Source organism: Brevibacterium sp. 50QC2O2, from assembly GCF_024580675.1.
Classification (GTDB): Bacteria; Actinomycetota; Actinomycetes; order Actinomycetales; family Brevibacteriaceae; genus Brevibacterium; species Brevibacterium moorei.
On record NZ_JANIJZ010000012.1, the window covers coordinates 1 to 57,671 of the forward strand.

General features: G+C 67.3%; 54 protein-coding genes and 3 tRNA genes (1 of these 57 running past the window's edge). 53 read left to right on the forward strand and 4 right to left on the reverse strand.

Annotation, left to right across the window (positions count from 1 at the left end; all coding sequences use genetic code 11):
- Window positions 1–3 precede the first annotated feature (3 nt).
- The 8 genes from NQ038_RS10510 (at window position 4) to NQ038_RS10545 (ending at window position 6,935) form a co-directional block, all read left to right on the forward strand.
- A tRNA-Gly gene (locus NQ038_RS10510) sits at window positions 4–76 on the forward strand.
- Window positions 77–124: 48 nt separating this feature from the next.
- Window positions 125–195: transfer RNA gene (locus NQ038_RS10515), tRNA-Cys, on the forward strand.
- 26 nt (window positions 196–221) lie between these two features.
- Window positions 222–293: transfer RNA gene (locus NQ038_RS10520), tRNA-Val, on the forward strand.
- A 172-nt stretch (window positions 294–465) separates the two neighbouring features.
- A complete protein-coding gene (locus tag NQ038_RS10525; RefSeq protein WP_257062542.1) occupies window positions 466–1,530 on the forward strand; it encodes a DUF4190 domain-containing protein in 1,065 nt (354 codons plus the stop codon).
- 34 nt (window positions 1,531–1,564) lie between these two features.
- Entirely contained in the window at window positions 1,565–2,329 is a 765-nt protein-coding gene (locus tag NQ038_RS10530) for a hypothetical protein (protein ID WP_257062543.1), read from the forward strand.
- 61 nt (window positions 2,330–2,390) lie between these two features.
- Window positions 2,391–4,382 (forward strand): threonine--tRNA ligase, encoded by a 1,992-nt coding sequence (thrS, locus tag NQ038_RS10535; RefSeq protein WP_257062579.1) that lies wholly within the window; start codon window positions 2,391–2,393, stop codon window positions 4,380–4,382.
- Window positions 4,379–4,957, forward strand: coding sequence for an HIT domain-containing protein (locus tag NQ038_RS10540; protein ID WP_257046472.1), 579 nt, complete (start codon window positions 4,379–4,381; stop codon window positions 4,955–4,957). The genes thrS and NQ038_RS10540 overlap by 4 nt, the downstream gene beginning before the upstream one ends.
- A 1-nt stretch (window position 4,958) precedes the next feature.
- A complete protein-coding gene (locus tag NQ038_RS10545; protein ID WP_257062545.1) occupies window positions 4,959–6,935 on the forward strand; it encodes a S9 family peptidase in 1,977 nt (658 codons plus the stop codon).
- A gap of 79 nt (window positions 6,936–7,014) precedes the next feature.
- Here the strand turns inward: NQ038_RS10545 and lgt are convergent, their stop codons facing one another.
- Window positions 7,015–7,911, reverse strand: a complete 897-nt coding sequence (gene lgt, locus NQ038_RS10550; RefSeq protein WP_257062547.1) for a prolipoprotein diacylglyceryl transferase — start codon at window positions 7,909–7,911, stop codon at window positions 7,015–7,017.
- 125 nt (window positions 7,912–8,036) lie between these two features.
- Between lgt and NQ038_RS10555 the strand changes: the two genes are divergently transcribed.
- The 9 genes from NQ038_RS10555 (at window position 8,037) to NQ038_RS10595 (ending at window position 17,603) form a co-directional block, all read left to right on the forward strand.
- Window positions 8,037–8,555, forward strand: a complete 519-nt coding sequence (locus NQ038_RS10555; RefSeq protein WP_257046469.1) for an NUDIX hydrolase — start codon at window positions 8,037–8,039, stop codon at window positions 8,553–8,555.
- Between the two features lie 68 nt (window positions 8,556–8,623).
- Entirely contained in the window at window positions 8,624–9,382 is a 759-nt protein-coding gene (locus NQ038_RS10560; protein WP_257046468.1) for a YebC/PmpR family DNA-binding transcriptional regulator, read from the forward strand.
- 9 nt (window positions 9,383–9,391) lie between these two features.
- Entirely contained in the window at window positions 9,392–9,988 is a 597-nt protein-coding gene (gene ruvC / locus NQ038_RS10565) for a crossover junction endodeoxyribonuclease RuvC (protein ID WP_257046467.1), read from the forward strand.
- Between the two features lie 80 nt (window positions 9,989–10,068).
- A complete protein-coding gene (gene ruvA, locus NQ038_RS10570; protein ID WP_257046466.1) occupies window positions 10,069–10,662 on the forward strand; it encodes a Holliday junction branch migration protein RuvA in 594 nt (197 codons plus the stop codon).
- Between the two features lie 62 nt (window positions 10,663–10,724).
- A complete protein-coding gene (gene ruvB, locus NQ038_RS10575) occupies window positions 10,725–11,720 on the forward strand; it encodes a Holliday junction branch migration DNA helicase RuvB (RefSeq protein ID WP_257046646.1) in 996 nt (331 codons plus the stop codon).
- A gap of 98 nt (window positions 11,721–11,818) precedes the next feature.
- Window positions 11,819–12,265 carry a preprotein translocase subunit YajC gene (gene yajC / locus NQ038_RS10580; RefSeq protein ID WP_257062548.1) on the forward strand — a complete coding sequence of 149 codons (447 nt, stop codon included), beginning with the start codon at window positions 11,819–11,821 and terminating at the stop codon, window positions 12,263–12,265.
- Between the two features lie 73 nt (window positions 12,266–12,338).
- Window positions 12,339–14,219 carry a protein translocase subunit SecD gene (gene secD, locus NQ038_RS10585; protein WP_257062550.1) on the forward strand — a complete coding sequence of 627 codons (1,881 nt, stop codon included), beginning with the start codon at window positions 12,339–12,341 and terminating at the stop codon, window positions 14,217–14,219.
- Window positions 14,220–15,197, forward strand: a complete 978-nt coding sequence (secF, locus tag NQ038_RS10590; protein WP_257046463.1) for a protein translocase subunit SecF — start codon at window positions 14,220–14,222, stop codon at window positions 15,195–15,197.
- Window positions 15,198–15,299: 102 nt separating this feature from the next.
- Window positions 15,300–17,603: a bifunctional (p)ppGpp synthetase/guanosine-3',5'-bis(diphosphate) 3'-pyrophosphohydrolase gene (locus NQ038_RS10595; RefSeq protein WP_257062552.1), complete on the forward strand. Its 2,304-nt coding sequence runs from the start codon at window positions 15,300–15,302 to the stop codon at window positions 17,601–17,603.
- Window positions 17,604–17,613: 10 nt separating this feature from the next.
- On the opposite strand, the gene NQ038_RS10600 is transcribed toward NQ038_RS10595, so the two are convergent.
- Both NQ038_RS10600 and NQ038_RS10605 read right to left on the reverse strand, forming a co-directional pair.
- Window positions 17,614–18,183 (reverse strand): hypothetical protein, encoded by a 570-nt coding sequence (locus NQ038_RS10600; RefSeq protein ID WP_257062553.1) that lies wholly within the window; start codon window positions 18,181–18,183, stop codon window positions 17,614–17,616.
- A gap of 111 nt (window positions 18,184–18,294) precedes the next feature.
- On the reverse strand, window positions 18,295–19,656 hold the full coding sequence (locus NQ038_RS10605; protein WP_257062555.1) for a DUF349 domain-containing protein: 1,362 nt from the start codon (window positions 19,654–19,656) through the stop codon (window positions 18,295–18,297).
- 138 nt (window positions 19,657–19,794) lie between these two features.
- Between NQ038_RS10605 and NQ038_RS10610 the strand changes: the two genes are divergently transcribed.
- The 32 genes from NQ038_RS10610 (at window position 19,795) to rpe (ending at window position 54,513) form a co-directional block, all read left to right on the forward strand.
- On the forward strand, window positions 19,795–20,442 hold the full coding sequence (locus NQ038_RS10610; protein ID WP_257062557.1) for an MBL fold metallo-hydrolase: 648 nt from the start codon (window positions 19,795–19,797) through the stop codon (window positions 20,440–20,442).
- Between the two features lie 61 nt (window positions 20,443–20,503).
- Entirely contained in the window at window positions 20,504–21,850 is a 1,347-nt protein-coding gene (hisS, locus tag NQ038_RS10615) for a histidine--tRNA ligase (RefSeq protein WP_257046458.1), read from the forward strand.
- A gap of 88 nt (window positions 21,851–21,938) precedes the next feature.
- Complete coding sequence (gene aspS / locus NQ038_RS10620; RefSeq protein ID WP_257062558.1) at window positions 21,939–23,714, forward strand: aspartate--tRNA ligase; 1,776 nt, start codon at window positions 21,939–21,941, stop codon at window positions 23,712–23,714.
- Window positions 23,715–23,722: 8 nt separating this feature from the next.
- Window positions 23,723–25,105 carry a replication-associated recombination protein A gene (locus NQ038_RS10625; RefSeq protein WP_257046456.1) on the forward strand — a complete coding sequence of 461 codons (1,383 nt, stop codon included), beginning with the start codon at window positions 23,723–23,725 and terminating at the stop codon, window positions 25,103–25,105.
- Between the two features lie 206 nt (window positions 25,106–25,311).
- Entirely contained in the window at window positions 25,312–25,938 is a 627-nt protein-coding gene (gene rpsD, locus NQ038_RS10630; protein ID WP_257046455.1) for a 30S ribosomal protein S4, read from the forward strand.
- Between the two features lie 159 nt (window positions 25,939–26,097).
- Window positions 26,098–28,755, forward strand: coding sequence for an alanine--tRNA ligase (gene alaS, locus NQ038_RS10635; RefSeq protein WP_257046454.1), 2,658 nt, complete (start codon window positions 26,098–26,100; stop codon window positions 28,753–28,755).
- Window positions 28,752–29,246 (forward strand): Holliday junction resolvase RuvX, encoded by a 495-nt coding sequence (gene ruvX / locus NQ038_RS10640; protein ID WP_257046453.1) that lies wholly within the window; start codon window positions 28,752–28,754, stop codon window positions 29,244–29,246. The genes alaS and ruvX overlap by 4 nt, the downstream gene beginning before the upstream one ends.
- On the forward strand, window positions 29,243–30,409 hold the full coding sequence (mltG, locus tag NQ038_RS10645) for an endolytic transglycosylase MltG (RefSeq protein WP_257046452.1): 1,167 nt from the start codon (window positions 29,243–29,245) through the stop codon (window positions 30,407–30,409). Before ruvX ends, mltG begins: the two co-directional genes overlap by 4 nt.
- A complete protein-coding gene (locus tag NQ038_RS10650) occupies window positions 30,402–31,259 on the forward strand; it encodes a shikimate dehydrogenase (protein ID WP_257046451.1) in 858 nt (285 codons plus the stop codon). The genes mltG and NQ038_RS10650 overlap by 8 nt, the downstream gene beginning before the upstream one ends.
- Window position 31,260: 1 nt before the next feature.
- The gene (locus NQ038_RS10655; protein WP_257046450.1) at window positions 31,261–31,965 is read left to right on the forward strand and encodes an A24 family peptidase; all 705 of its coding nucleotides are present in this window, start codon (window positions 31,261–31,263) and stop codon (window positions 31,963–31,965) included.
- A 10-nt stretch (window positions 31,966–31,975) separates the two neighbouring features.
- Window positions 31,976–33,166 (forward strand): chorismate synthase, encoded by a 1,191-nt coding sequence (gene aroC, locus NQ038_RS10660; RefSeq protein ID WP_257046449.1) that lies wholly within the window; start codon window positions 31,976–31,978, stop codon window positions 33,164–33,166.
- The gene (locus NQ038_RS10665) at window positions 33,166–33,843 is read left to right on the forward strand and encodes a shikimate kinase (RefSeq protein WP_257046645.1); all 678 of its coding nucleotides are present in this window, start codon (window positions 33,166–33,168) and stop codon (window positions 33,841–33,843) included. The genes aroC and NQ038_RS10665 overlap by 1 nt, the downstream gene beginning before the upstream one ends.
- Before the next feature lie 4 nt (window positions 33,844–33,847).
- Window positions 33,848–34,951, forward strand: coding sequence for a 3-dehydroquinate synthase (aroB, locus tag NQ038_RS10670; RefSeq protein WP_257046448.1), 1,104 nt, complete (start codon window positions 33,848–33,850; stop codon window positions 34,949–34,951).
- Window positions 34,952–35,015: 64 nt separating this feature from the next.
- A complete protein-coding gene (gene efp, locus NQ038_RS10675; protein WP_257046447.1) occupies window positions 35,016–35,579 on the forward strand; it encodes an elongation factor P in 564 nt (187 codons plus the stop codon).
- Window positions 35,576–35,974, forward strand: a complete 399-nt coding sequence (nusB, locus tag NQ038_RS10680) for a transcription antitermination factor NusB (protein WP_257046446.1) — start codon at window positions 35,576–35,578, stop codon at window positions 35,972–35,974. The genes efp and nusB overlap by 4 nt, the downstream gene beginning before the upstream one ends.
- A gap of 6 nt (window positions 35,975–35,980) precedes the next feature.
- On the forward strand, window positions 35,981–36,658 hold the full coding sequence (locus tag NQ038_RS10685) for an HAD family phosphatase (protein ID WP_257046445.1): 678 nt from the start codon (window positions 35,981–35,983) through the stop codon (window positions 36,656–36,658).
- Window positions 36,659–36,796: 138 nt separating this feature from the next.
- Entirely contained in the window at window positions 36,797–37,342 is a 546-nt protein-coding gene (gene pyrR, locus NQ038_RS10690) for a bifunctional pyr operon transcriptional regulator/uracil phosphoribosyltransferase PyrR (protein ID WP_257046444.1), read from the forward strand.
- Entirely contained in the window at window positions 37,342–38,361 is a 1,020-nt protein-coding gene (locus tag NQ038_RS10695) for an aspartate carbamoyltransferase catalytic subunit (protein WP_257046443.1), read from the forward strand. The genes pyrR and NQ038_RS10695 overlap by 1 nt, the downstream gene beginning before the upstream one ends.
- Window positions 38,358–39,677: a dihydroorotase gene (locus NQ038_RS10700; protein WP_257046442.1), complete on the forward strand. Its 1,320-nt coding sequence runs from the start codon at window positions 38,358–38,360 to the stop codon at window positions 39,675–39,677. Before NQ038_RS10695 ends, NQ038_RS10700 begins: the two co-directional genes overlap by 4 nt.
- Window positions 39,665–40,159 carry an ABC transporter permease gene (locus tag NQ038_RS10705; protein ID WP_257046441.1) on the forward strand — a complete coding sequence of 165 codons (495 nt, stop codon included), beginning with the start codon at window positions 39,665–39,667 and terminating at the stop codon, window positions 40,157–40,159. The genes NQ038_RS10700 and NQ038_RS10705 overlap by 13 nt, the downstream gene beginning before the upstream one ends.
- Window positions 40,156–41,313: a glutamine-hydrolyzing carbamoyl-phosphate synthase small subunit gene (carA, locus tag NQ038_RS10710; RefSeq protein WP_257046440.1), complete on the forward strand. Its 1,158-nt coding sequence runs from the start codon at window positions 40,156–40,158 to the stop codon at window positions 41,311–41,313. Before NQ038_RS10705 ends, carA begins: the two co-directional genes overlap by 4 nt.
- 11 nt (window positions 41,314–41,324) lie before the next feature.
- Entirely contained in the window at window positions 41,325–44,603 is a 3,279-nt protein-coding gene (gene carB / locus NQ038_RS10715) for a carbamoyl-phosphate synthase large subunit (protein WP_257046439.1), read from the forward strand.
- Between the two features lies 1 nt (window position 44,604).
- Window positions 44,605–45,441, forward strand: coding sequence for an orotidine-5'-phosphate decarboxylase (gene pyrF, locus NQ038_RS10720; RefSeq protein ID WP_257046438.1), 837 nt, complete (start codon window positions 44,605–44,607; stop codon window positions 45,439–45,441).
- Between the two features lie 44 nt (window positions 45,442–45,485).
- Window positions 45,486–45,800: an integration host factor, actinobacterial type gene (gene mihF, locus NQ038_RS10725; protein WP_257046437.1), complete on the forward strand. Its 315-nt coding sequence runs from the start codon at window positions 45,486–45,488 to the stop codon at window positions 45,798–45,800.
- The gene (gmk, locus tag NQ038_RS10730) at window positions 45,800–46,393 is read left to right on the forward strand and encodes a guanylate kinase (protein ID WP_257046436.1); all 594 of its coding nucleotides are present in this window, start codon (window positions 45,800–45,802) and stop codon (window positions 46,391–46,393) included. Before mihF ends, gmk begins: the two co-directional genes overlap by 1 nt.
- Complete coding sequence (gene rpoZ, locus NQ038_RS10735; RefSeq protein ID WP_257046435.1) at window positions 46,394–46,723, forward strand: DNA-directed RNA polymerase subunit omega; 330 nt, start codon at window positions 46,394–46,396, stop codon at window positions 46,721–46,723.
- A gap of 16 nt (window positions 46,724–46,739) precedes the next feature.
- The gene (gene coaBC / locus NQ038_RS10740; RefSeq protein WP_257046434.1) at window positions 46,740–47,975 is read left to right on the forward strand and encodes a bifunctional phosphopantothenoylcysteine decarboxylase/phosphopantothenate--cysteine ligase CoaBC; all 1,236 of its coding nucleotides are present in this window, start codon (window positions 46,740–46,742) and stop codon (window positions 47,973–47,975) included.
- Between the two features lie 11 nt (window positions 47,976–47,986).
- On the forward strand, window positions 47,987–49,201 hold the full coding sequence (gene metK / locus NQ038_RS10745; RefSeq protein WP_257046433.1) for a methionine adenosyltransferase: 1,215 nt from the start codon (window positions 47,987–47,989) through the stop codon (window positions 49,199–49,201).
- A gap of 53 nt (window positions 49,202–49,254) precedes the next feature.
- Window positions 49,255–51,384 carry a primosomal protein N' gene (locus tag NQ038_RS10750; RefSeq protein WP_257046432.1) on the forward strand — a complete coding sequence of 710 codons (2,130 nt, stop codon included), beginning with the start codon at window positions 49,255–49,257 and terminating at the stop codon, window positions 51,382–51,384.
- Window positions 51,385–51,433: 49 nt separating this feature from the next.
- Window positions 51,434–52,378 (forward strand): methionyl-tRNA formyltransferase, encoded by a 945-nt coding sequence (locus NQ038_RS10755; protein ID WP_257046431.1) that lies wholly within the window; start codon window positions 51,434–51,436, stop codon window positions 52,376–52,378.
- On the forward strand, window positions 52,375–53,817 hold the full coding sequence (locus tag NQ038_RS10760; protein WP_257046430.1) for an RsmB/NOP family class I SAM-dependent RNA methyltransferase: 1,443 nt from the start codon (window positions 52,375–52,377) through the stop codon (window positions 53,815–53,817). The genes NQ038_RS10755 and NQ038_RS10760 overlap by 4 nt, the downstream gene beginning before the upstream one ends.
- A gap of 30 nt (window positions 53,818–53,847) precedes the next feature.
- Window positions 53,848–54,513 (forward strand): ribulose-phosphate 3-epimerase, encoded by a 666-nt coding sequence (rpe, locus tag NQ038_RS10765; RefSeq protein WP_257046429.1) that lies wholly within the window; start codon window positions 53,848–53,850, stop codon window positions 54,511–54,513.
- A gap of 10 nt (window positions 54,514–54,523) precedes the next feature.
- Here the strand turns inward: rpe and NQ038_RS10770 are convergent, their stop codons facing one another.
- A complete protein-coding gene (locus NQ038_RS10770) occupies window positions 54,524–55,348 on the reverse strand; it encodes a hypothetical protein (protein WP_257062559.1) in 825 nt (274 codons plus the stop codon).
- Between the two features lie 131 nt (window positions 55,349–55,479).
- Between NQ038_RS10770 and NQ038_RS10775 the strand changes: the two genes are divergently transcribed.
- The 4 genes from NQ038_RS10775 to NQ038_RS15665 all read left to right on the forward strand — a co-directional run.
- Entirely contained in the window at window positions 55,480–56,136 is a 657-nt protein-coding gene (locus NQ038_RS10775; protein WP_257062560.1) for a nicotinamide mononucleotide transporter family protein, read from the forward strand.
- Between the two features lie 31 nt (window positions 56,137–56,167).
- Window positions 56,168–56,431: a phosphoribosyl-ATP diphosphatase gene (locus NQ038_RS10780; protein WP_257046426.1), complete on the forward strand. Its 264-nt coding sequence runs from the start codon at window positions 56,168–56,170 to the stop codon at window positions 56,429–56,431.
- A gap of 71 nt (window positions 56,432–56,502) precedes the next feature.
- Window positions 56,503–57,342 carry an ATP phosphoribosyltransferase gene (gene hisG / locus NQ038_RS10785; RefSeq protein WP_257046425.1) on the forward strand — a complete coding sequence of 280 codons (840 nt, stop codon included), beginning with the start codon at window positions 56,503–56,505 and terminating at the stop codon, window positions 57,340–57,342.
- On the forward strand, window positions 57,326–57,671 hold the 5' portion of the coding sequence (locus NQ038_RS15665) for a PH domain-containing protein (RefSeq protein ID WP_257046424.1). 107 nt of this gene lie beyond the right edge of the window; the window shows 346 of its 453 coding nt (coding positions 1–346); its start codon is at window positions 57,326–57,328; its stop codon lies beyond the right edge, outside the window. The genes hisG and NQ038_RS15665 overlap by 17 nt, the downstream gene beginning before the upstream one ends.

The following is a 57,671-nucleotide window of genomic DNA, read 5'->3' on the forward strand; positions in this document are numbered from 1 at the left end:
CATGCGGATGTGGCTCAGTTGGTAGAGCATCACCTTGCCAAGGTGAGGGTCGCGGGTTCGAGTCCCGTCATCCGCTCGCGTGCCGGAGTTTCAGACTCTTGGTAGTGGGTTCGCAACCCAACCTGGTGGCGTGGCCGAGAGGCGAGGCAGCGGCCTGCAAAGCCGTATACACGGGTTCGAATCCCGTCGCCACCTCGTAACAACTGAATAGCTCGTCATGAGCGCGATTGGCGCAGCGGTAGCGCGCTTCCCTGACACGGAAGAGGTCACTGGTTCGATCCCAGTATCGCGCACACACAGTGTGCTCAGTCAAGCGGTCCTACGGGGCCGCTTTTTTGTATATTCGCCCGGCTCGTGGGCCCCCGAACGCAGTCGGGTAGGGTAGTGGTGCATCGTCCGCGATCCCGGTGGCCCCTTGATCGGCGCGGCATCCCTACCAGGTTCTTGTAGACGAGGAAGTATTCGATGAGTCAGCCTTACGATCCCAACCAGCCCAACCCGTATGGGGTGCCGCAGGGCAGCGGTCCGACGGATCCGTACGCGGGACAGAGCAGCCCGTATGGGCAACCGCAGGCGGACTACGGAACTCAGGCGTATGGCACCACCGGCGATTATCAGGGCGGTAATTACGGGGGAGGGGACTATCCGCCGTATGGTCCGACCGGTTACCCCGGAGGTCCGCAGGGCCCGCAGGCGGGTTCGGAGAAGAACGGCGTCGGCCTCTGGGCGATGATCCTGGGCCTCGTCGGCATCCTCATCTGGTTGGCCGGCGTGGTCGGTCTGATCCTGGGCTGCATCGGCCTGAAGAATGTCAAGAACGGTACGGCGAACAACCGGGGACAGGCGCTGACGGGTGTTATCGCGGGCGCCATCACCACGGTGCTGGGCCTACTGGGCACCATTGTGCTGATCGTGGGCGTGGTCGTGGGACTCGGCGCTGCGAGCAAGGCCGAGGAGTGCCGCAGTGAACCCGGCCACTACTGGTCGAGCTCGGAGAACACCTGCAAGGAGTCCACCGCCGACGGTTACGGTCAGCCGACACAGGCCCCGACCGCTGCCCCCGGTGGGGAGGACGATCAGGCAACGGCGCCCGCTGCGCAGCCGGCCCCCGGCGACGACGCGGTGGAAGCCGAAAACGGCACCGCCGAATTGGCCAAGGGCGTCAGCATGTCGGTCAAACTGTCCTCCTTCACCGCAAGCCAGTCGGCGCAACCGCAGGACATTGCGGGCAAGCAGGTGACCCTGGCGACGGTGACGCTCAAGAACACCACCAGCAGCACGTACAAGCCCTCCTTCCCGATCGCGAAGTGCAGTTATAGCGGTAAGGAGTGCAAGGCTGTCACCGACTTCAAGGACGGTGAACTGATCAGCCAGCTGAGCTTCACCAAGGAGGTCGCGGCCGGCCAATCCCGTACTTTCGAGGTTGCCTATACGATTCCGGCCGATCAGCAGAAGGACGTAGCGCTGGAGTATCGGTTCGTCGGCGGTGCCGATGGCAGCAAAACCCTGAAGTTCACCTTCGCCGGCTGAGATGACCGGCAGGGGTGAGACTCCGGTGGCCGGAGTGATTCGTGGGCTGCTCGGGCTGGCGGGCCTGGCAACGGCCCTGGCCGCGGGCTGGGGTATTGCGACGAGTCGGTTCGATGCCCTGGTCATCGGCCTGGGGGCCGCAGCCGTGGTGCTGGGGACACTGGCCGGGGTCGGCCGGGGCCGGCGTACCGCGTGGGTGGCTGGGCTGACGGCCCTGTCGGTGGGGCTGGGCTGCCTGACCATGGTCGGCCAGGTGGGGTTGTCCATGGCGGGGATGTTCGGTCATGAGGTCCCCGGGTACCATTTCAACGCCGCTCATAAACGGCTGGGTACCGATGAGGCCGACGAGCCACGGGCGGAACCCTCGCCCACTGCACAGGGGACTCGTCCGCAGACGGGGATCGACTTCCCGCAGGACGCACATCGGGCACACCTGAACTCGGGTGTGACCTTGCGCACGGCGGTCCGTGCGGAGTCCGCTCCGGACGACGCCCAGCCTGGGAAATATGCGGGTAAGACCGTCGCGATGGTCTACGTGCGCATCGTCAACGACTCGAAGCGCTCCTATTCCCCCGGCTATCCTGCAATGTACTGCCGTGCCGCAGGGGAACACTGCTATGACGTGTACTCGGAAGCCATGGCGCTCTCCGGCGTCGAACCCTTCAACGAATCGATCGCCCCTGGCAAGTCGAAGACCTTCCGAATGGCCTACGCGGTGCCCAAAAAAGCGATCGGTTCCCTGGACCTGCGGCTGACCTTCGACGGTGCCCGCGACAATCCCTACCGCGTGCGCGGATAGAATCGACGTATCCATTAGAGTCCGACTCTCATCACCTAGGAGTACATCCGTGTCAGAAGTCATGTACCTTGACGACAATCCCATTCCGTTCGTAGAGGGAATGACGGGCACAACGGTGTTCGAGGATCGTCGGGACGTTGTGGCGATCATGCTCAACGGGGCGCCGGCCGATCTGAACAGGGAACTGTCCGTCGGCGATCATATCGCCCCCATCACCCTGGCCGACCAGGCCGGACTCGACATCCTGCGCCACTCCACCGGACACGCGGTGGCCCAGGCCGTGCAGGAACTGTTCCCGGGCACCAAACTGGGAATCGGGCCCTACATCACCGACGGCTTCTACTTCGACTTCCAGGTGGAGAACCCCTTCACCCCCGAAGACCTCAAGAAGATCGAGAAGCGGGTGGCGCGGATCGTCAAGGAGGGCCAGACCTTCAACCGCGTCGTGGTCGATGAAGCGGAGGCCCGTCGCAGGATGGCCGATGAGCCGTTCAAACTGGAACTCATCACCGACAAGGGCCATGGGGACGATGAGTCCTCGGTGGAGGTCGGCGGTGCCGAGCTGACCGTCTACGAGAACCGCAACCGCAAGGGCGAAGTCGTCTGGCAGGATCTGTGCCGTGGCCCGCACCTGCCCTCGACGAAGTACATCGGCAACGGCTTCGCCGTCACCAAGTCCTCGGCCGCCTACTGGCGCGGTGACCAGGACAATGCGAGCCTCCAGCGGATCTACGGTACGGCCTGGGCGACCAAGGACGAACTCAAGGCCTACCAGGACCGGATCAAGGAGGCCGAGCGCCGCGACCACCGTAAGTTGGGCGCTGAACTCGACCTGTTCTCCTTCCCGGAGGAACTGGGATCGGGGCTGCCCGTCTTCCACCCCAAGGGCGGGGTGATCAAACGTGAGATGGAGGACTACGTCCGCCGCAGGCACATCGAAGAGGGCTTCGAATACGTCGGCACCCCGCACATCTCGAAGGAGACTCTGTTCTACACCTCGGGGCATCTGCCCTACTACGGTGAGGACATGTTCCCAGCCCTGCCGGTCGACGAAGTGCTCGGTGAGAACGGCGAGGTCCTCAAGAAGGGCACACCGTACCGGCTCAAGGCGATGAACTGCCCGATGCACAACCTCATCTACCGGTCGCGTGGGCGCTCGTATCGGGAACTGCCGCTGCGCCTGTTCGAATTCGGCACTGTCTATCGCAATGAGGCCTCGGGGGTGGTGCACGGACTGACCCGCGTCCGGGCGCTGACCCAGGACGACTCACACTCCTACGTCACCCAGGAGGGCGCGGCCGATGAGATCCGTCATCTGCTGAACTTCGTGTTCAGCCTGTTGCGCGACTTCGGCCTCGACGACTTCTACCTCGAGCTGTCCACCCGCGATGAGGACGGGAAGAAGAAGGACAAGTTCATCGGTTCGGACGAGCAGTGGCGTGAGGCCACCGAGACCCTGGAGAAGGTGGCGCGCGAATCCGGCCTCGAACTGGTCCCGGATCCAGGCGGCGCGGCTTTCTACGGTCCGAAGATCTCCGTCCAGGCCCGAGACGCGATCGGCCGCACCTGGCAGATGTCCACCGTCCAGCTGGACTTCAACCAGCCCGAGCGCTTCGGCCTGGAATATCAGGCGGCCGACGGCACCCGCAAACAGCCGGTGATGATCCACTCCGCGAAGTTCGGCTCGATCGAACGGTTCCTCGGGGTGCTGACCGAGCACTATGCCGGGGCCTTCCCCGTCTGGCTCTCGCCGGTACAGGCGACCCTGGTGCCGGTGGCAGAGGAATTCCTGGACTACGCACAGGAGATCGCCGCCCGCCTGCGCGATGCAGGGGTGCGCGTCGAGGTCGACGATTCCGACGACCGCTTCCCCAAGAAGATCCGCAACGCCAGCAAGTCGAAGGTGCCCTACACGCTGATCGTCGGCGGCGAGGACCGTGACGCAGGAGCCGTTTCGTTCCGGCTCCGCGATGGCAGCCAGGACAACGGGGTGCCAGTGGACGCGGCAGTGGCCCGAATCCGCGAGGCCATCGAGACCAAGGCCCAGGTATGACGGTCCGCGATGGGGCCGGCAACGTAATGCCCGAACCCGAGGCGGCTGCCGGGTTCCCCGGGGAGCCGGACGGCCTGCAACGCCTCTGGACCCCGCATCGGATGGTCTACATCGGCGGGCAGGACAAGCCGAAGGATGCAACCGAACATCAATGCCCGTTCTGTGCGGGACCGGCCCACAGTGACGAGGAGTCGCTCATCGTGGCACGTGGTGAGACGGTTTTCGCGATCCTCAACCTGTATCCGTACAACCCGGGTCATCTCCTCATCTGTCCGTATCGCCACGTTGCCGATTACCCGGATCTGACGGAGGCCGAAACCCTCGAGCTGGCGCATTTCACGCAGCACGCGATGCGGATGATCAGGCACGTGTCCGGGCCCGACGGTTTCAACATCGGGATCAACCAGGGTGAGGCCGGCGGAGCCGGAATCGCCGCCCATCTGCACCAGCACCTGGTGCCACGCTGGAGCGGGGACGCCAATTTCCTGCCCATTGTCGCCCACACCAAGGCTCTGCCGCAGGTCCACGGGCAGGTGCGGGAACTCTATTCGAGCGCATGGAAGGAAGTCGCCTGAGATGACACCAGAGGACATCGACGCGGTCCACCAACTGGCCGACCCGGTGGCGTGGGGGCAGCGTGTGCTGTTCACCCTGCGCCGGCCCCAGACGGCCCAGGACGCCTATACCGGCCAGGTCTTCGCCACCGATGGAGCGGTCACCCGGCGCATCAGCCACGGGTTCAACGATTCGCACCTGCGTTCGTGTGCCGGTGGCTTCGCCCTCCTGCGCGCAGCCCGCGGTGGCGTGGCCCAGCTGCACATCGGCGAACACCCTGGTGCCACCAGGGTGCTGACGAACGTGGATCTGGGCGTGGACGATTTCGCGGTGTCCCCGAACGGTGACTCCGCCCTGGTCCTGGCCCGGATCCCGGAGGAGGGCCGCTACGGCACCGATCCTGAGGTTTCGGCCGATGCCGAGGCGCCGCGCCGGATCACCCACCCGCAGTACCTGCACAATGGGCTGGGGTACTTCCGCGACAGGGGCACCGTGGTATTCGAAATCGCGATCCCCGAGGCCGGCGTCGAACCCGTCGGGGTGGACGGCATCGACTCCTACCCGGTGCCCGAGGTCCTGCCGGAACTGCCGGGGGACACCTCGGATCCGCAGTACTCCCCATCGGGTCTGATCCGTTCGGCGGTGGCCGGCCGGCACGATGACATCGATGAGGTCGATCTGCGCGACACCGTGTGGGTGTACACGGCAGAGGGTCCCAGGGCCCTTGAGATTCCCAAGTCCCTGGCGGTGCACAGCCACCGTTGGATCGACGACACGCGTTGTGTGCTCGTCGCCCAGGACTTCACGGATGGACCGACCGATTTCATCGCCCAGCTCTCCGGGGTCTACGTCCACGACACCGCCACGGGCGCCACCGAGCGCTTGACCGATGCCGCGAGCGTCGACGCCGCTGGTGGCCTGCTGCAGCTCGTCGATGGGAGAGTGTACTTCGGGGTCGTCACCGACGGCGCGATCCGACTGACGGCACTCGAACTGGACGCAGTAGGGCCCGCGACCCTGCGCGATCTGCACTTCCTGACCCCGGCGGACGCGGTGGTCTCCGGGTTCGCCTTCGCCGCCGACGGATCGCTGGTGTTCACGGCGGCTGTCCCGGACTCCTTCGGCGAACTCTTCCGAGTGCCCGCAGCCGCCCTCGACGCCGAGTCCGCCACAGGTGCCGGCATCGCCCCTGAGGCTCTGACGGACTTCGGCGGCGTGCCCGATGCGGTGGTGCCCGAGGCGATCAAGGCGGACGGAAGTGGCGGGGAGGTGCACGGCTGGGTAGCAGTGCCCCGGGGTCCTGGTCCGCACCCGGTGATCCTGAACATCCACGGTGGTCCCTTCTCCCAGTACACCCATGCGCTGTTCGACGAGACCCAGGTACTGGTGGCGGCGGGTTACGCCGTCGTGTACTCCAACCCACGCGGGTCCAATGGCAGGGGCCGGGACTGGGGGCTGGCGGTCAAGGGCGATATGGCAGAGCCCGCCGCCGCCGATGTGCTGGCAGTGCTCGACACCGCGCTGGCGGCACATCCGGAGCTCGACGGGACCCGGATCGGTGTGCAGGGCGGTTCATACGGCGGCTACCTGACCGCGATGCTCATCGGCTCGCAGGAGGGCACGAGGTTCTCGGCGGCGATCGTCGAACGCGGCTACCTCGTGCCGGGTTCGTTCTACGGAACCAGCGACATCGGCCGCTACTTCACGGATGAGTACACGGGCCCGGCGGCCGAGGACATCGCGCGCCAGTCGCCGATCGAGCGGGCGGCCCTGGTCCGGATACCCACCCTGGTGATGCACTCGGAGCGGGACCTGCGGTGCCCGCTGGAACAGGGCCAGCAGTACTATGCGGCACTGCGCCGGGCCGGTGTTCCGGCCGAGCTCCTGATCTTCCCGGGCGAGAACCACGAATTGTCCAGGGCGGGCCGGCCCAGGCACCGTGCGCAGCGCTTCGAGGCGGTCCTGGAGTGGTGGTCGAAGCACCTGCCGGTGGCCTGAGGCGGTTTTCCGGTAACAAGGGGCGGGCCCGTGGAGATGATCTCCACGGGCCCGCCCCTTGTGCTGCGAGCGTTCCGGTTCAGTCCTGCCCGGCCGCCGGAGCGCGCCCGGGCAGATAGGGCGAGGGCTCGGGCCCGTTGTGTCGGCGGGCTTGCACGGCCAGGATGATCAGGCCCAGGGCGATCGCACCCAGTGCCGCCCACACGTTCGTGCGAATGCCCAGGTAGAACTGACTGGGATCGATCCGGATGTTCTCCCAGACCGTGCGCCCGGCGCCATACCAGATGAGGTAGACGGCGAACAGCCGGCCCCACTGGAAGTAGATCCTGCGGCCCAACCACAACAGCACCACGACGCCGAGGGCGTTCCACAGCACCTCGTAGAGGAACGTGGGATGGAACAGGGTCCCCGCGGGGGTGCCCGCCGGAATGGCGGGATTGCCCGCCGCGATTTCGAGTCCCCAGGGCACGGTGGTGGGGCGCCCGAACAGCTCCTGATTGAACCAGTTGCCGAAGCGTCCGCAGGCCTGCGCGAGGATCAACCCCGGAGCCAGGGCGTCGGCCACGGCGGTGAATCGCAGGCCGGTCTGGCGGCAGCCGATGAACACGCCCAGGGCCCCGCCCAGGAGAGCACCGAAAATCGCGATGCCGCCCTCCCAGATCGCCCACACCGAGCCGTACTCGGTGATGTTCCAGGGGTTGCGCCCCGGTCCGAAGTAGTCGCCGAAATGGCTGAGCACGTGGTAAACGCGGGCGCACACGATGGCCAGGGGGATCGCCCATACCGCGACGTCGACGATCTGCCAGTCCTGGGTCCCACGGGCCCGCAGCCGTCGGTCGGTCAACCACAGCGCCACGATGATGCCCACGAGGATGCACAGCGCGTAGAAGTGGATGGTCAGCGGTCCCAGCTGGAAGGAGGATACACTCGGCGATGGGATTGACGCCAGGAGCTGGATATCGGTGGTCGATGGCATGGTGACCAGTCTATGACCGGCGTCGATGGGATGCCGCATTCACGCTCGGCACGCCGAGCGGGTATGCTCGATCGGGTCACCCTTGATAGGAATCCGGGGAGATCGGGACGAGACGAAGGCAGGAAATGAGCGAACTCACCGTCCGCCAGGCGGCGCGCGTCATCGTGGTCAACCCTGCTGCGCAGGTCTTCATGATCCACGTGCGCGACATCTACGACCCCACCCGGACGTGGTGGGAGACCCCGGGCGGGGGCGCCGAACTGGGGGAGGACCCCCGGCGGACAGCGGTACGCGAACTGGCCGAGGAGACCGGCATCGAGTGCGAGCCGATGGAATTGACCGGCCCGCTGGCCAGCCACCGGGCCAGCATCACGCTCTCCGACGGCGTCCACATTCAGGATGAGGTGTTCTACGGACTCCTCTGCAGTGACGATGAGGACCTCGACAACGCACTGCGCACAGACCTGGAGAAGAAGGCGATCCTGGAGACCGCCTGGCTCGACCTGGACGCCGTGGTCGTCGGACCCGAGGGGACCTCGGCGGTCGGGGTGATGCGGCCTGTGGCCGTTGGCGAACTGGCACGGTTGGTAGTGGCGGGCCTCGTCCCGGACATGCCGCTGCGGCTGCGCAACGGGCGCCTGTAATATAAATCGTTGGAAGAGGTCGACGCCGCCTAGCGGCGTCGCATTATCGGTGAAGAGGAGCAAATCCCGTGTCAGGTCACTCCAAGTGGGCCACCACCAAGCACAAGAAAGCGGCCATCGATGCCAAGCGCGGCAAGCTGTTCGCCAAGCTGATCAAGAACATCGAGGTCGCGGCCAGGAATGGCGGACCGGACCCCGCTGGCAACCCGACTCTCTTCGACGCCGTGCAGAAGGCCAAGAAGAACTCGGTTCCCGCCGATAACATCGATCGCGCGGTCAAGCGCGGCGGTGGCCTCGACGGCTCGGGCGTCGACTACGAGACGATCATGTACGAGGGCTATGCCCAGGGCGGTGTGGCCCTGCTGATCGAATGTCTGACCGATAACCGCAACCGTGCCGCAGCCGAGGTGCGCGTGGCCGTGACCCGCAACGGCGGGAACATGGCCGACCCCGGTTCGGTCGCCTACAACTTCGCACGCAAGGGCGTCGTCGTGGTCTCGCAGGACAACGCCGACGAGGACGCGATCCTCGAGGCGACCCTGGACGCGGGAGCCGAAGAGGTCAAGGACAACGGCGATACCTTCGAGGTGATCTCCGAGGCCACCGATCTGGTCGCAGTGCGCTCTGCCCTGCAGGACGCCGGGATCGACTACGAGAGTGCCGACGCCGCCTTCGTGCCCAACCTCGAGGTCCCGTTGGACGCGGAGACCGCGGCCAAGGTGTTCAAGCTCATCGATGCGCTCGAGGACAGCGACGATGTGCAGAACGTCTACACCAACGCCGATGTCTCCGATGAGGTCATGGCGCAGTTGGAAGAATCCGACTAGGCCGCCGTCGTGCGCATCCTCGGTGTCGACCCCGGGCTCACCCGCTGTGGGCTCGGGGTCGTCGAGTCCAGTCGGGCGCACCAGCCACGGATGGTGGCGGTGGGTGTGGCCAGGACCCCTGCCTCGGACGCGGTGGACGTCCGCCTGGGCCGCATCGCCGAGGTGTTCGACACCTGGCTCGACGACTACCGTCCCGATGTCGTCAGCATCGAGCGGGTGTTCGCCCGCAACGACGTGTCGACCATCATGGGCACGGCACAGGCCTCCGGCCTGACCATGGGACTGGCCGCCCGCCGCGGCATCCCCGTGGCCATGCACACACCCTCCGAGGTCAAGGCCGCGATCACCGGCAACGGCAGGGCCGATAAGCGGCAGATGACCACCATGGTCACGAAGATCCTCCGGCTCGACGCCCCACCGAAGCCCGCGGACGCCGCGGACGCCCTGGCCATCGCCATCTGCCACCTGTGGCGCGGGGCGACCGCGGCCACCTCGACCCCGGGCCCCACCAAGGACCTACTGGCCCGCCAGGCGGCCGGCAGGCAGGGCTCGGGCCTGACCCGGGCACAGGAACAGTGGGCGGCGGCGATCCGGAGGAATCGCTGAGCCGGACCCGCGGTGCGTGCGCTAGGCTAGGGAGAAATCCTACATCTGTTCCCACATAAGCCCTTCCACGGAGAAGCACTGTGCTCACCTATCTTGCAGGGACCGTCCACGCGGTCACGACCGACACACTGACGCTCGTGACCTACGGCGTCGGTCGTGAAGTTCACATCACCCCAGCCTTTGCACTGCAGACCAGACCGGGAATGGAGCTGGCGCTGCACACGATCCTGGTGGTGCGCGAGGACTCCCTGACGCTGTTCGGCTTCCCCACGCCCGACGAGAAATCGGTTTTCGAAGTCCTCACCGGCATCTCGGGGGTGGGCCCCAAACTGGCGCTGGCGGTGCTCGGCGTGCTGGGGCCGGCCGAACTGAGCACCGCGGTCTCCGCCGGCGACGAGGCCGCTCTGACCCGGGTGCCGGGTATCGGCAAGAAGGTCGCGGCCCGGATGATGCTGGAGCTGGGCAACCGGCTCGACCGATTGCCGGCGGCCGCTGCTGCGGGGGCCCCCGTGCACACCGCCGCGGACGACGAGGTCGTGCTGGCCCTGACCGGGCTCGGCTGGAAGGAAGCGGAAGCGCTCGACGTCGTCTCCGCGGTGCGCGCAGATCTGCCCGAGGCCTCCGTACCGGTTCTGCTCAAGGCCAGTCTGCGGGTTCTGGGGGGCCGCCAGTGACCGACGGCTACGAAATCGACTTCGGTTCGGACGACCCTACCGGCGCGGAACTCGAGCGCCTGATGGGCACCGGTGCCGGAGCCCAGGAACGGGCTCAGGAAGCTGCTCTGCGGCCGAAGGGGCTCGCGGAATTCGTCGGGCAGCCACTGGTGCGCGAACAGCTCTCCCTCGTCCTCGATGCAGCCAGGGCCAGGGGCAGGACGCCGGACCATGTGTTGCTCTCGGGGCCGCCTGGACTGGGCAAGACCACACTGGCGATGATCATCGCTGCCGAAATGGGCGCGCAGATCCGGATCACCTCGGGCCCGGCGATCCAGCATGCCGGCGATCTTGCGGCGATCCTGTCCTCGCTGGAGGAGGGCGAGGTCCTGTTCATCGACGAGATCCACAGGATGTCGCGTTCGGCCGAGGAGATGCTCTACGTCGCGATGGAGGACTTCCGCGTCGACGTCATCGTCGGCAAGGGCCCCGGCGCCACCGCGATCCCGCTCGAACTTCCGCCGTTCACGCTGGTCGGCGCGACCACCAGGTCGGGGCTGCTGCCGGCGCCGCTGCGTGACCGCTTCGGGTTCACCGGGCACCTGGACTTCTACTCCGATGAGGATCTCGAAAGGGTCCTCGTCCGCTCGGCGCAGATGATCGGCATCGAGGCCAGGCCGGCCGGCCTGGTCGAGATCGCGATGCGCTCCCGCGGTACCCCGCGCATCGCCAACAGGCTGCTGCGGCGGGTGCGCGACTGGGCGCAGGTGCGCGGCAGTGGAGTCGTGGACAAACACGCGGCGCAGGAGGCGCTGAAGGTATATGAGGTCGACGAACGGGGACTCGACCGGCTCGACCGCTCCGTTCTGCGGGTCCTGTGCCGCCGATTCAACGGCGGTCCGGTGGGACTGTCCACCCTCGCCGTATCGGTGGGGGAGGAGGCCGAGACCGTCGAAGAGGTCGCCGAGCCCTTCCTTGTTCGCGAAGGGCTGATATCGCGGACGCCACGCGGCCGGATCGCCACCCGCGAGGCCTGGGCGCACTTGGGCCTGACTCCGCCAGAGGAGCGGGTGGACTGATTCCGGGTCCGCGGGATTGGTCATCCTTAGGTGGTCCCAACTAGACTAGCGACCGATCTGCCCATTCTCTGAAAGGTCGTACCTCCGTGGATCCCAGCATGATTCTGATCGTCGTCGTCGCGGCGATGCTCATCTTCTTCATGTTCAGCAACAAGAAGAAACAGAAGGCCCGCGCCGAACAGATGAAGAACGATCTGGTCCCCGGCGCCTCGGTGATGACCAGTTCCGGTATCTACGGCACGGTCGTGTCCGTCGACGAAGCCGATAACAAGGTCACCATCGAATCGGGGCCCGGCACCATCCTGGTCTTCCACAAGCAGGCCATCGGCCAGGTGCAGGCCGCTCAGGCCGACCCGGCGCCGGCAGAGCCCGCGTCCGACGAACCGGCAGTGGACGAAGAACCGGCAGAGTCCGCAGCGGACTCCGAGTCCCCGCGTATCACCGACGCCGAACTCGACGCGATGAACGCGGCCAAGCGCGAATCGCCCGAACAGGACTCCGACTCCCAGCAGGGGAAGGACTCCGCCGACAAGGACAAGGACTGAATCAGGTCCTCCCACCCACACCGCGTCGGGCTCCTGGTCTGAAAGCGCGGTGCTCCCAATCGAAAGAACTTCCGTGTCATCTTCAGAGAACAAGCCCCGGCCCGGGCTGCGTTTTACGTGGCTGATCGTCATCACGGCGATCGTGGCCGCGATTATCGCCGCCGGGTCCATCTGGGGCAAGGCGAGTTGGACTCCCAACCTCGCACTCGACCTCGAGGGCGGAACCTCGATCATCCTCGAACCACAGCTGGACGAAGGCGCCAAGATCTCCAAGGAGCAGCTGCAGCAGGCTGTGGCGATCATCCGGCAGCGTGTCGACTCGACGGGTGTATCGGAGGCCGAGATCAGCACGCAGGGCGATCAGAACATCGTCGTCAACCTGCCCGGCAACCCCGATAAGCAGACCCGCGATCTGGTCCGGTCCTCGGCTCAGCTGGCCTTCCGCCGCGTCGCGGCCGTCGGCGCCCCGCAACCCGCAGGGCAGGAGTCGGCGAGTCCGAGCGAGTCGAAATCGCCGGAGATGACCGATGAACAGAAGAAGAAGCTCGAGGATCTGCTGGGCAAGCAGTCGGAGACCGGCAAGGCCGGCGGTACGGTGTCCAAACAGGCCGCCTCCGCGGCTCCGGCCGGCGGGCCGAGCGCCTCGCCCACGGCCAAACAGCAGGACTCCACCGAGGCACAGAAGATTCCGCGCTTCGATCCGGCAGCCGATCAGTCCTGGGCCAGCGAGAAAATCCAGAAGCAATTCGCCGAACTGGACTGCACGAATCCGGAGAACCGGACCGGTGGCAAGCGCTTGAACCCCGATCAGCCGGTCGTGGCGTGTTCCAAGGACGGACAGGAGAAGTACGTCTTGGGCCCGGTCGAGCTCGACGGCTCGCATGTCAAGGACGCCAGTTTCGGTTACGAGACTTCCTCCTCGGGCCAGCAGACGAACAATCTGGCCGTGTCCATGGAGTTCGACGGAACCGGCCGTGACGTCTTCGGCAAGGTGACCAGTGCCATCACCGGTCAGCAGCAGCCCTACAACCAGTTCGCCATCACCCTCGACGGGCTGGTGCTCACGGCACCCGTCTCACAGTCGGCCGTGACCGATGGGCGGGCGCAGATCACCGGCAGCTTCACGCAGGAGGAGGCCGAGACCCTGGCCAACCAGCTGAAGAACGGTGCCCTGCCGATCAGCTTCCAGGTCCAGTCCGAGGAGCAGATCTCCCCGACCCTGGGTTCGGAATACCTCACGAAGGGCTTGCTCGCCGGCGGTATCGGCCTGTTGTTGGTCATCGTGTACTCGCTGTTCCAGTACCGCGCCCTGGCCTCGGTGACGGTCAGTTCCCTGGTCGTCGCTGGAATCCTGACCTATCTGCTCCTGCTGTTCGTATCGTGGCGGTACGGTTATCGGCTGTCCTTGGCCGGCGTCGCCGGCATCATCGTGGGTATCGGCATGACCGCCGACTCGTTCATCGTCTACTTCGAACGTGTCCGAGATGAATTGCGCGACGGCAGACCTCTGAAATCCGCGGTGGAGGTCGGCTGGTCGCGTGCGGGCCGGACGATCTACGCGTCCAAGGCGGTCAACATGCTCGCAGCCGTCATTCTTTACATCCTGGCAGTCGGCTCGGTGCGTGGCTTCGCCTTCACCCTGGGTCTGACAGTCATCGTCGACGTGCTCGTCGTCGTCCTGTTCACCCATCCGATGCTGCAGGCCCTGGCGCGCACGGAGTTCTTCGGCAACGGCCACCCCATGTCCGGGATGGATCCGCGGTTGCTCGGGGTCAAGCCCGCTGCCTACCGCGGTGCCCTCGGCCTGGATTTGGAACGTGCGAAGGAGAAGTCGAAGAAGGGCAAGTCCTTCAAGGAGGCGAAGAGGCGGCAGGCCCGGACCGACCGTAAGGCCGAGGACGGGATGTCGATCGCCGAACGCAAGGCCGCTTTGAAGTCGGGAGAGGACGAGTAAGTGAAACGCTTCTTCGAATGGGGCAACAGGCTCCACACCGGTGAATCGTCCATCCCGTTCGTCGGGAAGTCCAAACTGTGGTTGACGATCGCGGCCGTGCTGACCGTCCTGTCGATCCTGGTCCCCGTCTTCGGCGGGTTCAACCTGGGCATCGACTTCCGCGGCGGATCCCAGTTCCAGGTCGACCACGTGGCCACCGACAAGGTCGACGCGGCCTCACAGGCGGTGACCGATGCGGTGGGCGCTGCGAACCCCTCCGTGGTCCCGACGACCAATGACACCCTCAAGATCGAGACCGACCAGCTCAGCGATGAGCAGATGCAGCAGGTCAGGGACTCGCTCGTGAGCCATCTGCAGGTCGACAACTCCGATGTCACATCGAACTTCATCGGCCCGCAGTGGGGCGCGGACGTCACCCAGAAGATGGCGCGTGCGCTCATCATCTTCGTGGCCCTGGCGATGGTGTTCATGGCGATCTACTTCCGCACCTGGAAGATGTCATTGGCGGCGATCCTGGGCCTGGTGTTCGTCATGGTCCTGACCATGGGGATCTACTCGGCCACCGGCTTCGAGGTCACCCCGGAGGCGGTGATCGGCTTCCTCACGGTCTTGAGCTTCTCGCTGTACGACACGGTGGTGGTCTTCGACAAGATCAGGGAGACGACCCAGGACTTCGGGAGTGCAAAGGACAGGACATTCTCCGAACTGGTGAACCTGGGCATCAACCAGACCACTGTGCGCTCGATCAACACCACGATCATCGCGGCCCTGCCGATCGGCGCGATCCTGTTCATCGGCGTGTTCCTGCTCGGCGCGGGCACGCTGACGGATATTTCGCTGTCACTGTTCGTGGGCACCGTGGTCGCTGCGGCCTCGACACTGTTCGTCGCCTCTCCGCTGTACGCGGTACTGCGTTCCACGGAGAAGAAGGTCAAGGAGCAGGAGGCCAGAGTGCTCGAGGCCCGCCCTGCGGCTTGAGCACGAAGTTCCTTGTAGTATTGAACCACCGGTGAGTCCGCTCACCGGTGGTTCTTTTATTCGCGTGGAACCCGCAGGTGTTCCCAGGGAGGGTGACGGGTCATGAGCGATCAGGCGAAGAGCACCAACAAGCGCCAGCGGGGCCTGTCCCGATTGGCGTTCTGGACGGCGCGCAGCCAGAATTCGCCGCAGTTCCCCCCGGCCCTGGGGCCCCTGCTGCAGGCGCTGGAGAAGAACCACCCGAAGGCCGATCCGGACATCGTCCTGCGGGCCTATCGGGTGGCGGAGAAATGGCATCGCGGCCAGACCCGCAAGAGCGGTGATCCCTACATCACGCATCCGGTTGCGGTTGCGACCATCCTGGCCGAAATCGGCATGACCCCGGTGACCCTGGCCGCAGCACTGCTGCACGATACGGTCGAGGACACCGGGTACAGCCTGGAGGACCTGCGCACTGACTTCGGCGATGAGATAGCGCTGATGGTCGACGGGGTCACGAAGCTGGACAAGATCCAATACGGGGCTGCGGCCCAGTCCGAGACCGTGCGGAAGATGATCGTGGCGATGAGCCAGGACATCAGGGTGCTGGTCATCAAGCTGGCCGACCGGCTCCACAATGCACGCACATGGAAGTACGTACCGGCTTCCTCAAGTGAGCGCAAGGCCAGGGAGACCCTGGAGATCTTCGCCCCGCTGGCGCACCGCCTGGGGATGAACACGATCAAATGGGAACTCGAGGACCTGTCGTTCCAAGTGCTCTATCCCAAGGTCTACGACGAGATCGTCAGACTGGTCGCCGAGCGGACCCCGGAACGCGAGAAGTACCTGGGCATCGTGTCCAAGGACCTGGGCGATGTGCTTCACGGAGCGCAGATCGATGCGACCATCACCGGCCGGCCGAAGCACTACTATTCCATCTACCAGAAGATGGTGGTGCGCGGGCACGAGTTCGGCGACATCTACGACCTTGTCGGTGTGCGCGTGCTGGTCTCGACGGTCAACGAGTGCTACGGGGTGCTCGGGCTGGTCCACGCCAAGTGGACGCCGGTGCCGGGGCGGTTCAAGGACTATATCGCGGTCCCGAAGTTCAACATGTACCAGAGCCTGCACACGACCGTGATCGGCCCGTACGGCAAGCCGGTGGAGATCCAGATCAGAACCTATGAAATGGACACCAGGGCGGAATACGGGGTGGCCGCGCACTGGCGCTACAAGGACCGGGCAAAGGCGACGGCCGCGGGATCCGGCACCGGCAGGCGGACCGTCAAGGTGGCGGACTCCGGAGAACTCGACCAGGTCAACTGGCTGCGCCAGATCATGGACTGGCAGAAGGAGACCGAGGACCCCGACGAGTTCCTGGACAACCTGCGTTACCAGGTGCGCAGCCAGGAGGTCTACGCCTTCACCCCGCAGGGCGACATCATCACGCTGCCACAGCATTCGACGCCGGTCGACTTCGCCTATTCCGTACACACGGAGGTCGGGCACAAGACGATGGGCGCCAGGGTCAACGGCCGGCTGGTGCCGCTGGATACAGAGCTGAACAACGGTGACGTCGTCGAGGTCTTCACCTCGAAGGACGAACACGCCGGTCCCAGCCGTGACTGGTTGACCTTCGTCGCCAGTCCCAGGGCACGCAACAAGATCCGACAGTGGTTCTCCAAGGAGCGCAGGGAGGAGGCCATCGACAACGGGCGCGACCAGCTGGCCCGGGCGATGCGCCGTCACCATATCAGTGCCGAGAAGCTGATGAAGAACGAGACCCTGGAGCTCGTCGCCGCAGAACAGCACCTGCCGGACGTCGATTCGCTCTACGCCTCGATCGGCAATGGGAACGTCTCGGCTGCGCACATCGTCGATCTACTGGCCAAACACGTCCAGGGCGAACAGGTCGAACCGGAGCCCGCCCCGGTGATCGCACAGAACAAGACGGGCAGGTCCTCCGGGCACCACTCCTCGACCGAGGGTGTGCGCGTCAAGGGGATGGACGACATCCTGGTGAAGTTGGCGCGCTGCTGCACCCCGGTGCCCGGCGATGACGTCATCGGCTTCGTCACCCGCGGCAGTGGAGTATCGGTTCATCGCAAGGACTGTAAGAACATGGCCTCACTCGAACGCCAGCCCGAGCGGTTGGTGGAGGTTGAATGGACGGGGCAGTCGCACGGACTCTACCTCGTGCAGATACAAGTCGAGGCGCTCGATCGTGCCGGTCTGCTCTCCGACATCACGAAGGCGCTCAGTGACTACCATGTCAACATCCTTTCGGCCTCCGTGGCGACCAGCCGCGCCAGGGTTGCACAGTCTCGTTTCGTCTTCGAGATAGGGGACTCCACCCACCTGGGCAGCGTGCTCTCGGCGGTACGGCAGGTGGACGGCGTGTTCGACGTCTACCGGATCACCGGCTGAGTCGGCGGGGTCACAGCTCGACGAGTTCCAGCGCCCGGCGCAGCACGGTGATCCCGGAGCGGCGGTAGAGCCCGTCGACGTATTCGCCGAAGGCCAGTCGGTCGGCGCGGCCCACATCGACGAGCAATGTGGTGATGGCCGCAGCCAGCCGCGTGGGGTCCTGCGTCTCGATCGCCATGGCCTCGTCGAACAGGGTACGGGCTCCAGTCGTCACCGGCACCGCTGCGGGGCGGGAGACGTCGAAGGGGCCCAAGGTGCGTTCGAAGGTGTGAGCGGCATAGTTCCCGCGCAGTCTGCGGCGTTTGAGGGTCGTCAGGTGCACGGTGACCGGGCTGCGCCCGGAGCCCCACCAGACCCAGTGCGCGGTGGCGTGGGAATAGGCGGTGTCGGCCAGTTGGGGCGGGCCGAGCGCGGCTGCCCGCAGCCGCGGCCCGGCGGGGGCGTCGGCGGCGACCCAGCAGTCCTCGGTCAGCTGGACGAGCAGTCCGTCGAGGGCCAGTGAGCGCAGGGTATCGCGGTCGACGTCGGCAGTGGGCCGCAACAGCCCGTCGACGGGGGCTGATTCTTCGCAGGTGGACATGAGGAAAGCCTGGCAGCTCATTGGCCGCCAGGCCAGACCCCCGGGGGAATCTGTGGATAACCGGCCCGGAGCCCACCGCTGCGGGCCGGTTATCCACAGATGTCTGATGCCTTAGTCGGAGAACTCCTCGGCGGTGCGGGCCAACTGCTCATACCATTTACGCTTCGTCTCGAGCTCCTCGCCGGCCTTGGCGATGCGCTTCTGATCGCCTGCGGCCTCGGCGGCGTCGAGCTTGGCCTGCAACTCGTCGAGCTGATCGGTCAGCTGGGAGAGCACTCCGCTGGTCCGTGCCCGGGTCTCCGGGTTGGTCTTGCGCCAGCGCTCGTCCTCTGCTGCGGACAGTGCCGACTCGACCTCGCGCAGACCGTTCTCCATCCGGCTGATATCGGCGCGCGGGACCCGGCCCGCGTCCTCCCACTCGTCCTGGATCTTCCGCAGTGCTTGCTTGGTGGAATCGATGTCGGTGATCGGCAGGAGGGCCCTGGCGCGTTCGAGCAGAGCCTCCTTGACCACCAGGTTGTCCGCATAGCCGGCGTCGATCGCATCGTTCTCGGCCTTGCGCGCGGCGAAGAAGACATCCTGTGCGGCCCTGAAGCGGGCCCACAGGGCGTCGTCGTCCTTGCGGCCCGCCCGCGGGGTGGCCTTCCACTTGTCCATCAGGTCGCGGAACCGCCCTGCGGTCTCGCGCCAATCGGTGGAACCGGAGAGCTCCTCGGCCTGAGCGACCAGCTTCTCCTTCAGCCGCTTGCCCTCGGCATTGTGGGCGTCCAGCTCGGCGAAGAACTCCTTGCGGCGCCGGTCGAACCCGTTGCGGGCCTTCGCGAAGCGTCCCCACAGTTCCTGATCCTCCGACCGCGGCAGGCGCGGGCTGGCGGCCTGCACCTCCTTCCAGCGCGCGAACAGTTCCCGCATCCGGGCGCCGGACTGCTTCCACTGGACCCTGGCGGAATCCTGGGCGGCGATCCGCTCCGCCTCGTCCACGATCTCCCGGCGGCGCAGACGGCCCTCCTCGCGCCTTGCCTCGGTCTCCTGCTGGGCCGCGGCGGCAGCGGTGTCGGCACGTGCGGCGAGCTGTTGGAGGCGCTCGTCGAGTCCGGCCAGGTCCCCGACCACGTCCGCGCCGGCTAAGGCCTCGCGCTGGGCGGCGGCGGAACGCCGGATCGCATCGGCGGGCGCACCGGCGTCCAGGCGCTGGCCCAGCAGCTCCGCCGCGTCGACCAGGTCGAGGTACTTGTTGGCGAAGTACTCCAGGGCGCCTGCGGCATCGGCGTCGGGGTACTGTCCCACAGGGCGTTCGCCCTCGGCCGTCCGGACGAAAACCGTCTGCGCTTCATCGACCCGGCCGAAGGCGGTGGCGGCGGCCAGCTCTGCGCTGCGGTCGCGGTGCTCGGTCGCCGGCACCGGCGCCAGCGCCGAGGGCTTCGGGCCCGGGCGGGGGCCTGGTTTCGGAACGGGATGGTTCGAATCAGTCATGGAGATTCCCTGTCTGTCGTCGGTCGAATCACACGGATCACTCGACTATGCGGTTGAAGTACCCCCACAGCTTAGCCGTTGTGGTCCGGGGCAGGGCCAATCCGTCCACTGCGCCCGCCTCGTGGATAGAATCGGGCTATGCGCGTTTTGACCACTGTCGCCCCGTTTCTGGGCGTCAACTGCTATGTCGTCTCCGCCGCAGAATCGCAGGAGTGCGTGTTGATCGACGCGGGCCTCGGCGGCGCGGAAGGGGTACGCGCCCAGGTTGAGACCGCGGGCCTGCACCCGGTGGCGGTATTGCTGACCCATGGACATCCCGACCATGTGCTGGGGCTGCCCGCATACCTTGAGTCCTGGGACGTACCGGTCTACCTGGCCGCCGCGGACCACTACCGGCTGGCCGATCCCGCGGCCACGATGACCGGTGACTTCGCCGCGGTGGTGGCACGCGCCGTGCCCGATTGGCCGGCGCCGGTGGCGCGGGCACTGCCGGAGCGGCTCAGCCTGGCGGGGCTCGACTTCGACTTCACGGTGTTGCCCGGGCACACGGAGGGTTCCACACTGATCGCCGCGGGCCTGCCGGACACGGGGGAGAAGGTGTACTTCTCCGGCGATATCCTGTTCGCCGGTTCGGTGGGACGCACCGACCTGCCGGGCGGCAGTGCGCGTGCCATGGTCGACAGCCTTGCGGTACTGCGCGGTCTGCCCGACGGTGCCGTCCATCCCGGCCACGGGCCGGCCATGACGATGGCCCGCGAACAGGCCGGCAATCCCTTCCTGAAATGATAGAGATCCATTAACCACCCCAACCCGCCCCGGCGGGCATCACACTAGGAGTGAAGCACTCATGGCACAGGCGGCCAAACTCTCCGGCTTTCCAGAATGGCTTCCAGCCGATCAGATCGTCCAGGAACGGCTGCTCGATCATCTGCGCCATGTCTTCGAGCTCAACGGCTACGCCGGGATCCAGACCCGCGCGGTCGAACCGCTGACGGCACTGGCCAAGGACGGGGAGATCGACAAGGAGATCTTCGCGGTGCGCCGGCTGCACGCCGAGGGCGAGGAGAAGAACCCCCTGGGCCTGCACTTCGACCTGACGGTGCCGCTGTCGCGCTATGTGGTGGAGAACGCGGGACATCTGGACTTCCCGTTCAAGCGCTATCAGATTCAACCCGTCTGGCGCGGCGAGCGTCCCCAGGAGGGCCGCTACCGGGAATTCATTCAGGCCGATATCGACGTCATCGGCGATGGGACCCTGCCGGACCACTACGAGGTCGAGGTCCCGCTGGTGATGCTGCAGGCCTTCGAGGCGCTAGGGGAACTGGGTATCCCGCCGGTGCGGATCCTGGCGAACAACCGCAAGCTGTTGGAGGGGTTCGCCCGTGGGATCGGGCTGAGCGACATCACCGCAGTGCTGCGCTGCATCGACAAGTACGACAAGATCGGCCCGGCCGCGGTGGGTGAACTCCTGGCCGCAGAGGCCGGGGCGAGCCCCGCCCAGCAGCGGGCGTGCCTGGCCCTGGCCGAGATCGAGGCGACGGACGCCGGATTCGCCGACCGCGTCACCGCGCTGGGGGTTCACGACGACCTGCTCGACCAGGGACTCGAAGCCCTGGTCAAACTGCTCGATGCGGCCAATGAGCTGGCCCCGGGCAAGGTCGTCGCCCAGCTGAAGATCGCCCGCGGTCTGGATTACTACACCGGCACCGTCTACGAGACCCAGCTGATCGGACACGAGGGCCTGGGCTCCGTGGCCTCCGGTGGACGCTATGACGCCCTGGCCAAAACGGACAAGAAGGTCTATCCGGGCGTGGGCATGTCCCTGGGCGTCTCCCGCCTGCTCTCGCGCTTCATCGGCCGCAACCAGGCGCTGCGGGCCACCCGGTCCGTGCCGACCGCCGTGCTGGTGGCCGTCACCGCAGAATCCCACCGGGCCGATGCGAACCGGGTCGCCGCCGTGCTGCGCTCCCGCGGGATCGCCACCGACGTGGCGCCGAGTGCCGCGAAGTTCGGCAAACAGATCAAGTTCGCCGATAAGCGCGGTATCCCGTTCGTCTGGTTCCTCGACGGAGAGACCGGGAACGAGGTCAAGGACATCCGCACCGGCGTGCAGGCGCCGGCCGATCCGGAGATCTGGGCGCCGGGCGCAGACGACCTGTGGCCCCGAGTCGTCAATCCAGCGGCCGGAGCCTGAGGTCCGGGCCGTCGGGGACCTGCGACTAGACTTAGTCGCTGTATCGCGAACTCTTGTGCAAGAGTCGAACTACCAAGGAGACTGATCAGTGCTACGCACGCATGAGGCAGGCAGCCTGCGGCTGTCGGATGCCGGAACCACCATCACCCTGGCCGGCTGGGTGGACCGCCGCCGCGACCACGGTGGGGTCGCCTTCATCGACTTGCGCGACGCCTCCGGCATCGTCCAGGTCGTCGTGCGCGAGGACGTCGCGGACAAGCTGCGCAATGAGACCGTCGTGCAGGTCACCGGAACCGTGGCCCAGCGGCCCGAGGGCAACGCCAACCCGGACCTGGCCACCGGCGATGTGGAGATCGTCGACACCGAGGTCAAAGTCCTGGCCGAGGCCGCGCCCCTGCCCTTCCAGGTCTCCGAACATGCCGAGGACGCCGGCCAGGTCGGCGAGGAGACGCGGCTGAAGTACCGTTACCTGGATCTGCGTCGGAAGGGCCAGGCCGCGAACCTGCGCCTGCGCTCCGAGGCGAACCGGGCGGCCAGGACGGTCCTCGAGGCCCACCGCTTCACGGAGATCGAGACCCCGACGCTGACCCGCTCCACCCCCGAGGGCGCCCGCGACTTCCTGGTTCCGGCGCGTCTGCGCCCCGGCAACTGGTATGCGCTGCCGCAGTCCCCGCAGCTGTTCAAGCAGCTGCTCCAGGTGGCCGGGATGGAACGCTACTACCAGATCGCCCGCTGCTACCGCGATGAGGACTTCCGAGCGGATCGCCAGCCGGAATTCACCCAGCTCGACATCGAGGCCTCGTTCGTCGATCAGGACGACATCATCGCCCTGGCCGAAGACGTCCTCAAGGCCGTGTGGAAGCTCATCGGCTACGACATCACGACGCCGATCGCCCGGATGACGTACAAGGACGCAATGGAGAAGTACGGTTCGGACAAGCCGGACCTGCGCTTCGGCCTGGAGCTGACCGATCTGACCGAATACTTCAAGGACACGCCGTTCCGCGTGTTCCAGGCGCCCTATGTGGGCGCGGTCGTCTACCCGGGTGGGGCCGCGCTGCCGCGTCGGCAGTTCGATGCCTGGCAGGACTGGGCCAAGCAGCGCGGAGCCAAGGGCCTGGCCTATGTACAGGTCCAGGCCGATGGCACGCTGGGCGGACCGGTGGCCAAGAACATCTCGGAGGACGAGAAGGCCGGACTGGCCGCAGCGGTGGGCGCCGTCCCCGGCGATGCGATCTTCTTCGCAGCGGACAAGCCCAAGGCCGCCCGCGCCCTGCTGGGTGCGGCCCGCAATGAGATCGCCGCGCGCTCCGGCCTGATCGATGAGAACGCCTGGGCCTTCGTCTGGGTCGTCGACGCTCCGCTGTTCGAACCCGCAGAAGAGGCGGTGGCAGCGGGCGATGTGGCCGTGGGCGCCGGCAAATGGACCGCGGTGCACCACGCCTTCACCTCGCCCAAGCCGGAATTCCTCGACACCTTCGACACGGATCCGGGTTCCGCGCTGGCCTACGCCTACGACATCGTGTGCAACGGCAATGAGATCGGTGGCGGTTCCATCCGTATTCACCGCCCGGACATCCAGGAGCGCGTGTTCAAGGTGATGGGCATCTCCGAGGCCGAGGCGCGTGAGAAGTTCGGCTTCCTGCTCGACGCCTTTGCCTTCGGCGCCCCGCCGCACGGCGGCATCGCCTTCGGGTGGGACCGCATCGTCTCGCTGCTGACCCACTCCGATTCGATTCGCGACGTCATCGCCTTCCCGAAGTCCGGTGGCGGCTACGACCCGCTGACCGATGCACCCGGTGCGATCACCGAGCACCAGCGCAAGGAAGCCGGCGTGGACTACGTCGCAGAAGAAGAGGACTGACACCCATCGTGGCGGACCTGTTCAACCAGGAGGCCGGGGACGACGAATCGCCGTCCCCGGCCTTCGCCGGCTCCGGATCCGCACTGGACCCGCTGGCGGTGCGGATGCGCCCGCGGACCATGGACGAGGTGGTCGGCCAGGAACACCTGACGTTCCCCGGTTCACCACTGCAGCAGTTGGCCGGCGCACAGGCCGGTTCGAAGGCGGGCGCGTCCTCCGTGATCCTGTGGGGTCCGCCGGGCGTGGGCAAGACCACCCTGGCGCACGTCATCTCCCATGCCGGGGACCGGCGCTTCGTGGAGCTCTCCGCGATCACAGCCGGGGTCAAGGACGTGCGCCGCGTGGTGGAGAACGCGCGCAACGAACGGGACCTGCACGGGCGCACCACTGTGCTGTTCCTCGATGAGATCCACCGGTTCTCCAAGGCGCAACAGGATGCCCTGCTGCCGGCCGTGGAGAACCGTCTGGTGGTGTTGGTGGCGGCGACCACCGAGAATCCGTCCTTCTCCGTGATCGCACCCCTGGTCTCCCGCTCGCTGGTGCTCACACTCAAACCCCTGACGCCCGAGGACATCTCCCACCTGCTCGAGCACGCGGTGTCAAGCGACCGGGGACTGGCCGGCGGTTTCGTCCTCGAGGACGAGGCCAGGGAGCACATCGTGGCGATCGCCGGGGGAGACGCGCGCCGGTCCCTGACCGTGCTCGAGGCCGCTGCGGCGATCGCCCAGGCGCGGACCAAGGGGGAGGGGACCCCCGTCATCACGGCGGCCTTCACCGCCGAGGCGGCGGACCAGGCGATGGTCCGCTACGACCGGGCAGGGGATCAGCACTACGACGTGATCAGTGCCTTCATCAAGTCGATTCGCGGCTCGGATCCGGATGCCGCGTTGCACTATCTGGCCAGGATGATCGTCGCCGGTGAGGACCCGCGCTTCATCGCCAGACGGATCGTGATCTCGGCGGCCGAGGACATCGGCATGGCGGATCCGCAGGCGCTGACCCTGGCCGTTGCCGCGCAGACCGCCGTGGAGCGCATCGGCATGCCCGAGGGCAGGATCCCCCTGGCCGAGGCCGTGGTCTACCTGGCGGCCGCACCGAAATCCAATGCCTCGTACACCGGTATCAACGAGGCCATCGCCGATGTCAAAGCGGGCAAGGCGGGGGAGGTCCCAGCTCATCTGCGCGATGCGCACTATCCGGGGGCTGCGGCCCTGGGACACGGGGACGGATACAAATACTCCCACGACTACCCCTTCTCGATCTCACCGCAGGACTATCTGCCGGAGTCCCTGGAAGCCGCTCGCTACTATCGGCCGACGGGCAACGGGGCGGAGAGGAACATGGCCGAGCGCCTGCGCCATATCGAGGCGAGACGCAAACCACAGGGGTGAGGCGGCTTGCACGGGTCCGGGTGCGGTAGAGTTGTCTACTGCTGTGCCTGCACCTTAAAGGCGGCCTTGCCCGGTTGACTCGAGCCGGACCATTGCCTTCCCACCCTGGGAAACAGCCGCTTGGACGCCGGCCGAGCCCAGTACTCGCGGATTCCCGTGGAGCACAGGCGTCGAAGCTCAATGCACATACGAAAGGTAGACATCACATGTCTCATGCAACGCGTTCGCGCCGTCAGGTCCGCCTGTCGCGCGCCCTCGGCATTGCCCTGACCCCGAAGGCCGAAAAGTACTTCGAGCGTCGTCCGTACCCGCCCGGCGAGCACGGCCGTGCCCGTCGTCGCAACGACTCGGACTACTCGATCCGCCTGAAGGAGAAGCAGCGTCTGCGCGCCCAGTACGGCATCCGCGAGGCCCAGCTGCTCAAGGTCTACAAGGAAGCCCACCGCCAGCCGGGCATGACCGGTGAAAACCTGGTCGAGCTGCTCGAAATGCGTCTGGACGCCCTGGTCCTGCGTGCCGGCTTCGCCCGCACCATCGCCCAGGCCCGCCAGTTCGTCGTGCACCGTCACATCTGCGTCGACGGCCAGCGCGTGGACCGCCCCTCCTTCCGCGTGAAGGAAGGCCAGACCATCTCCGTGCACACCCGCTCGGCCGATATGGATCCGTTCCAGGTCGCCGCCGCCGGTGCGCACCGCGATGTGCTGCCCGCGGTCCCCGGTTACCTGAACGTGAACCTCGAAGCCCTGCAGGCCACGCTGCTGCGTCGGCCCAAGCGTGAAGAGGTCCCCGTGACCTGCGACGTCCAGCTGGTCGTCGAGCACTACTCGCGCTGATCGCCGCGCACAGGTAGCGTCACCCCGCCCCGGCACCCACTGTGGTGTCGGGGCGGTCGTGTCATCCCGTAGAATCGATCGGGTGTTGACACAGTGTCCGCGCAGCCGGTCCCACGGCGCTCGGGCGCACCCCCTGCTAAGAAAACCGGAAGGTTGGGAATGAAGACCGCTGAAATCAAGCGTCGTTGGCTGAAATTCTTCGAATCCAAGGGACACACCGTCGTGCCCAGTGCGTCGGTCATCAGCCCGGAGCCCTCGGTCCTGTTCACCATCGCCGGTATGGTCCCCTTCATCCCCTACCTGTCCGGCCGCGAACCCGCGCCCTATCCGCGTGCGACGAGCGTGCAGAAGTGCGTGCGCACCGGCGATATCGAAGAGGTGGGTAAGACAACCCGGCACGGCACGTTCTTCCAGATGAACGGCAACTTCAGCTTCGGCGACTACTTCAAGCGCGAGGCGATCCAGTACGCCTGGGAGCTGTTGTCGACTCCCGAGGCCGATGGCGGCCTGGGCTTCGATCCCGAACGGCTGTGGGTCACCGTCCACCACGAGGACGAAGAGTCCATCGGGATCTGGCTCGAGGAGTCGGAGATCCCGATCGAGCGGATCCAGAAGCGCGGAAACGCCGACAACTTCTGGCACACGGGCCAGCCCGGTCCCGGTGGGTACTGCTCGGAGATCTACTTCGACCGCGGGCCCGCCTATGGAGCCGAGGGCGGCCCGGAGGCCGATGAGGACCGCTACATCGAGATCTGGAACCTCGTGTTCACGGAGTTCGAGCTCTCGGCCGTGCGGACCAAGGTCGACTTCGACATCGCGGGGGAACTGCCCGCGAAGAACATCGACACCGGCATGGGGCTGGAGCGCGTCGCCTTCCTCAAACAGGGCGTGGAGAACATGTACGAGATCGACGAGGTCTATCCCGTGCTCGCGGCGGCCTGCGAACTGGCCGGCAAGACCTACGGCGCCGATCACGACGACGATGTGCGCATGCGCGTGGTCGCCGACCACATCCGTTCCTCTCTCATCATCATCGGCGACGGGGTCCGCCCCTCGAACGAGGGTCGCGGTTACATTCTGCGCCGCCTGCTGCGCCGGGCGGTGCGCGCGATGCGCCTGCTGGGTGTGAGCGAACCCGTCCTGCCCGTGCTGCTGCCCGTTTCACGCGATGCCATGGCCGAGTCCTATCCGGAACTGGCGACCGACTTCGAGCGGATCTCGCGGGTCGCCTATGCTGAGGAGAAGGCCTTCCGGCGCACGCTGGAATCGGGCACCGAGCTGTTGAATAAGTCGGTGGCACACCTACACGGCGGACACGAGCTCTCCGGCGAGGTGGCCTTCGCCCTGCACGATACCCACGGGTTCCCGATCGACCTGACCCTGGAGATGGCCCACGAACAGGGCGTCGAGGTCGACGAGGCGGGCTTCCGGACCCTGATGGAGCAGCAGCGACAGCGTGCCAAGGCCGATGCCAAATCGAAGAAGGGCGGCCACGCCGACGTCACGGCATTCAGCGAACTGCTCGACGGCGGGGCGACGGAGTTCGTCGGCTACGACACCCTGGAATCGGGCGCCACGGTGCGTGGCCTGGTCTCCGCTGGGCAGTTCGTCGACGTCGCCCGGCCCGGGGACACCGTGGACCTGGTGCTCGACACCACCCCGTTCTACGCCGAGGCCGGCGGCCAGCGCGCGGACGTCGGGTTGATCTCCGGTGATGGCTTCACCGCCCGTGTGACCGATGTGCAGAGCCCCGTCAAGGGCCTGCGCGCCCACAAGGTCGAGGTGCTCGAGGGCGAGCTGCGCGCCGGCGGCGACGTCTTGGCCGCGGTGGATCCGGCCCATCGCTTCGCCTCCGCGCAGGCGCATTCGGCGACCCACCTGGTCCATGCGGCACTCAGGGAGATCCTGGGGCCCAATGCCGTCCAGGCGGGCTCGCTGAACCAGCCCGGTTATATGCGCTTCGACTTCTCCTTCCCCGATGCGCTTTCGGCGGCTGCCAGGGCCGAGATCGAGGACGCGGCCAATGTCGCCGTCCGCGACAATCTGGAAGTCGACTACCAGTACATGCCCTTCGAGGAGGCCAAGAAGTCCGGTGCGATGGCGCTGTTCGGTGAGCGCTACCCGGAAATCGTGCGCGTGGTGAACATCGGCGGGCCGTTCTCGCGTGAGCTGTGCGCCGGCACCCATGTGGGCCTGACCAGTGAGATCGGGCCGATCTCCGTGATCGCCGAATCCTCCGTGGGATCGGGTACCAGGCGAATCGAGGCGAGCGTCGGTCTGCAGGCCTTCCGCGATCTGGCCAAGGAACGCACGATTCTGTCCTCGGTCTCGGAGATGCTGCGCGTGCCGGGCGCGGACGTCCCCGCCAGGGTCGCGGGACTCCTGGAGCGGATCAAGGAGACCGAACGCGAACTGGCGAAGCTCAACTCCGAACGGGTCCTGGGCCAGGCGGCCTCCGCCGTCGCCTCCATCCGCGAGGTGGCCGGCATCCGGTTCTCCGGTACGGATCTGGGGGCCGTGTCCAATGCAGGTGACGTACGCGCCTTCGTCCTCGATGTGCGCGGACGCCTGGGCGCCGAACCAGCGGTGATCGCCGGGATCGGCGATGCCGCTGGCAAGCCCGCGGTCGTCGTCGCGGTCAACGATGCGGCGCAGGCGCTGGGTCTGCGGGCCGGCGAGTTGGTGCGGGCCGCCTCTGCGGTCCTCGGCGGAGGCGGTGGCGGCAAGCCCGATATCGCCCAGGGCGGCGGCAGCGACTACGGCCGCGCCGCTGCGGCTCTGGAGGAGATCGCCCGCCTGGCCGGATCTCATTCGTGAGTTTCCGCAGGGGCAGACGTCTGGGCATCGACGTCGGCAGCGTACGCGTCGGGGTCGCCTACTGCGACCCCGACGGGATTCTCGCCACCCCGCTGGCGACGGTCTACCGGCGCGATGGGGACGAACGCGCGCTGCGGGAGATCCGCGATCTCATTAACGAAGTCGAACCTATCGAAATCGTCTGTGGTAAGCCGAAGACCCTGCGCGGGCAGGAGGGCAAGTCGGCGGCGACGGCCCTTGAATTCACCCGACTGATAGCGGAAACCTCGGGTGTTCCGATCCGCCTGTTCGACGAGCGCTTCACCACTACGGAGGCCCACCGCATGCTACAGTCGGCGGGCAGGAATTCCCGGCAGCGGCGCGAGCGCGTCGACGCTGTGGCCGCCGTCGTCATCCTGCAATCGGCACTCGAGGCCGAGAAGACCACGGGATCGCCCGCAGGCGATCCGCTGCCGCACGAAAGCCAGCCACCTGGGGGAGACCACTTGTGACACTGCACGAAGAGTTCGCCCAGTTCGGTGAGGAGACCCGGACTTCCCGCAGGGCCAGAGAGCGCCGCAGGAAGTTCCGACGTCGCCGGATGGTCGCGATCATCGTCGTCGCGGCGGTCCTGCTGCTCGGCGGCGGGGTGTTCGCTGTCTTCACCGCCAAGGGCGCCTTCGGCGAGGTATTCGGTTCGAACGCAGACTACGAGGGCAGTGGAACCGGTGAAGTCGTCGTGACGATCGAACAGGGGACCTCTGCCCGGGCCGTGGCCAATCAGCTCGTCGACCAGGAGGTCATTCAGGCCGCCCGACCGTTCCTCAAACTGGTCGAGGAACGCGACTTCACGATCCAGGCGGGCACCTTCCGGATGCACAAGCAGATGAGTTCGGCCGCAGCGCTGGACCTGCTGCAGAAGGGGCAGGCCGCCAATCGGGTGACCGTGGCCGAGGGGCAGACGATCAAGCAGATCAAGCCGAAGATGGTCGCGGCCGGGCTGGACGCCGACGACGTCGACGCCGCCATCGACGACAAATCGCCGAGGGACTACGGACTCGAGATCAAGGCCCCCAGCTTGGAGGGATACCTGTTCCCTGCGACATATGACGTGCAGAAGGACAGCTCGGCCACTGCGATGGTCCAGGATATGGTCGATCGCACGAAGGGCGAGTTCAATGAACTGGCGATCAACAACGATGACGCCAATCGTCTGTTGACCCTGGGCAGCCTGGTCCAGGTCGAATCGAATGAGGATCCGGCGACCCAGGCCAAGGTGGCGCGCGTCTTCCTCAACCGGATGGGCAAGGCCAGTGAGACCCGCGGTCTCTTGCAGTCCGATGCGACGGTCGCCTACATCTTCGGCGCCAGGGGCGATCTGACGACCACCTCCAAGGAGCGCGCGAGCAAGAACCCGTACAACACCTATGTGCACAAGGGACTGCCGCCGGGTCCGATCGGCAGTCCCGGCCGCTCGGCGCTGCTGGCGGCCAAGCGGCCGGCCACCGGTGACTGGCAGTACTTCGTGGCGACCGATCCGGATGCCGGCGAGGTCAAGTTCGCCAAGACCTACAAAGAGCACCAGGCGAACGTCAAGGAGTACCAGGCCTGGCTGCGCGAACACAACAGTCAGTCTCCCGGCGCGGGGTCCGGAGCGGACGGCTCGGATGGCTGAGGCCCGGCATCGCGCCGCTGTGCTCGGCTCGCCGATCGCCCATTCCCTGTCCCCGCTGCTGCACACCGCGGCATATGCCGCGCTGGGAATGGACGACTGGTCCTACGACCGCAGGGAGACCACTGCGGACGAACTCGAGGGCGTGCTGCTGGGGGCCGATTCGCACATCGCGGGCTACTCGGCGACCATGCCGTTGAAGGAGGAACTCGTCAGGCTCGCCGCCGTCCACGGCTGGGACGTAGACGAGACCGCAGCCCTGACCGGGGTCGCGAACACCTGGGTCGGCGGCAGTCGTCCGCGCATTCTCAACACCGATGTGCAGGGGATCGTCGGTGCCCTGGCCGAGGCCGGAATCCAGCCGGGCCGTGTCGCCATCGTGGGCACCGGGGCAACGGCCCGTTCGGCTGCCCTGGCGGCGCGCCTGGCCGGCGGGCGGGATTTCGCAGTCTACGGGCGCAACCCCCGCAGGACTTCTGCGCTGGCGGACTTCCTGCACAGCCTGGGCGCAGCCGAGGTCACCACGGAGCCGATCGCGCAGCTGCAGCCGGGTGCCGCCGACCTGGTGATCTCCACTCTGCCCGCAGGGGTGCTGACGGCCGACACCTGGCATTGGCCGGCCCGGCTGCCGGAATCCACCGCGGTGCTCGACGTGGCCTATGCCGTGGGCTCGCTCGATCTCACGGGGATGTTCACCGAGCGCGGGGCCCGTGGCCTGGCGGGCACCCGGATGCTCGTCCACCAGGCAGTCGCCCAGTTCCAGGCCTTTCGCGAGGCCGCGGGCCTGCCGGCCGGGGACGCCACTGCGATTCGGACGGCGATGGACGCCGCCGGCGCCCGGCGCACGGTCTGAGATGACGACCCTGCCGGGGTCGGCCGGCGCCGTGTCGGTGTGCGTTTCGCTCATCGTGGCCCTGGCGATCGGGTGGCGCCTGCCCCGGCTGCTGGCCGACCCCGCGCACACCCTGCGGGTGCGCACCGCGGGACGGACGTATCTGCTCGGCGCCGTCGCCCTGGGACCGCTGCTGTCCCTGCTCGTGACGTGGGCCCTGTCCACCGGTATGGAATCCACCACTGCCACTCGCACCTGCCTCGTGTTGATCCTGGGGGTGCTGGCCGGCGCCACCGGGTGGCTCTTCCTGATCGACGCGCGGGTCCACCGCCTGCCCAATCGGATCGTCGGACCTCTGGCGATCCTGGTCCTGGTCACAGCGGTAGCGGCCTGGCAGGCCGCCCCCGGCCTGAGCCTGCGGATGCTGGCTGGGGCGGTGGGGCTGGGCCTGTTCTTCGCGTTCATCGCCGTCCTGGGCCGGTTGCTGGCCGGTGAGTCGATGGGCCTCGGCGACGTCAAACTCGCCGTGCCGCTGGGCGCGCTGGCCGCGGGGGTCGAGCCGTGGGCACCCCTGACCGCGCTGGTCGTGATGAATGTCTCCGCCCTCGTCTTCCTGCTCTACCGCTGGGTGCGCACCCGCACCCGCCCCGGCGGAAGCCTGGCGTACGGCCCCCATATGCTGATCGGCACGTGGACGGCGGTCCTGGCCGGTGCCCCGCTTTTGTAGACTCATAAGCATGTTGAGATGGCTGAGTGCAGGAGAGTCCCACGGTGAGGCTCTGATCGGAATCATCGAGGGGCTGCCGGCGCACGTGCCCGTGACCACCGAGGACATCCAGACGGCTTTGGCCCGTCGCCGGCTGGGCTACGGACGCGGAGCGCGGATGAAGTTCGAGGCCGACGCGGTGCGGATGCTCGGCGGGGTGCGCCACGGTGAGACCCTCGGTTCGCCGATCGCCATCGAGGTCGGCAACACCGAGTGGCCCAAATGGCAGGAGGTGATGAGCGCCGATCCGGTACCCGCCGAGGTGCTGGCCGAGCAGGCGCGCAATGCGCCGCTGACCCGGCCGCGGCCCGGTCATGCCGACTTGGTCGGGATGCTCAAGTACGGCTGGGACGAAGCCCGCCCGATTCTGGAACGCGCCTCGGCCAGGGAAACCGCGATGCGGGTGGCGCTGGCCGCTGTGGCGCAGCGGTTCTTGGCCGAGCTGGGCATCACGGTGCTCTCGCACACCGTGGCCATCGGCCCCGTTGACGGAGGACGGGACCTGCCGCGGCCGAGGATCGCCGACGTCCCGGCGCTCGATGCGGATCCCGTGCGCTGCTTCGACTCCGAACTCTCCGCACGGATGATCGAGGAAATCGACGCAACGAAGAAGGCGGGGGACACCGTCGGCGGGGTCGTCGAGGTCATCGCAGACGGCCTGCCGATCGGCCTGGGTTCGCATATCCAATGGGACCGCAGGCTCGACTCCCGCCTGGCCGGAGCCCTGATGGGCATCCAGGCGATCAAGGGCGTGGAGATCGGCGACGGCTTCGACACGACGCGCCGACGCGGTTCCGCCGCCCACGACGAAATCCTGGTCGACGGCGGTGGCCTGGCCCGTTCGAGCAACCGTGCCGGTGGCACCGAGGGCGGGATGTCGACCGGCGAGCGACTCATCGTGCGAGCCGGAATGAAGCCCATCGCCACCGTCCCCCGCGCCCTGCGCACGGTCGATGTGAGCACGGGGGAGGCCGCGAAGGCGAATCACCAGCGCTCCGATGTGTGTGCGGTCCCGGCCGCCGGCGTCGTGGCCGAGGCGATGGTCGCCCTGGTCCTCGCCGAAGCCGTGATGGAGAAGTTCGGCGGCGACTCGGTGGCCGAGGTCTCCCGGAACCTCGACTCCTACCGCGCTTCCCTCGACCCCAGGCTGCTGGGTTCGTGATGGTACCACCGGAGGAGGGGCCCCTGCCGCGCCCGGCCGCACCGGTGGACCCGCTGCCGGCCGCCGGGGCCAGACTGGCGCTGATCGGTCCGCCGACCGCGGGGAAGTCGACGATCGGCCGGCTGTTGGCCGATCGGCTCGACATCCCGTTGATCGACACGGATCAGCGGATCGTCGACCGCTATGGCCCGATCCAGGAGATCTTCACCGAGCGCGGCGAGGCCCGGTTCCGGGAGATCGAACGCGAGGTGGTCCGCCGGGCCCTGCGCGGCCTGCTCGACGGACCCGGGGTCGTTTCCCTGGGCGGCGGGGCCATTCTGAACCCGGGCACTCGCGCACAGCTGAAGCACCCGGCGATCAAGGTCGTCAACATCGTCATCGATGCACAGACCGCCCTGGAACGGCTGGGCGGTTCGCGCCGGCCACTGCTCGACGACGCCGCGGACAGGCTGCAGGCCTTCGAACGGCTGCAGGCCGAGCGTGCGCCCCTGTACCGCTCGGTCGCGACGCTGAGCGTTTCGGCCACGAACGATCCGCCCTCGACGATCGTCAACCGAATCGTCGACATCGTCGCCGGGATGCAACGGGCCGAGGATCTCAAACGCTACGGGGACCTCGGCGCTGCCGCCGGGGTGCCATTGGAAGGGTCGGCCGAGCCGACCGGGGAAGAGGACTGAACTCATGAGCGAAACCATCCAGATCGACGTGCATGCCGAGCGGGACTATCCCGTGCGGATCGGCCACGGATTGCTCGGGCAGCTGCCCGAGCTCCTGGGCGCCCGGGTCAAGAAGGTGCTCGTCATCCACCCGCGCGCCCTGCGGACCACCGGTGAGGTCGTGCGCGATGACCTCGAGGCGGCGGGATTCGAGGCACTGGCCGCCGAGATCCCCGATGCCGAGGAGGCCAAGCACGTCCAGGTGGCCGCGTTCTGCTGGCAGATCCTGGGGCAGTCGGACTTCACCCGCTCGGACGCGATCGTCGCCGTCGGCGGAGGAGCCGTGACCGATCTGGGCGGGTTCGTCGCGGCCAGCTGGCTGCGCGGCATCCGCTATGTCAACATCCCGACCACGGTGCTGGGCATGCTGGACGCGGCGGTCGGAGGCAAGACCGCGATCAACACCGCCGAGGGCAAGAACCTGGTGGGCTTCTTCCATTCGCCCGCGGGCGTTCTGGCCGATCTGGACACCCTGGCCACCCTGCCGGATCACGAACTGTTCACCGGGCTGGCCGAAGCCGTCAAGTGCGGCTTCATCGCCGACCCCGTCATCCTTGATCTGCTCGAAGGGCACAGTCTCGAGCAGATCAAGGATCCGCACGGGCCCGTGCTGGCAGAAGTGGTGCGCCGTGCGATTGCGGTCAAGGCCGCCATCGTCGGGGAGGACTTCAAAGAATCCGGTCGGCGCGAATTCCTCAACTTCGGACATACGCTGGCGCACGCGATCGAGCGGCAGGAGCGCTATCAGTGGCGCCACGGGGCCGCCGTGGCCGTCGGTATGGTCTTCGCGGCCGAACTGAGCACCCTGACGAAGAACCTCGACCCCGCGCTCGTCGACCGGCTGCGTGCGCTGTTGGAACATCTGGGGCTGCCCACGGGCTACCGTGGGGACAAATGGCCGCAGCTGTTGGAGACCATGCGGCGGGACAAGAAGTCCCGCGGTTCGCTCATGCGCTTCATCGTGCTCGAAGACCTGGGCAGGCCGAAACTGCTGGAGAACCCGGACCCCAGCCTGCTGTTCACCGCGTATCAGACGATTGGGATTGACGCCCCGGCGCGGCGACTGTAAAACAGTTGCTAGACTTGAGCGGATTGTCTTTCCGAATCCTACCCACTAGACAAAGGGAAAATCTGTGGCAACGACCAACGATTTGAAGAACGGCCTGGTTCTCAACCTGGACAACCAGCTGTGGCAGGTGCTGGAGTTCCAGCACGTCAAGCCCGGTAAGGGACCGGCCTTCGTGCGCACCAAGATCAAGAACGTGCTCTCGGGCAAGATCATCGACCGCACCTTCAACGCCGGTACCAAGGTCGAAACCGCAACCGTCGACCGCCGTGACATGCAGTACCTGTACAACGACGGTACCGACTACGTCTTCATGGACGCCAAGGACTACGACCAGGTCAACCTGAGCCCGGAGCTGGTCGGGGATGCGGCCAACTTCATGCTGGAGAACCAGATCGTGCAGGTGTCCTTCCACGAGGGCACCCCGCTGGCCATCGAACTGCCCGCCGCGGTGGAACTGGTCATCTCCCACACCGAGCCCGGCCTGCAGGGCGACCGCTCCACCGGTGGATCGAAGCCGGCGACGCTGGAGACCGGATATGAAATCCAGGTGCCGCTGTTCCTCGAAGAGGGCACTAAGGTCCGCGTCGACACCCGTTCGGGTGACTACCTGGGGCGCGTCAAGGAGTGAGTTCGCGCAGCAGGGCCCGCCGCCGGGCACTCGAGATCCTCTTCGAGTCCGAACAGCGGGCAATGGACGAAGCAGAGCTGACACAGCTGCGGTCGCACGACCCCGATTACCCGATGAAGCCCTATGCGGTCGAAATCGTCGACGGGGTGGTCAGCCACCGCGATGAGATCGACGAACTCATCGCGACGCACGCGCAGGGCTGGGAACTCGACCGACTGCCGGCGGTGGACCGGGCCCTGTTGCGGATGGGCCTGTGGGAGATCCTGTTCAACGATTCCGTGGATGCCAAGACCGCGATCGACGAAGCGGTGTCCCTGGCCAGGCAGTATTCGACGGATGACTCCCCGAAGTTCATCAACGGCGTGCTCGACCGGATCCGCAAGCTGGAGGCCTGAGCCGCCATGGTCGAACTGCGCGACTGCGATGCGATGGTCTTCGACTGCGATGGAGTGCTGGTCGATTCGGAGACCATCGCCAATGAGGTGCTCAGGGAGGTGATCGGTGAGCTGGGCTGGGCGATGAGCCAGGACCAGGCACACCGGACCTTCGTCGGACACGCTCTGCCCGACACCGTGAAGATCGTCACCGAGCACTTCGCAGCGCAGGGAGACCGGCCGGACGCCTCCTGGGTTGAAACCTACCGGGCCCGCCGCGATGCCGAGCTGGCCGCGCGGCTGAGTCCCATGCACGGCGTGGCGGGGATGCTCGCCGCGGCCCTGCGCCGGTTCAAGGGGAGGGTCGGGGTGGCTTCGAACTCCCCGCGGGGCAAACTCGATATGCAATTGCGTCGGACGGCCCTGGACGAGGTGTTCCATGCGGCCCATGTGTTCAGCGGGATGGACATGCCGCAGCCGAAGCCGGCTCCGGATGTCTATCGTGCGGCCGCGGCCTCCTTCGACCCGCCCAGTCGACGGTTCGCGGTCCTGGAGGACTCTCCCTCGGGCGTTAAGGCCGGCGTCGCCGCCGGCGGCTACGTGATCGGTCTGTCCACGGTTTTCTCCGGGGCGGATCTGCGTGCCGCCGGAGCACATCGGGTGGTGGCCTCGCTGCCGGACGCGGCCGAGCTGCTGCGTCCTTGAGCCCCCTCCCAGTGGCGCTGGGCTATGGGATCGGACACACGTGTGTCCGGGGATGCCCCGGGCACACCGGGACCTCGCTATAGTAGAGGCGTATCTACTCCTTTAAGCACCGTCCCGTGAGGCGGAGAAGGGGGACGCATGCGCACACGAACCGTGCTCGACGAGACCGAGATCTCGCGGGCCATCACACGCATCGCCCACGAAATCGTGGAAAACAACAAGGGTGCCCAGGGCCTGCTGATCCTGGGAATCCCCACCCGCGGGGTCCCGCTGGCCCACCGGCTGGCCGAGCGGATCGCCCAGATCGAGCCCACGGTGGAAGCCACCGAACTCGTCGGCAGCCTCGACGTCACGATGTATCGTGACGATCTGCGCACGGGCCGGCTGCGCGCCCCCGAACCCACCTCGATCCCCGGGAGCATCGACGGTCGCACAGTCGTCCTGGTCGACGACGTGCTCTACTCCGGCAGGACCATCCGCGCGGCACTCGACGCCCTGACCGATATCGGTCGGCCAGCCGCGGTGCGCCTGGCGGTCCTGGTCGACCGCGGCCACCGGGCCCTGCCGATCCGCGCCGATCACGTGGGCAAGAACCTGCCGACCTCGACCGACGAACGGGTCTCGGTGACCCTACAGGAGATCGACGGAGCCGATTCGGTGATCATCACAGGGGGTGCCGCCTGATGCGTCATCTGCTGTCGACCAAAGATCTCAGCCGCGCCGAGGCCGTCGAACTGCTCGACATCGCCGAGGAGATGTCTGCCGCCCAGGCCCGTGAGATCAAGAAACTTCCCGTACTGCGCGGCCGCACAGTGGTCAACCTGTTCTACGAGGACTCGACCCGCACGCGGATGTCCTTCGAAGCCGCCGCCAAACGGCTCTCCGCCGATGTCATCAACTTCTCGGCCAAGGGCTCCTCGGTGTCCAAGGGCGAGAGCCTGCAGGACACCGCGCAGACGCTCGCCGCGATCGGTGCAGACGCAGTTGTCATCCGCCACCCCGGATCCGGCGCCCCGCACCGGCTGGCGGCCAGCGACTGGATCGACCTGCCCATCCTCAACGCAGGTGACGGTACGCATGAACACCCCACCCAGGCACTACTGGACTCCTTCACCCTGCGCCGCGTCCTGACCGGCGCGCCGGCCTCCGGGCCGTTGTCCGCAGGGTCCGGGACGCGGGGAACCGACCTGGCCGGTGCCAGGATCGCGATCGTCGGCGACGTTCTGCATTCGCGTGTCGCCCGCTCGAATGTGCACCTGCTGGTCACCCTGGGGGCCCGAGTAACCCTCATCGCCCCGCCCACCTTGCTGCCCTGGGGCGTGGAATCCTGGCCCGTCGAGATCTACTACGACTTCGACCAGGCGCTGGCCGAACGTGATTTCGACGCGGTGATGATGCTGCGCGTCCAGCTGGAGCGCATGCACGCGGCGTTCTTCCCCAACCCGCGCGAATATTCGCGGATGTGGGGTCTGACCCCGAGCCGGTACGCCGACCTGGGGGAACACACGGCGATTATGCACCCCGGGCCCATGAACCGGGGATTCGAGATCTGCGCAGTGGCAGCCGACTCGCCCCGCGCGGTGGTGCGCGACCAGGTCGCCAACGGCGTGTCCGTGCGCATGGCGGCACTGTACAAACTTCTGACCGGCCGGGGCCCCGACCCCGCCGCAGTCGTCAACCCGATGGAGGAGCCACACGCATGAGCAGCACACTGATCCGCGGTGCGTCCGTACTCGGAGGCGCCGCACGTGATCTCTTGATCGTCGACGGCCGCCTGAGCGAACCGACGCCCGAGGCCTCGAAATCGGCCGATACCGTCGTCGAGGCGGCCGGCCTGGTCGCCCTGCCCGGCCTGGTCGACATGCACACGCATCTGCGCGAGCCGGGCAAGGAAGACGCTGAGACCGTGCTGACCGGCTCGCAGTCCGCCGCACGCGGCGGCTACACGGCCGTCCACGCGATGGCCAACACCCAGCCGGTCGCCGATTCCGCCGGGGTGGTCGAACAGGTATGGCGGCTGGGCCGCTCCGCCGGGTTCACGGAGGTCCGTCCGGTGGGCGCTGTAACACTGGGCCAGGACGGCGCCCAGCTGGCCGAACTCGGCGCCATGGCCGCGAGCGCGGCACAGGTGCGGATGTTCTCCGATGACGGCAAGTGCGTTTCGGACTCCCAGCTGATGCGCCGCGCGCTGGAATACGTGAAGTCCTTCGACGGGATCATCGCCCAGCACTCCCAGGATCCCCGGCTGACGGAGGACGCGCAGATGAACGAGGGCGTCGTCTCTGCCGAGCTGGGCCTGCCGGGGTGGCCCGCGGTGGCGGAGGAGGCGATCATCGCCCGCGACGTCCTGCTGGCCGAACACGTCGGTTCCCGCCTGCACGTCTGCCACCTCTCGACCGCCGGGTCCGTGGACATCGTCCGCTGGGCCAAGGCCCGCGGGGTGCGGGTGACCGCGGAGGTCACCCCGCACCACCTGATGCTGACCGATGAGCTGGTTCGCAGCTATGACCCCGTCTACAAGGTCAACCCGCCACTGCGCACCCAACGCGATGTCGATGCCGTGCGCGCCGGCTTGGCCGATGGGACGATCGACGTGATCGGCACCGACCACGCACCGCATCCGGCCGAACACAAGTGTTCGGAATGGACCGCCGCGGCGATGGGCATGGTCGGGATGGAGACCGCTCTGCCGATCGTGGTCGAGGCCATGGCCGACTACGACTTCGGCTGGGAGGACGTCGCCAGGGTGATGAGTACCCGGCCGGCCCAGATCACCGGTCTCACCGCGCACGGTTCACTGGCCGTCGGGCAGCCCGCCAACCTTGTTCTGGTGGATCCGCGGGCCCCGCACCGGATCGATCCGGCCGGCCACGCGACGCTGGGCCGGAACAATCCGTTCAAGGGCGTGGAGGTCTCCACCCGGATCGTCGACACCTTCCTCTACGGGACCAGGGTCGTCGCCGACGGGCAGTTGGCACAGCCGCATCCGGCTGCCGGGGACGGCGCATGGATCGCCTGACCCCGAGCATCGTCATCCTGATCGTCGTCGTCGGCGTCTTCGGCCTCATGTACTGGGGCTGGCGGGGTCGGCAGCACCGGCAGGCGGGGATCGCAGCGCCGGCTGCGCCGCCGGCCGGCTACACCGCCGAGCTGACCCCGGTGCCCGGCATGTACGTCGCCACCACACACGCGGGGGAGAACCTGGAGCGGATCAATGTGCACGCCCTGGGGGTGCGGACGAACGGTGCCCTGTTCGTCGGCGACCAGGGCGTGGCGATCGAGCGCGAGGGCGCCGATGACATCTTCATCCCCGCGGCCGCCGTGGAACAGGCACATGCCGGATCGGGCATGATCGGCAAATTCGTCGAGCGCGACGGCCTCATCATCATCCGCTGGAATCTGGGAGGGACCCGTGTCGACACCGGTTTCCGGCCCAGGGAACACGCACAGACCAAGCCCGCGATCGCCGCGGTAGACGAACTGATTGGACATCACGCATGAGCTTATTGGACCGCCCCAAGGCAATCCTCGTCTTAGAGGACGGCACGACGTTCGCCGGACACGCCTATGGCGCTACCGGCCGTGGGCTGGGCGAGGCCGTCTTCGTCACCGCGATGACCGGTTATCAGGAGACGCTGACCGATCCGTCCTACCACCGACAGGTGGTCGTGCAGACTGCTCCGCACATCGGCAACACCGGGGTCAACGACGTCGACGACGAATCGCTGAAGTACTGGGTCGCCGGTTACGTCGTACGTGATGCCGCCCGGATCTCTTCGAACTGGCGCGCCACCGAGGACCTCGAGGCCCGGCTGCGCAGGCTGGACATCGTCGGGATCCAGGATGTCGACACCCGCGCACTGACCCTGCACCTGCGCGAGGCCGGCGCGATGCGCGTCGGCATCTTCTCGGGTGAGGACGCCGGCCGCCCGGTCGGCGAGCTGCTCACGATCGTGCGCGAGACCCCGGCGATGACCGGCGCTCAGCTGGCCGACGAGGTCTCCACCGACGAGCCGTACATCGTCGAAGCGGTGGGACCCAAGAAGTTCACGGTCGCGGCCTACGACCTCGGGATCAAGGCCATGACCCCGCAGCAGCTGGCAGAACGCGGCATCGAGGTCCACGTGGTGCCGGCGGACTACCCCTTCGAGAAGCTGCAGGAGCTGGGCCCCGACGGGGTGTTCTTCTCCAACGGACCCGGTGACCCGGAGACGGCCACCGCGCAGATCGAGGTGCTGACCGAGGTGCTGGCCCATCGTATCCCGTTCTTCGGCATCTGCTTCGGCAACCAGCTGCTGGGCAGGGCCCTGGGCTTCGGCACCTACAAATTGCGCTTCGGCCACCGCGGCGTCAACCAGCCGGTGCTCGACACCGCCACCGGGCGCGTCGAGATCACCGCACAGAACCACGGCTTCGCGGTCGACGCGCCCCTGCACGAGGTCGTCACCGCACCGGCGAACGCCGATTTCGGGCGGGTCGAGGTCAGCCACATCGGGCTCAACGACGATGTGGTGGAGGGCCTGCGCTGCCTTGACATCCCGGCCTTCTCGGTCCAGTTCCACCCCGAGTCCGCGGCCGGCCCGCACGATTCGCGCGGCCTGTTCGACCGCTTCGTCGACCTCATGACCACCACCGCCAAGACCGCGGCCGAATAAGGAGTTTTTTCTTGCCCATTCGTAAAGATCTGCACTCGGTCATGGTGATCGGCTCCGGGCCCATCGTCATCGGCCAGGCCTGCGAGTTCGACTACTCCGGAACCCAGGCGTGCCGCGTCCTCAAACAGGAGGGCCTGCGCGTTATCCTGGTCAACTCCAATCCCGCCACGATCATGACGGACCCGGAAGTCGCCGATGCGACCTATGTCGAGCCGATCGACCCCGAGGTGATCGAGAAGATCATCGCCAAGGAGCGGCCCGACGCCCTGCTGCCCACGCTCGGCGGCCAGACCGCGCTCAACGCTGCGATCAACCTGTTCGAAGCCGGCACTTTGGAAAAGTACGACGTCGAACTCATCGGCGCCGACGTCGACGCGATCAACCGCGGCGAGGACCGGCAGAAGTTCAAGGAGATCGTCGAGGGCATCGGCGCCGAGGTCGCCCGTTCGCGCATCTGCCACACCATGGAGGACTGCCTGGCGGCCGCCGGTGATCTGGGGTATCCGATGGTGGTCCGGCCGTCCTTCACCATGGGCGGTCTGGGCTCGGGCATGGCCTACAACGAATCCGATCTGCGCCGGATCGCCGGCGACGGCCTGCACGACTCCCTGACCACCGAAGTGCTGCTCGAAGAGAGCATCCTGGGGTGGAAGGAATACGAGCTCGAACTCATGCGCGACCGCAATGACAATGTGGTCGTCATCTGCTCGATCGAGAACATCGACCCCGTCGGCGTGCACACCGGCGACTCCATGACGGTCGCCCCGGCACTGACCCTGACGGACCGCGAATACCAGAAACTGCGCGATATCGGTATCGCCGTCATCCGCGAGGTCGGCGTCGACACCGGCGGCTGCAACATCCAGTACGCGATCGACCCGGACACGGGCCGCATCGTCGTCATCGAGATGAACCCCAGGGTCTCCCGTTCATCGGCCCTGGCGTCGAAGGCCACGGGTTACCCGATCGCCAAGATCGCGGCCCGCCTGGCAGTCGGCTATACGCTCGACGAGGTCAAGAACGACATCACCGAGGTCACCCCGGCCAGCTTCGAGCCGACCCTGGACTACGTCGTGGTGAAGATCCCGCGCTTCGCCTTCGAGAAGTTCCCCGCAGCCGATGAGACGCTGACGACGACCATGAAGTCCGTTGGCGAGGCGATGGCCCTGGGGCGCAACTTCACCACGGCCTTCCAGAAGGCCCAGCGCTCTCTTGAGCAGAAGGGCTCGGAGTTCCGCTTCGACATCCGCTTCGACCTGGCAGATCCCGCGGTGCGCGCCGATGTCGTGCGCAAGCTGGGACATTCGACGACGACCCGCATCCAGACGGTGCAGCGCGCACTGCTCTCCGGCATGACGGTGCCCGAGGTTCATGAGGCCTGTGATATCGACCCGTGGTTCCTCGACCAGATCCAGTTGATCAACGAGGTCGCCGGCGAAATCGCACAGGCGGACGAACTGACCCGCGAGGTCATCGAGCTGGGCAAGAACCACGGTTTCTCTGACCGGCAGATCGCCGCCCTGCGCAATCTGGACGAAGCGGTGGTCACCGGGGTGCGCCATGCGCTGGGTCTGCGCCCGGTGTTCAAGTCCGTCGACACCTGCGCCGGCGAGTTCGCCGCCCACACGCCCTATCACTACTCCAGCTATGACGCCACCAGCGAGGTCGCCCCGCGCGAGCACGAGGCCGTCATCATCCTGGGTTCGGGACCCAACCGGATCGGGCAGGGCATCGAGTTCGACTACTCCTGTGTCCACGCCACCATGGCACTGCGGGATGCGGGCTATGAGACGATCATGGTCAACTGCAATCCGGAGACCGTGTCGACCGACTACGACACCGCCGACCGCCTGTACTTCGAACCGCTGACCTTCGAGGACGTGATGGAGGTCTACCACGCGGAGTCGCAGGCAGGGCCCGTCGCCGGCATCGTGTGCACCCTGGGCGGGCAGACCCCGCTGGGTCTGGCCTCCCGGCTCAAGGCCGCGGGTGTGACGGTGCTGGGCACTCAGCCCGAGGCCATCGACCTGGCCGAGGACCGCGGAGAATTCGGCCGGGTGCTCGACGAGGGCGGACTGCTGGCGCCCAAGCACGGCACTGCCACGACCTATGCCCAGGCGGAGCGGATCGCCCTGGAGATCGGCTATCCCGTGCTGGTGCGCCCCTCCTATGTGCTCGGTGGGCGCGGTATGCAAATCGTCTACTCGACCGAGCAGCTGAAGTCGTATATGGAGTCGGCCACCGAGGTCTCGGCCGATCGGCCCGTGCTGGTCGACCGGTTCCTCGAGGACGCGATCGAGATCGACGTGGACGCCCTGTTCGACGGCACCGACCTCTACATCGGCGGCATCATGGAGCACATCGAGGAAGCCGGCATCCACTCCGGCGACTCCTCGTGCACCCTGCCCTCGATCACCCTGGGGGAGCACGTGCTCGAACGCGTGCGGCACGCCACCCGGGTCATCGCGGAGGGCACGGGGGTGCGCGGTCTGCTCAACATCCAGTTCGCCGTGGCAGCCGACGTCCTCTACGTCATCGAGGCGAATCCGCGTGCCTCGCGCACGGTGCCCTTCGTCTCGAAGTCCACCGGGCATCCGCTGGCGAAGGCCGCGGCACTCATCGCGATCGGCGGCTCGATCGCCGATCTGCGGGGTACTGTGCTGGCCGTCGAATCCGATGGTTCGCACCTGCCGCTGGACCACCCGATCTCGGTGAAGGAGGCGGTCCTGCCCTTCCGCCGGTTCCGCACGGTCGACGGTAAGGTCGTCGACTCGATCCTGGGGCCGGAGATGCGCTCGACCGGTGAGGTCATGGGCATTGCCCCGACCTTCCCCGTCGCCTTCGCCAAGGGCCAGCTGGCTGCCAGCTCCAAGTTGCCGACCAGTGGCCGCGTGTTCGTCTCCGTGGCGGACCGGGAGAAGCGCTCGACGGTGCTGCCGGTCAAACAGCTGGTCGACATGAGCTTCGAGATCGTCGCCACCTCCGGCACCGCCGCGGTGCTCTCCCGCTATGGCATTCCGAGTCAGACGCTGGCCAAGTGGCACGATGCAGGTGAGGCCGAGCGGACGATCCTCGATGAGATCGAGGAGGGCCAGATCGACCTCGTTGTCAATGTGCCGGCCGGCCGGGCGGAGCGCGCCGACGGCTACGAGATCCGTGCGGCCGCCGTCGCGGCGGCCCTGCCGCTGATGACGACCGTCGCGGAGTTCTCCGCAGCGGTCACCGCGATCGAGGCCTCCCAGGCGGGCGACTTCGACGTGCGGTCCCTGCAGGATTGGGGCTTCAACTGAGATGACCGATATCGATTTCGCCGCGGCCTGGCCCGCGGCCGTGGCTGCCTCGCCGCTGTGTGTGGGGATCGATCCCCACCCGGCCTCCCTGGCCGCTTGGGGGCTGCCGGACACCGCGGCCGGGGCCGGGGCCTTCGCCGACGTCCTGGTGGACGCTTGCATCGGGCGCGTTGGCCTGCTCAAACCGCAGTCGGCGCTGTTCGAACGCTTCGGCTCCGCCGGGATCGCCGAGCTCGAGCGGATCCAGGCCAGGATCCGGGCGGCCGGGATGCTCAGCGTGCTCGACGCCAAACGCGGCGATATCGGTTCGACGATGGCCGGCTACGCGGATGCCTATCTGCGCCAGGGAGCTCCGTTGGCCTGCGATGCACTGACGGTCTCGCCCTATCTGGGCATGGACTCCCTGGAACCGGCCTTCGCCGTGGCCAGGGAGACGGGTGCAGGCCTGTTCGTGCTCGCCCTGACCTCGAACCCGCGGGCGGAGGTATTCCAGCACGCCCGTACTGCCTCGGGCGCCTCCGTGGCGGCCGAGGTGGTGGCCAGGGTCCATGCGGAGAACGAGAAGTCGGGTCGGGCGCAGTTCGGCCTGGTGGTCGGTGCGACCATCGGTTCGGCCGCGCGCCGGCTGGACATCGACTTGGGGGAGTTCAACGGACCGATCCTCAGCCCCGGAGTGGGCGCCCAGGGAGCCGGCCCGGCAGAACTCGACGAGGTCTTCGGCCGTTCCTGGAAGGAGGGCCGGGTGCTCGTCAACGTCTCGCGCGGTGTCTCGCAGGCTGGTCCGGAGCCGGCCCGCATTGTGGACCGGATTGCACAAGTGAGCGCTTCGTTGGCTTAGGATGGCGCTATCCCCGCTATTCCCCGATCCAATGAAGGACTGACATGGCACTTGCACCCCTCACCGATGAACAGCGCAGAGCCGCCCTCGACAAGGCCTTCGCCGCCCGCCAGGCACGGGCCGATGTCAAGACGGATCTGAAGTCGGGCAGGCTGCGCCTGGGCGAAGTGCTCGGGCGGGCCGGCGGCGATGACGCGCTGTCGAAGATGCGGGTGTACGATCTTCTGCGTTCCCTTCCCGGAGTGGGCGATCGCCGTGCGGTGGTCCTCATGGAAGAAGTGGGGATCGCCCAGTCCCGCCGGTTGCGTGGTCTGGGCAAACATCAGAAGGCAGCACTATTGGAGAAATTCGGCGAGTAGTGGATAACAGACTGACAGTCCTGGCAGGGCCCACCGCAGTGGGCAAGGGTACCGTGAGCGCCTATATCAGGGAACATTTCCCCGAGGTGTACTTTTCGGTCTCGGCGACGACCCGCGACCCCCGGCCCGGTGAGGTCGACGGTGTCCACTACTGGTTCGTCTCCGATGAGGAGTTCGACCGGATGATCGCCGACGGTGGACTGTTGGAGTATGCGACGGTGCACGGGCGCAACCGCTATGGGACGCCCTCTGCGCCACTGGACGAGGCACTGGCACAGGGCCGTTCGCCCCTGTTGGAGATCGATTTGCAGGGCGCCAGGCAGGTCAAACTGCGGCGCCCCGATGCGCGGTATGTCTTCCTCGCCCCGCCCAGCTGGGACGAACTCGTCCGTCGGCTGGTGGGCCGTGGTACGGAGGGCCCGGAGGAACGGGCCAGGCGCCTGGAAACGGCGCAGACCGAATTGGCAGCTGAATCCGAGTTCGATCACACCATCGTCAACCACGATGTTTCCACTGCCGCTCGCGAACTAGTAGAATTGATGGGTATCCCGAACCAGCGGGAGCGCGCAACACAACTTGAAGATGGAGAATGAGTGTCTGTTCAGCCTGAGGGCGTAACCAATCCGCCGATCGACGATCTGCTCAAGCGGGTGGACTCGAAGTACGAACTCGTGATCGAATCCTCGCGTCGTGCCCGCCAGATCAATGCCTACTACGCCCAGCTGCAGGACGGCATGCTGGAGAACGTCGGTCCGCTGGTCACCCCGGAACCCAATGAGAAGCCGTTGTCGATCGCGCTGCGCGAGATCGACGAGGGCAAGGTGCAGATGCGGGAGGCCACTGAGGCCGACTTCGCCGCCCCGGTCGTCCCCGAGGTCCCGGAAGTCGGCATCGACGACCTCCCCGACTTCGAACAGCCGTGAGAAGCCTCACGCTGAGATGAAAATCGTGCTCGGCGTAGGCGGCGGAATCGCCGCCTACAAGGCGTGTCAGGTGCTCCGTGATCTCACAGAGGCCGGTCACAGCGTCCGTGTCGTTCCGACGGCCAATGCGCTCGAATTCGTCGGCGCCGCCACCTGGGAGGCACTCAGTGGCCATCCCGTGGCGACCTCCGTGTTCGTGCGGGTCGACGAGGTCGAGCACGTGAGGATCGGACAAGACGCCGACCTCGTGTTGATCGCCCCCGCCACCGCCGACCTGCTGGCCAGAATCAGGGCCGGACGGGCCGACGATCTGCTCACCGCCACATTGCTGGCGACCCGGGCCCCGGTGGTGCTGGCACCGGCCATGCACACGGAGATGTGGCTCAATCCGGCGACGGTGGACAATGTGGCAGTGCTGCGCTCACGCGGCGTGCACGTGCTCGACCCCGCCTCCGGCAGGCTCACCGGCAAGGACTCCGGTCCCGGTCGGCTGCCGGAGCCGGCGGACATTGTGGAGTTCGCCCTGGCCGCCGCCGGCGGGCAGGACGCGCCCGGCGTGCTGAGCGGTCGGCGGGTCCTCGTCAGCGCCGGCGGTACCCGTGAGGCGCTGGATCCCGTGCGGTTCCTCGGCAACAGATCCTCGGGCAAGCAGGGTATCGCCTTTGCACGCGCAGCCCGGGCGGCCGGTGCCGCGGTCGAACTCGTGGCCGCGAACATCGACGCGGCCCTGCTGGCCGAACTGCCCGATGACATCGGCGTGACGCCGGTCGAATCGACTGCCGAACTGCGCAGCGCGATGTTGGACTCCCAATCCGGGTCCGACCTGCTCATCATGGCCGCCGCGGTGGCCGACTACCGGCCCGCCACCCGGGCCGAGCACAAGATGAAGAAGGACGGCGACGACGGGCTGACCCTGCGACTGGTGCAGAATCCCGATGTGCTGCGCGAACTCGTCGCCGCCAAGACCGCTGCCGGCCTTGACCAGAAGATCATCGGCTTCGCCGCCGAAACCGGATCCGCCGAGGTTTCGGCGCTCGAATACGCCAGGCGGAAGTTCCTGCGCAAGGGTGCCGACTTCCTGGTGTTCAACGACGTTTCGGCAGGCCGCGCATTCGGAACCGACGGCAACTCAGTCGTGCTCTTCGGCCAGGGGGAAGCGGGCCAGCCCGTCGAACTGGGCCACTTCAGCGGTGACAAACTCAACGTTGCACAGGAAGTCGTTTCCGCCGTGTGTCCCACGGTGACCGGATAGACTTCAGTTCCGTGACTGCGAATAACCTACGACTCTTCACCTCGGAATCCGTCACCGAGGGCCATCCCGATAAGATCTGCGATCAGATCTCCGATGCCGTGCTCGACGCCCTGCTGGCACAGGACCCCGACGCCCGCGTCGCCGTTGAGACGATGGTCACCACGGGACTCGTGCACGTGGCCGGCGAGGTGACCACCGAGGGGTATGCGGATGTCGCTTCCCTGGTGCGCGGGATCATCACCGAGATCGGCTACGACTCCTCCGAAAAGGGTTTCGACGGTCACAGCTGCGGCGTCTCCGTGTCCATCGGCTCCCAGTCGAGCGATATCTCCGACGGGGTCACGACCTCATTGGAACACCGGCTCGGCGATGATACAGACGATGAGAACGCCCGCCTGGGCGCGGGGGATCAGGGCCTGATGTTCGGCTACGCCGACAACTCCACGCCCGAACTCATGCCGCTGCCCATCCATCTGGCCCACCGGCTGTCCGAACGCCTGACCGAAGTGCGCAAGAACGGCACACTGCCCTATCTGCGGCCCGACGGCAAGACCCAGGTGACCATCGGCTACGACGGCGACACACCGGTGACCGTGGACACCGTCGTCCTGTCGACGCAGCATTCGCCCGACGTCACCCAGGCCCAACTGGCCAGGGACGTCCGCACGCATGTGATCGATCCGCTGCTGGCGGAGTCGGGCCTGGACCTGGCCGAAACGAAATACCTCATCAACCCATCGGGCCGCTTCATCGTCGGTGGTCCGATGGGTGACGCCGGCCTGACGGGCCGGAAGATCATCGTCGACACCTACGGCGGATACGCCAGGCACGGCGGTGGCGCCTTCTCCGGTAAGGATCCTTCGAAGGTCGACCGGTCGGGAGCCTATGCGATGCGCTGGGTGGCCAAGAACGTGGTCGCCGCAGGCCTGGCCGATCGGGTCGAAGTACAGGTGGCCTACGCCATCGGCAAGGCAGAGCCGGTGGGGCTCTATGTGGAGGCCTTCGGCACCGAACACGTTCCGGTGGCCACCATCACCGCTGCGATCGAGCACGAATTCGACCTGCGCCCTGCGGCGATCATCAAGGCCCTCGATCTGAAACGACCGATCTACCGGCGCACGGCCAGCTACGGGCATTTCGGTCGTGAACTGCCCGGCTTCACCTGGGAACGCACCGACCGCGCCGTGCGTCTCGCGGCATTCTGTGGGCTGTCGGCCGCGCACTGACACGGGGCTGGGGCCCCGGCCCCGTGTCAGTGCCCTACGGATAGACTGCGGGCGTGTCCGAACAACTGAGGCTGGGTGACCAGGCAGATCCGATAGAGGAGGTCTCGGAGCTGCTCGGCCCGCAGCCGCCGAAGCTACGCGGGGCGGTGCAGCCGGCGGCCACGAATCCCGTCGCCCGGGTGCTGGTGGAGACGGTCCACCCGCACCTGGCCCACGCCTTCGACTACGGCGTACCCGCACAGTTCGACGCCGAGGCCCGGCCAGGGGTCCGGGTGCGGGTGCGCTTCGCAGGGCGCCTGGTCTCCGGCTTCATCCTGGCCAGGGTGGCGACGACCGAACATGTCGGCGAACTGGCACCGCTGCAGCGCGTCGTCTCGGCCCTGCCGGTCCTGCGCGAGGACCTGCTGGCGCTGACCAGGGCGATCGCCACCCGCTACGCCGGGACCCTGCCCGATGTGTTGCGCCTGGCCATTCCGCCACGCCACGCGGCAGCGGAGAAAGCGGTCCTGGCCCGCCCGGAAGGGGTTGACGAGGAAGCCCTGCGGAGCGCCTGCACCGCTTTGGAGGAGCGGGAATCGGCGGCGGCACTGTCCCATCCCGATCCGGCGCCGCCGGCTTGGGAGGATTACCTCGAGGCCCTCGAAGCCTATGTCGGTCCGGCCTCCGGCGCCCCGGCGAACGGGGATACGGCCCAGCCGGCTGCCGGCGCCGGCCCGCGTGCGGCCTATTGCGTGATGCCGGGGGCCACACCGGGAACGGGCTGGGCCAGGGCGGGTCTGCAGGCCGCACAGACCGTCCTGGCCGCCGGCCGCAGCGTCCTGTGGCTGGTGCCCGATGCCAGGGAGCTCGCCGAACTCGAACGCCATCTGGCTGGCCTGGGCGGGATCCACTGTGTGCTCACCGCCGAACAGGGCCCCCATGCACGCTGGTCGGCCTGGGTCAGCGCACTGACCGGCCGGACCAGGTTGGTCATCGGCACCAGGACCGCGGCCTTCGCCCCGCTGTCCGACCTGGGCCTGATCATCTGCTTCGACGACGACAACGACTCCTACCAGGAGCAGCGCGCCCCATACCCCCATGCCCGCGCCATCGTGCTCGAACGCGTCCGCGCAGCCGGTTGTGCCCTGCTGTTCCTGGACTACTCCCGCTCGGTCGCAGTGGCCCAACTGGTATCGACAGGGTGGATAGGAGACGTGCACACGCCGCGCGATCTGCGGCGCAGCCAGGCGCCCCTGGTGTTCCAGCCGCCCCCGGCCAGGTCCCTGGCCGACTTCAGCAATCTGCCCGAACGCGCTTTCGAGATCACCCGGGCGGCCCTTGCGGGGGGCCGCCACCGGGAGGCCGTCGGTCCCGTCCTCGTCCAGGTCCCACGCGTGGGATACGCCCCGGTCGTCGCCTGCGACACCTGCTATGAAATCATCCGCTGCCCCGCCTGCTCACGGCCCCTGGCCGCAGCGGGGCCGGGCGGGCCGTTCGCCTGCCGCGCGTGCGGTTTCCGTGCAGACCGGATGCGCTGTGCCAACTGTGGCGGCACCCGGCTGCGCAGCGTCGTCCACGGCCTCGACGCCGTGCGCCGGCAACTGGGCAGGGCCTTCCCCGGAACCCGGGTGCTGGCCTCGGGCGGGGGAGCCGTCCTGGCCCGCATCGACCCCGACCGCGTCATCGTGGTCGCAACCACCGGTGCCGAGCCCTACGTCGAGGACGGTTATGCGGCAGCGGTACTGCTGGACTCCCTGTGGCCGGGCCCCAGCCTGCGCTCGGCCGACCGGGCCATCGCCAGGCGGATGCGGGCCCTGTCCCTGGTGCGCGGTGCCCACCTGGGCGGTCGGGCCCTGGTACTCGACGACGACCCGAACCTGCTGCGGGTCCTGACCCGCTACGAACCCGTCGAGTGGGCCGCGCACGAGGCCACGCAGCGCAGCGGGCTGGGTCTGCCCCCGGCGGTGCGCACCATGCGGATCTCCGGGTCCCGTGAGGCCTGCGAGGCGCTGCTGGCCGAATTGCGCCGCTATGGGGAACCGACGGTACTACTCAACGACTTCGACCCGCCCGGGCTGACACTGGGGATGAGCCTGGTCGAGGCACCGGCGCTGACCGAGGCGGCAGCCGCATGGATCTCCAGCAGGTCACTGGCCAGAGCCGAACTCCCCGGCGTCAGGGTGGACGCCCCCGACGCCCTGTGAAAACGGGGCGCGGGAACCGGGCTCGGAACCTCCACGATAGAATCCCAGGGTGAGAATCCTGTTCGCCGGAACCCCCGAAGCCGCTGTCCCGTCCTTGCAGGCCCTGGTGGGCTCGCGCCACGAAGTCGTGGCCGTGCTGACCCGACCGGACAAACCGGTGGGCCGCAAACGCGTGCTCACCCCCAGCCCGGTCAAGGCCGCCGCTGTGGAAGCCGGCCTGACCGTCTTGGAAGCGGACAGGCTGCGCTGGGAGATCATCGAGGACATCGCAGCCCTGGCCGTGGATGCGGTGGCAGTGGTCGCCTATGGCGCGCTGGCCGGTCCGCGCTCCCTGGCGGCGGTCCCCGGCGGCTGGTTCAACCTGCATTTCTCGCTTTTGCCGGACTACCGGGGCGCCGCCCCCGTGCAGCGGGCCATCATGGACGGTCTGAGCACGTCCGGGGCGACCGTGTTCCGACTCGATGCGGGCCTGGACACAGGCGACATCATCGCCCAGGAAGAGTACCCCCTGGGCACCATGACCGCAGGGGAGGCCCTGGCGGACTTCGCCGAGCGCGGTGCCGGGCTGCTGGTGCGCGCCTTCGACGAGCTGGCCGCCGGAACCGCACGGTTCCGGCCACAGCCGGCCGACGGCAGCCAGGCGCCCAAACTGACCCAGGCCGACGGCTACCTCAACCTGGGCGAGCCCGCATCGGCGCTGGCCGCCCGCGCCCGCGGGGTGACGCCGGCACCGGGGGCCTGGTGCCTGCTTGAGGGCAAGAAGACGAAACTCGCCGGCGCCTCGTGTGCTCCCACAAGCGGGCTGGCACCGGGGGAGACCGCCCCGGACGGTTCGGCGCTGCTCATCGGCACCGCGGACGGCAGCCTGCGAGTGCAGCGCGTCCAGCCCTTCGGGAAGCCGATGATGGCCGCCGCGGACTTCCTCCGGGGCCATCCCCATGCCAGATTCGCCGCCACGGACTGGACCACCGCACAGCAGGAGAGCAGCCGATGAACAATAGGAATCACACAACCGCCCTCCGCGGAGGCGGGACGACCCGCCGGACGGCCGTGGCAGACGCGCGGACCGTGGCCTGGGACGTCCTCATCGAGGTGGAGAAGGAAGACGCCTATGCCAATCTGCTGCTGCCGCGCCGTCTCAAACACGCCCGACTCAGCCCGGCCGACGCCGCTCTGGCCACCGAATTGACCTACGGTACCCTGCGGGGCCAGGGCTTCTACGACGCCGTGATCGAATCCGCGGCCGGACGCACCATGAGCTCCATGGAACCCGTTGTGCGCACCGCACTGCGGCTGGGTGCCCACCAGATCCTGAGCATGCGGATCGCCGACCACGCGGCGGTCGGGGAAACCGTGGCAATCGTCAAACGACGCCTGCCCAGGGCCACCGGCATCGTCAACGCGGTACTGCGCCGGGTGAGCGAACGCACCCGCGAGGACTGGCTGACACTGGTATCCACCTCGCTCGACGAGATGGGTCGCCTGGCCCTGGAATACTCTCATCCGGCCTGGATCGTCCGAGCACTGCGGCAGGCTCTGCACGCCCACGGCAGGGACCGGGCCGAACTCGCCGAGCTGCTGGCTGCGGACAATGCGCCGGCGGCCGTCGACCTCGTCGCCCTACCCGGGCTCGCCGACCGCGCCGAGCTGGCTCGCAGGGTCGGGACACCCACCCGGCTGAGCCCCCTGGGAGTTGAACTGTCCCACGGCAACCCGCTCGATGTCCCCGAGGTCGCGGAGGGGACTGCACGGGTCCAGGACGAGGGGTCCCAGCTGGTCGCCCTGGCACTGCTGGCGGCGCCCGCCCCGGCGGATACCGCAGGGGCCAGCTGGTACGACATGTGTGCCGGCCCCGGCGGCAAGACCTCGGTGATCGGGTCGCGGGCCGCCGAGCTCGGCCGCGTCGTCGTCGCCTCCGATGCCTCCAAGCACAGGGCCGAACTCGTCCGCGATTCCACCCGCGCGCTGCGCGGGACCGTCAAGACCGTCAACGCCGACGGACGCGAGTTCGCCCGCAAGCACCCAGGCGAGTTCGCCCGCGTGCTCGTCGACGCGCCGTGCACGGGACTGGGCGCTCTGCGCCGGCGTCCCGAGGCCCGCTGGCGGCGGCGGCCGGCCGATATCGCCGGGCTGGGGCCCCTGCAGCGGGAACTGCTGGAAGCCGCCTGGGAGGCCACCGCCGTCGGGGGAGTCGTGGCCTATTCCACCTGCTCCCCGCACGCGGCGGAGACCACCGTCGTACTCGAAGACGCCCTGCGCGTCCTGCCCGGCGCCCGACTGCTCGACGCGGCCGATGTCCTGGCCCGGGTCACAGGTGCCGCGGCCGGCGAATTCGCCTCAGCGTCCCTGGCAGGCGGCAGGGCCGCCCAACTATGGCCGCACCTCCACGGCACCGATGGAATGTTCTTGGCGCTCATCGCCAAAGACGCCTGATACCCGAACACCTCCAGGAAAGGCCCCGCAATGGGAATCCAGATCAATCCCAGCATTCTGAACTCCGATTTCTCCGACCTGCGCGGCGAGCTCGCGGCGATCTCCACCGCCGATATGGCCCACGTCGACGTGATGGACAACCACTTCGTGCCGAACCTGACCTTCGGCCCGCCGGTGGTCGAACGCATTATCGCGGCCAGCCCGATCCCGGTCGACGCGCATCTGATGATCACCGATGCCGATGTCAACGCTCCCGTGTATGCGGAGCTGGGTTGCGCCTCGGTGACCTTCCACGCGGAGGCCGCGGCCGCCCCCGTGCGGCTGGCCCGAGAGCTGCGCCGACTGGGCGCGAGGGCCTCGATCGCACTCAAGCCGGCGACGCCGGTCGAACCGTTCATCGATCTGTTGGGGGAGTTCGACCAGGTCCTCATCATGACAGTCGAACCGGGATTCGGCGGACAGAAGTTCCTCGACGTGTGCCTGCCGAAGATCCGCAGGCTGCGCAAGGCGATCAGCGCTGCCGGCCTGCAGATCGGCCTGCAGGTCGACGGGGGTGTCTCAACCGGTACGATCGACCGCGTCGTCGAGGCCGGCGCCGATGTGCTCGTGGCAGGCTCCGCCGTCTACGGGGCCGATGACAGGGCCGCGGCGATAGCAGGGCTGCGCGCGGCGGCAGAACACGCCGCGCACAGCTGATTCGGAACCCTCAGTAACCGGAGAAGCTGGTGTTGCTCGAGGTGAAAGCCACCTCACCGACATTGTCGCCGGTCACGTCGACCCGGGCGTCGAAGTCCAGGGTGAACGACGATGAGGAGTCGTATTCGGATTCCGCATCGTTGTTCGGATAGGTCGCCTGGCCGTCGAGCCCGCGCACCGAGGCCGTCACGGTGTTCCCGCTGCGACGCATCTCGTAATCCGGCAGCCCGTTGATCGACCACTGGTTGACCTGATCGACGCCGCTGCGGATCTCCTCGCCGGCCGGCACGGGCTTGCCCGCCAGCGCCCAGTCCGTAGCGGTCATCTCCTGGGGACAGCCCTTGGGCCGGCCGGCATGGGATTTCATGCACTCGCGCAGCCGGTCGTTGACAGCCGTCTCGACGTCGGCGCGCAGCGCATCGTCGATCTCGGTGCTCTCGGAATCGTCCTGTGCGGCGTCGTCGTCTGGCGCCGCAGCGGAATCCGAGTGGGCGCCGGCCGCCGGCTGGGCCGCCTGCGGCTTCCGGTCGCCGTGGCCGAACAGGTAGCCCAGGCCGCTGGCGATCAGCACGACCGCCACGAGCGCGAAGACCCCGATCAGCAGCAGGCGCTTGCGCTTCGCCCTCTGCTCGTCCTCCGGTGGGCTGGGCGGAGCCGGCAGCGGCGCGGCACCGAGGCCGGGGATGACCATGGTCTCCGGTTCGGGAGCCGGCCGGGGAGCCTGGGGCACACCGTAGCGGCCGCTGACGTAGTCGTCGGCGGGGCCGCTGCCCGGTGCACCGGTCGACCATTGGGGATTGGACCCCTGTGTGGGGAACTGGGGTGGCTGGGACATATGGAGCCTTCCGTCATGCCGTGATTCGTGATGGGGCCGATGCTCCCACAGCATATCCCGCGAAAGTCGCAGTAGCGCCCGGGTTCCGGTCCGCGATACGCCCGCCTTTGCAAACGCGGTACATTGATCCGGTGGAAATCCTCACCTGGCTCAACGCCCCGCTGTTTCACCTCCTGGGCAAGCCCGTGCCCGTCTCCGACTTCTTCGGCAACATCCTGGCACTGGCCACCGTGTGGCTGGCCCTGCGCCGGAATCTGTGGTCCTGGCCCGTGCAGATCATCGGATCGGTACTCCTGTTCTGCGCCTCGATCTCCGCGCATCTGGGTGGTAATGCCTCCCGCCAGGTCGTCATCGTCATCGCCGCGGTCTGGGGCTGGTCGCGCTGGAGGAAATCACGTGAGGATACCGGGGAGGTCGTCATCAGGTGGGCCGGCTGGGGTGAGCGGATCGGCCTGCTGGTGGCCCTGGTGGTCGGCACCGCGGCCTTCGGATTCGTCCTGGCCTGGGGTGGTTGGTCGTGGAATCCGTATCCCGACGCCTACATCTTCATCGGCTCCCTGGTCGCCATGTACGCACAGGGCCGGGCGATCGTCGAATTCTGGTTCGTCTGGCTGGCCGTGGACCTGGTGGGCATCCCGCTGGCGGTCATGGGCGGGCTGGTCTTCTCCGGAGCCGTCTACCTGCTGTTCTTCATCATGGTCATCGTCGGCATCAGGGACTGGGCCAAGCGGACACACCAGACCATCAGCCACCCGGCGGTGCCGGCTCAGGAAGTGGGCCGGGACTGAACCCGGGCACGCACTGTACTACCCTGAAAGCGTGAAAACCTTCGACGAACTGTTCGCGGAACTGGCGACAAAGGCAAAAGAACGTCCGGCGGGCTCGAAAACCGTCGCAGAGCTCGACCAGGGCGTCCACCATATCGGCAAGAAGATCGTCGAGGAGGCCGCCGAAGTGTGGATGGCCGCGGAATACGAGACCGATGAGGAACTCGCCGGCGAGGTCTCCCAGGCCCTCTACCATCTGCAGGTCATCCTGTTGGCCCGTGGGCTGACCCTCGAAGACGTCTACCGGGTGCTCTGACCCGCCGAGCCGTCCAGTCCCAGACCCACCGGGCCGATCCCCGCCCGGTTCCTCACACCGAAAGGCCACCCATGCTGCGAGTCGCAGTGCCCAATAAGGGCACCCTGTCAGAATCGGCCACCGAGATGCTGCGCGAGGCCGGCTATTCCCTGCGCAAGAGCTCCAAGACCCTGGTCCACGTCGATTCGCGCAACGACATCGAGTTCTTCTATCTGCGGCCCCGCGATATCGCGATCTACATCGGCAGGGGAGTGCTGGACATCGGCATCACCGGCCGCGATCTGCTGGCCGAGTCGCGGGCCGACGCCACGGAGGTCCTGCCCCTGGGGTTCGGCAAGTCCTGGTTCCGTTACGCGGGGCCCGAGGGCCGCTTCTCCGACCCGGTTCAATTGGCCGGTAAGCGCATTGCCACGAGCTATCCCGAACTCGTTCGCGCCGACCTCGACAAGCGGGGGATCGCAGCCGATATCGTCACCCTCGACGGGGCAGTCGAGGTCTCGATCCAGCTGGGCGTGGCCGATGCGATCGCCGATGTGGTCCAGACCGGCACCACGCTGCGCACGGCCGGATTGGAGATCTTCGGCGAGGAGCTGCTGGCCTCGGAGGGGATCCTGATTTCCCACGGAGAACCCGCCCCGGCCGCGCAGACCCTGCTGCGGCGGATGGAATCGGTGATGGTCGCCCGCGCCTTCGTGCTCGTCGACTACAACGTCCAGGCGGACCGCCTGGCAGAGGTCACCGAGATCACCCCCGGCCTGGAGAGCCCCACCATCATGCCTCTGGAGGAGGACGGCTGGGTGGCGGCCAGGGCCATGGTGCGCGCCGACGACGTCCACGCGGTGATGGACCGGCTCTACGATCTGGGTGCCCGCGCGATCCTGGTGAGTTCCATCGGTGCCTGCCGCATCTAAGCCGCTACTGAGCGTGCGCCCGCGCATCGTGCGCACGCTCACCGTGATCCTGGCGCCGGCGACGACGCTGGCGTTCGCCGCGCTGTCGATCTACCTCGAGACGATCGGCTGGCGCAGCTGGCACGTCTTCGACATCGTCTGGATGAACTACCTGGGACTCGCCTTCGGACTCATCATCTGGCGCCTTGGGGCGATCCGGGTGCGCGCATATCCCGATGGGCTGCACGTGCGCAACCTCTTCTCCTCCAGGACCGTCCCCTGGACCGCCATCGTCGGCGTGCACATGCACCCGGCCGGGACCTCGCCCTGGGCGGTCCTCGACCTGGGCG

Coding starts and splice junctions, on each gene's coding strand:
- NQ038_RS10525 (WP_257062542.1), top strand. CDS start 466: ATGAGTCAGCCTTACGATCCCAACCAGCCCAACCCGTATGGGGTGCCG.
- thrS (WP_257062579.1), top strand. CDS start 2,391: ATGTACCTTGACGACAATCCCATTCCGTTCGTAGAGGGAATGACGGGC.
- NQ038_RS10540 (WP_257046472.1), top strand. CDS start 4,379: ATGACGGTCCGCGATGGGGCCGGCAACGTAATGCCCGAACCCGAGGCG.
- NQ038_RS10545 (WP_257062545.1), top strand. CDS start 4,959: ATGACACCAGAGGACATCGACGCGGTCCACCAACTGGCCGACCCGGTG.
- lgt (WP_257062547.1), bottom strand. CDS start 7,911: ATGCCATCGACCACCGATATCCAGCTCCTGGCGTCAATCCCATCGCCG.
- NQ038_RS10555 (WP_257046469.1), top strand. CDS start 8,037: ATGAGCGAACTCACCGTCCGCCAGGCGGCGCGCGTCATCGTGGTCAAC.
- ruvB (WP_257046646.1), top strand. CDS start 10,725: ATGGGCACCGGTGCCGGAGCCCAGGAACGGGCTCAGGAAGCTGCTCTG.
- yajC (WP_257062548.1), top strand. CDS start 11,819: ATGATTCTGATCGTCGTCGTCGCGGCGATGCTCATCTTCTTCATGTTC.
- NQ038_RS10595 (WP_257062552.1), top strand. CDS start 15,300: ATGAGCGATCAGGCGAAGAGCACCAACAAGCGCCAGCGGGGCCTGTCC.
- NQ038_RS10600 (WP_257062553.1), bottom strand. CDS start 18,183: ATGTCCACCTGCGAAGAATCAGCCCCCGTCGACGGGCTGTTGCGGCCC.
- NQ038_RS10605 (WP_257062555.1), bottom strand. CDS start 19,656: ATGACTGATTCGAACCATCCCGTTCCGAAACCAGGCCCCCGCCCGGGC.
- NQ038_RS10610 (WP_257062557.1), top strand. CDS start 19,795: ATGCGCGTTTTGACCACTGTCGCCCCGTTTCTGGGCGTCAACTGCTAT.
- hisS (WP_257046458.1), top strand. CDS start 20,504: ATGGCACAGGCGGCCAAACTCTCCGGCTTTCCAGAATGGCTTCCAGCC.
- rpsD (WP_257046455.1), top strand. CDS start 25,312: ATGTCTCATGCAACGCGTTCGCGCCGTCAGGTCCGCCTGTCGCGCGCC.
- alaS (WP_257046454.1), top strand. CDS start 26,098: ATGAAGACCGCTGAAATCAAGCGTCGTTGGCTGAAATTCTTCGAATCC.
- NQ038_RS10650 (WP_257046451.1), top strand. CDS start 30,402: ATGGCTGAGGCCCGGCATCGCGCCGCTGTGCTCGGCTCGCCGATCGCC.
- NQ038_RS10655 (WP_257046450.1), top strand. CDS start 31,261: ATGACGACCCTGCCGGGGTCGGCCGGCGCCGTGTCGGTGTGCGTTTCG.
- aroC (WP_257046449.1), top strand. CDS start 31,976: ATGTTGAGATGGCTGAGTGCAGGAGAGTCCCACGGTGAGGCTCTGATC.
- NQ038_RS10665 (WP_257046645.1), top strand. CDS start 33,166: ATGGTACCACCGGAGGAGGGGCCCCTGCCGCGCCCGGCCGCACCGGTG.
- aroB (WP_257046448.1), top strand. CDS start 33,848: ATGAGCGAAACCATCCAGATCGACGTGCATGCCGAGCGGGACTATCCC.
- NQ038_RS10685 (WP_257046445.1), top strand. CDS start 35,981: ATGGTCGAACTGCGCGACTGCGATGCGATGGTCTTCGACTGCGATGGA.
- pyrR (WP_257046444.1), top strand. CDS start 36,797: ATGCGCACACGAACCGTGCTCGACGAGACCGAGATCTCGCGGGCCATC.
- NQ038_RS10695 (WP_257046443.1), top strand. CDS start 37,342: ATGCGTCATCTGCTGTCGACCAAAGATCTCAGCCGCGCCGAGGCCGTC.
- NQ038_RS10700 (WP_257046442.1), top strand. CDS start 38,358: ATGAGCAGCACACTGATCCGCGGTGCGTCCGTACTCGGAGGCGCCGCA.
- NQ038_RS10705 (WP_257046441.1), top strand. CDS start 39,665: ATGGATCGCCTGACCCCGAGCATCGTCATCCTGATCGTCGTCGTCGGC.
- carA (WP_257046440.1), top strand. CDS start 40,156: ATGAGCTTATTGGACCGCCCCAAGGCAATCCTCGTCTTAGAGGACGGC.
- pyrF (WP_257046438.1), top strand. CDS start 44,605: ATGACCGATATCGATTTCGCCGCGGCCTGGCCCGCGGCCGTGGCTGCC.
- mihF (WP_257046437.1), top strand. CDS start 45,486: ATGGCACTTGCACCCCTCACCGATGAACAGCGCAGAGCCGCCCTCGAC.
- coaBC (WP_257046434.1), top strand. CDS start 46,740: ATGAAAATCGTGCTCGGCGTAGGCGGCGGAATCGCCGCCTACAAGGCG.
- NQ038_RS10760 (WP_257046430.1), top strand. CDS start 52,375: ATGAACAATAGGAATCACACAACCGCCCTCCGCGGAGGCGGGACGACC.
- rpe (WP_257046429.1), top strand. CDS start 53,848: ATGGGAATCCAGATCAATCCCAGCATTCTGAACTCCGATTTCTCCGAC.
- NQ038_RS10770 (WP_257062559.1), bottom strand. CDS start 55,348: ATGTCCCAGCCACCCCAGTTCCCCACACAGGGGTCCAATCCCCAATGG.
- hisG (WP_257046425.1), top strand. CDS start 56,503: ATGCTGCGAGTCGCAGTGCCCAATAAGGGCACCCTGTCAGAATCGGCC.